The 56637-nt window shown below is 41.4% G+C and carries 64 protein-coding genes and 11 pseudogenes (2 of these 75 running past the window's edge); 13 read left to right on the forward strand and 62 right to left on the reverse strand.

Features of this window, described 5'->3' with window-relative positions; all coding sequences use genetic code 11:
• From DXA07_RS03655 to DXA07_RS03685, 8 genes and pseudogenes are all read right to left on the reverse strand, one after another.
• Positions 1-28, reverse strand: partial view of a substrate-binding domain-containing protein gene (locus tag DXA07_RS03655; protein WP_118483458.1) — the 5' end (the start) only. Its footprint begins 947 nt before the window's first position; only the first 28 of its 975 coding nucleotides appear in the window; its start codon is at positions 26-28; its stop codon lies beyond the left edge, outside the window.
• Complete coding sequence (locus DXA07_RS13945) at positions 15-503, reverse strand: ATP-binding protein (protein ID WP_348980744.1); 489 nt, start codon at positions 501-503, stop codon at positions 15-17. Before DXA07_RS13945 ends, DXA07_RS03655 begins: the two co-directional genes overlap by 14 nt.
• Before the next feature lie 24 nt (positions 504-527).
• Positions 528-1792, reverse strand: a pseudogene (locus DXA07_RS03660) (cache domain-containing protein); the annotation flags it as partial.
• A 136-nt stretch (positions 1793-1928) separates the two neighbouring features.
• Positions 1929-3533 carry a response regulator gene (locus DXA07_RS03665; protein WP_117808610.1) on the reverse strand — a complete coding sequence of 535 codons (1605 nt, stop codon included), beginning with the start codon at positions 3531-3533 and terminating at the stop codon, positions 1929-1931.
• A gap of 245 nt (positions 3534-3778) precedes the next feature.
• Positions 3779-5430 (reverse strand): annotated as a pseudogene (locus DXA07_RS03670) (galactoside ABC transporter permease).
• An 18-nt stretch (positions 5431-5448) separates the two neighbouring features.
• Positions 5449-6957, reverse strand: a complete 1509-nt coding sequence (locus DXA07_RS03675) for a sugar ABC transporter ATP-binding protein (protein WP_008402285.1) — start codon at positions 6955-6957, stop codon at positions 5449-5451.
• Between the two features lie 94 nt (positions 6958-7051).
• Positions 7052-8326, reverse strand: a complete 1275-nt coding sequence (locus tag DXA07_RS03680) for a substrate-binding domain-containing protein (RefSeq protein ID WP_117808612.1) — start codon at positions 8324-8326, stop codon at positions 7052-7054.
• A gap of 195 nt (positions 8327-8521) precedes the next feature.
• Entirely contained in the window at positions 8522-8722 is a 201-nt protein-coding gene (locus DXA07_RS03685; protein WP_021944545.1) for a Ferredoxin thioredoxin reductase subunit beta, read from the reverse strand.
• Between the two features lie 247 nt (positions 8723-8969).
• On the opposite strand from DXA07_RS03685, the gene DXA07_RS03690 reads away from it, so the two are divergent.
• Both DXA07_RS03690 and DXA07_RS13300 read left to right on the forward strand, forming a co-directional pair.
• Complete coding sequence (locus DXA07_RS03690; RefSeq protein WP_117808613.1) at positions 8970-9704, forward strand: LytTR family DNA-binding domain-containing protein; 735 nt, start codon at positions 8970-8972, stop codon at positions 9702-9704.
• A 12-nt stretch (positions 9705-9716) separates the two neighbouring features.
• A complete protein-coding gene (locus DXA07_RS13300; protein ID WP_242996170.1) occupies positions 9717-10991 on the forward strand; it encodes an ATP-binding protein in 1275 nt (424 codons plus the stop codon).
• Positions 10992-11121: 130 nt separating this feature from the next.
• On the opposite strand, the gene DXA07_RS03700 is transcribed toward DXA07_RS13300, so the two are convergent.
• The 19 genes and pseudogenes from DXA07_RS03700 to DXA07_RS03790 form a co-directional block, all read right to left on the reverse strand.
• On the reverse strand, positions 11122-11607 hold the full coding sequence (locus DXA07_RS03700) for a YaiI/YqxD family protein (RefSeq protein WP_117808614.1): 486 nt from the start codon (positions 11605-11607) through the stop codon (positions 11122-11124).
• A gap of 332 nt (positions 11608-11939) precedes the next feature.
• Positions 11940-12905 (reverse strand): carbohydrate kinase, encoded by a 966-nt coding sequence (locus tag DXA07_RS03705; protein ID WP_117808615.1) that lies wholly within the window; start codon positions 12903-12905, stop codon positions 11940-11942.
• A gap of 21 nt (positions 12906-12926) precedes the next feature.
• The gene (locus DXA07_RS13305; protein ID WP_243015408.1) at positions 12927-13127 is read right to left on the reverse strand and encodes a GH32 C-terminal domain-containing protein; all 201 of its coding nucleotides are present in this window, start codon (positions 13125-13127) and stop codon (positions 12927-12929) included.
• Complete coding sequence (locus tag DXA07_RS03710) at positions 13103-14404, reverse strand: family 43 glycosylhydrolase (protein WP_243015409.1); 1302 nt, start codon at positions 14402-14404, stop codon at positions 13103-13105. The genes DXA07_RS13305 and DXA07_RS03710 overlap by 25 nt, the downstream gene beginning before the upstream one ends.
• A gap of 21 nt (positions 14405-14425) precedes the next feature.
• A complete protein-coding gene (rbsC, locus tag DXA07_RS03715) occupies positions 14426-15445 on the reverse strand; it encodes a ribose ABC transporter permease (RefSeq protein WP_008402271.1) in 1020 nt (339 codons plus the stop codon).
• 1 nt (position 15446) lies between these two features.
• A complete protein-coding gene (locus DXA07_RS03720) occupies positions 15447-16946 on the reverse strand; it encodes a sugar ABC transporter ATP-binding protein (protein ID WP_008402270.1) in 1500 nt (499 codons plus the stop codon).
• Between the two features lie 168 nt (positions 16947-17114).
• A complete protein-coding gene (locus DXA07_RS03725) occupies positions 17115-18131 on the reverse strand; it encodes a sugar ABC transporter substrate-binding protein (protein ID WP_117808616.1) in 1017 nt (338 codons plus the stop codon).
• A 472-nt stretch (positions 18132-18603) separates the two neighbouring features.
• A complete protein-coding gene (locus tag DXA07_RS03730) occupies positions 18604-20706 on the reverse strand; it encodes a LacI family DNA-binding transcriptional regulator (RefSeq protein ID WP_242996172.1) in 2103 nt (700 codons plus the stop codon).
• A 231-nt stretch (positions 20707-20937) separates the two neighbouring features.
• Positions 20938-21066 (reverse strand): annotated as a pseudogene (locus tag DXA07_RS03735) (linear amide C-N hydrolase); the annotation flags it as partial.
• A gap of 32 nt (positions 21067-21098) precedes the next feature.
• Positions 21099-21527, reverse strand: coding sequence for a GNAT family N-acetyltransferase (locus tag DXA07_RS03740; RefSeq protein WP_118483460.1), 429 nt, complete (start codon positions 21525-21527; stop codon positions 21099-21101).
• A 384-nt stretch (positions 21528-21911) separates the two neighbouring features.
• Positions 21912-22085 (reverse strand): hypothetical protein, encoded by a 174-nt coding sequence (locus DXA07_RS13310; RefSeq protein WP_226801022.1) that lies wholly within the window; start codon positions 22083-22085, stop codon positions 21912-21914.
• Between the two features lie 598 nt (positions 22086-22683).
• Entirely contained in the window at positions 22684-23058 is a 375-nt protein-coding gene (locus DXA07_RS03755) for a desulfoferrodoxin family protein (RefSeq protein ID WP_044945872.1), read from the reverse strand.
• A gap of 27 nt (positions 23059-23085) precedes the next feature.
• Positions 23086-24029 (reverse strand): annotated as a pseudogene (locus DXA07_RS03760) (L-lactate dehydrogenase).
• Positions 24030-24056: 27 nt separating this feature from the next.
• Positions 24057-25238, reverse strand: a complete 1182-nt coding sequence (gene rbr / locus DXA07_RS13675) for a rubrerythrin (RefSeq protein ID WP_008402258.1) — start codon at positions 25236-25238, stop codon at positions 24057-24059.
• A complete protein-coding gene (locus DXA07_RS03770) occupies positions 25231-25638 on the reverse strand; it encodes a transcriptional repressor (protein ID WP_008402256.1) in 408 nt (135 codons plus the stop codon). Before DXA07_RS03770 ends, rbr begins: the two co-directional genes overlap by 8 nt.
• Positions 25639-25765: 127 nt before the next feature.
• Positions 25766-26515 carry a peroxide stress protein YaaA gene (gene yaaA, locus DXA07_RS03775; RefSeq protein ID WP_008402255.1) on the reverse strand — a complete coding sequence of 250 codons (750 nt, stop codon included), beginning with the start codon at positions 26513-26515 and terminating at the stop codon, positions 25766-25768.
• Positions 26515-26970 carry a thioredoxin-dependent thiol peroxidase gene (gene bcp / locus DXA07_RS03780; RefSeq protein ID WP_008402253.1) on the reverse strand — a complete coding sequence of 152 codons (456 nt, stop codon included), beginning with the start codon at positions 26968-26970 and terminating at the stop codon, positions 26515-26517. Before bcp ends, yaaA begins: the two co-directional genes overlap by 1 nt.
• A gap of 3 nt (positions 26971-26973) precedes the next feature.
• Positions 26974-27183 carry a DUF6219 family protein gene (locus tag DXA07_RS03785; RefSeq protein WP_008402252.1) on the reverse strand — a complete coding sequence of 70 codons (210 nt, stop codon included), beginning with the start codon at positions 27181-27183 and terminating at the stop codon, positions 26974-26976.
• 188 nt (positions 27184-27371) lie between these two features.
• Positions 27372-28145, reverse strand: a complete 774-nt coding sequence (locus DXA07_RS03790) for a DUF134 domain-containing protein (RefSeq protein WP_008402250.1) — start codon at positions 28143-28145, stop codon at positions 27372-27374.
• Positions 28146-28263: 118 nt separating this feature from the next.
• Between DXA07_RS03790 and DXA07_RS03795 the strand changes: the two genes are divergently transcribed.
• Complete coding sequence (locus tag DXA07_RS03795; protein ID WP_226801021.1) at positions 28264-28923, forward strand: Crp/Fnr family transcriptional regulator; 660 nt, start codon at positions 28264-28266, stop codon at positions 28921-28923.
• Between the two features lie 121 nt (positions 28924-29044).
• Here DXA07_RS03795 and DXA07_RS03800 read toward each other — a convergent pair whose 3' ends face one another.
• From DXA07_RS03800 to DXA07_RS03855, 11 genes and pseudogenes are all read right to left on the reverse strand, one after another.
• Positions 29045-30736: an FAD-dependent oxidoreductase gene (locus tag DXA07_RS03800; RefSeq protein ID WP_008402248.1), complete on the reverse strand. Its 1692-nt coding sequence runs from the start codon at positions 30734-30736 to the stop codon at positions 29045-29047.
• 1 nt (position 30737) lies between these two features.
• Positions 30738-31058 carry a rhodanese-like domain-containing protein gene (locus DXA07_RS03805; RefSeq protein WP_117808620.1) on the reverse strand — a complete coding sequence of 107 codons (321 nt, stop codon included), beginning with the start codon at positions 31056-31058 and terminating at the stop codon, positions 30738-30740.
• A gap of 12 nt (positions 31059-31070) precedes the next feature.
• The gene (trxA, locus tag DXA07_RS03810; protein WP_008402246.1) at positions 31071-31376 is read right to left on the reverse strand and encodes a thioredoxin; all 306 of its coding nucleotides are present in this window, start codon (positions 31374-31376) and stop codon (positions 31071-31073) included.
• A gap of 92 nt (positions 31377-31468) precedes the next feature.
• Positions 31469-31687, reverse strand: a pseudogene (locus DXA07_RS03815) (SDR family oxidoreductase); the annotation flags it as partial.
• A complete protein-coding gene (locus DXA07_RS13325; RefSeq protein ID WP_347475237.1) occupies positions 31636-31914 on the reverse strand; it encodes a Maff2 family mobile element protein in 279 nt (92 codons plus the stop codon). The gene DXA07_RS13325 and the pseudogene DXA07_RS03815, both read right to left, overlap by 52 nt.
• Positions 31915-32307: 393 nt before the next feature.
• Positions 32308-33054, reverse strand: a pseudogene (locus tag DXA07_RS03825) (VirD4-like conjugal transfer protein, CD1115 family); the annotation flags it as partial.
• A 147-nt stretch (positions 33055-33201) separates the two neighbouring features.
• Positions 33202-33648 carry a hypothetical protein gene (locus tag DXA07_RS03830; RefSeq protein WP_226801020.1) on the reverse strand — a complete coding sequence of 149 codons (447 nt, stop codon included), beginning with the start codon at positions 33646-33648 and terminating at the stop codon, positions 33202-33204.
• Positions 33649-33760: 112 nt separating this feature from the next.
• Positions 33761-33925 (reverse strand): transposon-encoded TnpW family protein, encoded by a 165-nt coding sequence (locus DXA07_RS03835; protein WP_004853612.1) that lies wholly within the window; start codon positions 33923-33925, stop codon positions 33761-33763.
• A gap of 266 nt (positions 33926-34191) precedes the next feature.
• The gene (locus DXA07_RS03840) at positions 34192-35415 is read right to left on the reverse strand and encodes a virulence-associated E family protein (protein WP_008402223.1); all 1224 of its coding nucleotides are present in this window, start codon (positions 35413-35415) and stop codon (positions 34192-34194) included.
• A 16-nt stretch (positions 35416-35431) separates the two neighbouring features.
• Complete coding sequence (locus DXA07_RS03845; RefSeq protein ID WP_008402222.1) at positions 35432-36067, reverse strand: CHC2 zinc finger domain-containing protein; 636 nt, start codon at positions 36065-36067, stop codon at positions 35432-35434.
• A 270-nt stretch (positions 36068-36337) separates the two neighbouring features.
• On the reverse strand, positions 36338-37006 hold the full coding sequence (locus DXA07_RS03855) for a hypothetical protein (RefSeq protein WP_117808631.1): 669 nt from the start codon (positions 37004-37006) through the stop codon (positions 36338-36340).
• A 333-nt stretch (positions 37007-37339) separates the two neighbouring features.
• Between DXA07_RS03855 and DXA07_RS03860 the strand changes: the two are divergent.
• A pseudogene (locus DXA07_RS03860) lies at positions 37340-37426 on the forward strand (toxin-antitoxin system protein); the annotation flags it as partial.
• Here DXA07_RS03860 and DXA07_RS03865 read toward each other — a convergent pair.
• The 3 genes and pseudogenes from DXA07_RS03865 to DXA07_RS03875 form a co-directional block, all read right to left on the reverse strand.
• A pseudogene (locus DXA07_RS03865) lies at positions 37426-37641 on the reverse strand (endonuclease); the annotation flags it as partial. The pseudogenes DXA07_RS03860 and DXA07_RS03865 sit on opposite strands and share 1 nt — an antisense overlap.
• Complete coding sequence (gene mobC / locus DXA07_RS03870; protein ID WP_002584958.1) at positions 37602-37931, reverse strand: plasmid mobilization relaxosome protein MobC; 330 nt, start codon at positions 37929-37931, stop codon at positions 37602-37604. The gene mobC and the pseudogene DXA07_RS03865, both read right to left, overlap by 40 nt.
• Before the next feature lie 201 nt (positions 37932-38132).
• Complete coding sequence (locus tag DXA07_RS03875; protein WP_002584957.1) at positions 38133-38489, reverse strand: helix-turn-helix transcriptional regulator; 357 nt, start codon at positions 38487-38489, stop codon at positions 38133-38135.
• A 398-nt stretch (positions 38490-38887) separates the two neighbouring features.
• Between DXA07_RS03875 and DXA07_RS03880 the strand changes: the two genes are divergently transcribed.
• The 6 genes from DXA07_RS03880 to DXA07_RS03910 all read left to right on the forward strand — a co-directional run bounded on the left by DXA07_RS03880 (position 38888) and on the right by DXA07_RS03910 (position 43593).
• Positions 38888-39073, forward strand: a complete 186-nt coding sequence (locus DXA07_RS03880; protein ID WP_003431289.1) for a cysteine-rich KTR domain-containing protein — start codon at positions 38888-38890, stop codon at positions 39071-39073.
• 16 nt (positions 39074-39089) lie between these two features.
• Positions 39090-40073, forward strand: coding sequence for a 23S rRNA (adenine(2503)-C(2))-methyltransferase RlmN (rlmN, locus tag DXA07_RS03885; protein WP_002584956.1), 984 nt, complete (start codon positions 39090-39092; stop codon positions 40071-40073).
• A 473-nt stretch (positions 40074-40546) separates the two neighbouring features.
• A complete protein-coding gene (locus DXA07_RS03890; protein ID WP_002604474.1) occupies positions 40547-40984 on the forward strand; it encodes a sigma-70 family RNA polymerase sigma factor in 438 nt (145 codons plus the stop codon).
• A complete protein-coding gene (locus DXA07_RS03895) occupies positions 40968-41210 on the forward strand; it encodes a helix-turn-helix domain-containing protein (RefSeq protein ID WP_002604473.1) in 243 nt (80 codons plus the stop codon). The genes DXA07_RS03890 and DXA07_RS03895 overlap by 17 nt, the downstream gene beginning before the upstream one ends.
• Before the next feature lie 458 nt (positions 41211-41668).
• Positions 41669-41842, forward strand: coding sequence for a transposon-encoded TnpW family protein (locus tag DXA07_RS03905; protein WP_002604472.1), 174 nt, complete (start codon positions 41669-41671; stop codon positions 41840-41842).
• A gap of 77 nt (positions 41843-41919) precedes the next feature.
• Positions 41920-43593, forward strand: coding sequence for a recombinase family protein (locus DXA07_RS03910; protein WP_002604471.1), 1674 nt, complete (start codon positions 41920-41922; stop codon positions 43591-43593).
• Here the strand turns inward: DXA07_RS03910 and DXA07_RS03915 are convergent.
• The 8 genes and pseudogenes from DXA07_RS03915 to DXA07_RS03950 all read right to left on the reverse strand — a co-directional run.
• Positions 43588-43882: pseudogene (locus DXA07_RS03915) on the reverse strand (response regulator); the annotation flags it as partial. The gene DXA07_RS03910 and the pseudogene DXA07_RS03915 sit on opposite strands and share 6 nt — an antisense overlap.
• A 148-nt stretch (positions 43883-44030) precedes the next feature.
• Positions 44031-44894, reverse strand: coding sequence for a nucleotidyl transferase AbiEii/AbiGii toxin family protein (locus DXA07_RS03920; RefSeq protein WP_003505363.1), 864 nt, complete (start codon positions 44892-44894; stop codon positions 44031-44033).
• Positions 44895-45488 (reverse strand): abortive infection protein, encoded by a 594-nt coding sequence (locus tag DXA07_RS03925; protein ID WP_003505367.1) that lies wholly within the window; start codon positions 45486-45488, stop codon positions 44895-44897.
• An 88-nt stretch (positions 45489-45576) separates the two neighbouring features.
• The gene (locus DXA07_RS03930) at positions 45577-46287 is read right to left on the reverse strand and encodes a DUF6040 family protein (RefSeq protein WP_003505369.1); all 711 of its coding nucleotides are present in this window, start codon (positions 46285-46287) and stop codon (positions 45577-45579) included.
• Entirely contained in the window at positions 46265-47986 is a 1722-nt protein-coding gene (locus DXA07_RS03935; protein WP_117607065.1) for a MobA/MobL family protein, read from the reverse strand. Before DXA07_RS03935 ends, DXA07_RS03930 begins: the two co-directional genes overlap by 23 nt.
• The gene (locus tag DXA07_RS03940; protein WP_005345966.1) at positions 47962-48267 is read right to left on the reverse strand and encodes a hypothetical protein; all 306 of its coding nucleotides are present in this window, start codon (positions 48265-48267) and stop codon (positions 47962-47964) included. The genes DXA07_RS03935 and DXA07_RS03940 overlap by 25 nt, the downstream gene beginning before the upstream one ends.
• On the reverse strand, positions 48267-48581 hold the full coding sequence (locus DXA07_RS03945; RefSeq protein WP_014080633.1) for a hypothetical protein: 315 nt from the start codon (positions 48579-48581) through the stop codon (positions 48267-48269). Before DXA07_RS03945 ends, DXA07_RS03940 begins: the two co-directional genes overlap by 1 nt.
• A 144-nt stretch (positions 48582-48725) precedes the next feature.
• Positions 48726-48956: a helix-turn-helix domain-containing protein gene (locus tag DXA07_RS03950; RefSeq protein ID WP_003505382.1), complete on the reverse strand. Its 231-nt coding sequence runs from the start codon at positions 48954-48956 to the stop codon at positions 48726-48728.
• A 174-nt stretch (positions 48957-49130) separates the two neighbouring features.
• Between DXA07_RS03950 and DXA07_RS03955 the strand changes: the two genes are divergently transcribed.
• Positions 49131-49760, forward strand: coding sequence for a helix-turn-helix transcriptional regulator (locus DXA07_RS03955; protein ID WP_012744229.1), 630 nt, complete (start codon positions 49131-49133; stop codon positions 49758-49760).
• Positions 49761-49920: 160 nt separating this feature from the next.
• On the forward strand, positions 49921-51216 hold the full coding sequence (locus DXA07_RS03960; RefSeq protein ID WP_015530038.1) for a tyrosine-type recombinase/integrase: 1296 nt from the start codon (positions 49921-49923) through the stop codon (positions 51214-51216).
• Between the two features lie 709 nt (positions 51217-51925).
• Here the strand turns inward: DXA07_RS03960 and DXA07_RS13330 are convergent.
• From DXA07_RS13330 to DXA07_RS03990, 8 genes and pseudogenes are all read right to left on the reverse strand, one after another.
• Positions 51926-52177: a hypothetical protein gene (locus DXA07_RS13330; protein WP_243013726.1), complete on the reverse strand. Its 252-nt coding sequence runs from the start codon at positions 52175-52177 to the stop codon at positions 51926-51928.
• Positions 52162-52509: a hypothetical protein gene (locus DXA07_RS13335; RefSeq protein ID WP_243013727.1), complete on the reverse strand. Its 348-nt coding sequence runs from the start codon at positions 52507-52509 to the stop codon at positions 52162-52164. The genes DXA07_RS13330 and DXA07_RS13335 overlap by 16 nt, the downstream gene beginning before the upstream one ends.
• A 66-nt stretch (positions 52510-52575) precedes the next feature.
• On the reverse strand, positions 52576-52896 hold the full coding sequence (locus DXA07_RS03970; protein ID WP_015553868.1) for a type II toxin-antitoxin system RelE/ParE family toxin: 321 nt from the start codon (positions 52894-52896) through the stop codon (positions 52576-52578).
• The gene (locus DXA07_RS03975; protein ID WP_182427449.1) at positions 52896-53198 is read right to left on the reverse strand and encodes a type II toxin-antitoxin system RelB/DinJ family antitoxin; all 303 of its coding nucleotides are present in this window, start codon (positions 53196-53198) and stop codon (positions 52896-52898) included. The genes DXA07_RS03970 and DXA07_RS03975 overlap by 1 nt, the downstream gene beginning before the upstream one ends.
• A 93-nt stretch (positions 53199-53291) precedes the next feature.
• A pseudogene (locus DXA07_RS13155) lies at positions 53292-53588 on the reverse strand (site-specific integrase); the annotation flags it as partial.
• Positions 53589-53657: 69 nt separating this feature from the next.
• A pseudogene (locus tag DXA07_RS13680) lies at positions 53658-53702 on the reverse strand (hypothetical protein); the annotation flags it as partial.
• Between the two features lie 59 nt (positions 53703-53761).
• Positions 53762-53962 carry a nitroreductase family protein gene (locus DXA07_RS13685; RefSeq protein WP_284467256.1) on the reverse strand — a complete coding sequence of 67 codons (201 nt, stop codon included), beginning with the start codon at positions 53960-53962 and terminating at the stop codon, positions 53762-53764.
• A gap of 3 nt (positions 53963-53965) precedes the next feature.
• Complete coding sequence (locus DXA07_RS03990; RefSeq protein ID WP_118483464.1) at positions 53966-54367, reverse strand: TIGR04076 family protein; 402 nt, start codon at positions 54365-54367, stop codon at positions 53966-53968.
• Between the two features lie 122 nt (positions 54368-54489).
• Between DXA07_RS03990 and DXA07_RS03995 the strand changes: the two genes are divergently transcribed.
• The gene (locus tag DXA07_RS03995) at positions 54490-54843 is read left to right on the forward strand and encodes a helix-turn-helix domain-containing protein (protein WP_118483466.1); all 354 of its coding nucleotides are present in this window, start codon (positions 54490-54492) and stop codon (positions 54841-54843) included.
• Between the two features lie 140 nt (positions 54844-54983).
• Here the strand turns inward: DXA07_RS03995 and DXA07_RS04000 are convergent, their stop codons facing one another.
• The 5 genes from DXA07_RS04000 to DXA07_RS04025 all read right to left on the reverse strand — a co-directional run.
• Entirely contained in the window at positions 54984-55178 is a 195-nt protein-coding gene (locus DXA07_RS04000; protein WP_243013728.1) for a hypothetical protein, read from the reverse strand.
• A 289-nt stretch (positions 55179-55467) separates the two neighbouring features.
• Complete coding sequence (locus DXA07_RS04010; RefSeq protein WP_243013729.1) at positions 55468-56052, reverse strand: hypothetical protein; 585 nt, start codon at positions 56050-56052, stop codon at positions 55468-55470.
• A gap of 67 nt (positions 56053-56119) precedes the next feature.
• Positions 56120-56446, reverse strand: a complete 327-nt coding sequence (locus DXA07_RS04015; RefSeq protein ID WP_348980740.1) for a DNA-directed RNA polymerase subunit alpha C-terminal domain-containing protein — start codon at positions 56444-56446, stop codon at positions 56120-56122.
• Positions 56421-56624 carry a macro domain-containing protein gene (locus DXA07_RS04020; protein ID WP_330626458.1) on the reverse strand — a complete coding sequence of 68 codons (204 nt, stop codon included), beginning with the start codon at positions 56622-56624 and terminating at the stop codon, positions 56421-56423. The genes DXA07_RS04015 and DXA07_RS04020 overlap by 26 nt, the downstream gene beginning before the upstream one ends.
• Positions 56617-56637: the final stretch of a hypothetical protein gene (locus tag DXA07_RS04025; RefSeq protein WP_118483470.1), read on the reverse strand. 501 nt of this gene lie beyond the right edge of the window; 21 of the gene's 522 nt are visible here — the last part of the coding sequence; its start codon lies off the right edge, out of view — the gene reads right to left on this strand; the stop codon is at positions 56617-56619. The genes DXA07_RS04020 and DXA07_RS04025 overlap by 8 nt, the downstream gene beginning before the upstream one ends.

Raw genomic sequence — 56637 nt, forward strand, 5'->3', positions numbered from 1 at the left:
TGAGGAAAGTAATTCTATTTCTCTTCATCTGTCACTCTCCCCTTTCCATAATTTTGTGTTTCAAGCTGTTCCCGATTCTCCTCTGTATATGGAATAGCCGGTATGTGGATCACAATCCTTGTACCCTCGTCCGGCTCACTGTAAACCTCCAGACCATATTCATTTCCAAACATCAACTGAATTCTGGAATGAACATTGATCAGGCCGACACCGGAACCATGTTTTGGTACTTTGTTATTATCTTTTAATATATTCTCTACGATGTCCTCATTCATTCCCATACCATTATCTTCTACGGAAATATATATATCGTCGCCTTTTTTCTCTCCCCGGATCGTGATTTTGCCGCCGTCATCCTCATCCATATTTCCTACACCATAATAAATGGCATTTTCAAGAATCGGCTGAACGATCAGCTTTACTGTACAGTACTCATTAATCTCTTCATCAATATCAAATTCGATCTGAAAACGCTCCTTATATCGAACTTTTTGAATATTCATATAACTTCTGCTATGTTGGATCTCATCCGATATTCTGATCACCGTTCTGCCCTTTGACAGACTGATACGAAGCAGCTTTGCAAGCTCGGAGATCATAAACACCGCATCCAGATTCTTCTTTGCTTCTACCATCATGTGATGGATTCCAGGGTATTGTAGAGGAAATGCGGATTGATCTGGCTCTGCAGCGCATCCATCTCACTCTTTCTTCGTTCCGTCTGTTCCCGTATGATCTCCTGCATCAAAGCTTCGATCTGTTCATAGGATTTCTGAACGGAATATCCCAGATGACGGATCTCGGACGATCCACCGATGTAGATATCTGTCGGACCACCTGCCTCATATGCTTTGACTGATTCATTTAACTTCAGAATCGGCCTGGATATCTTCTTCGAAATAATACGGTTCACCCCTAAAAGCATCATCATAAGAATGATAACCGTTGTAATGATATAATACCGGAACCGGTTGATGCTCGCGATCTGTACACTTTCCGGTACTACACCGACCACCTTCCATCCGGTATAAGCAACACTGTTTACGATCACATTGCTTGTCCTGCCATTGAACGTAAGTTCATATGTTCCATCCTCATAGGTTGCTGCATCCCTGTATTCTTCTTTGAAATATCCTCTGTCCATATCGGTTCCGCGCGGATGATAGATCATCTGACCATCACGGCTGCACAGGTAATAATAGATGCCATTTGACGCATCATTGATCCGTGCCAATGTATCCTCTATCACCGAATATTTCATATCGACCAGAAGGACACCACTTCCCGGCTGCTCACCATCGTTAATATCAACTGAACGGCTGAGAGATACAACCCAGTAATATCGATATGTGCCATCGACAAACAGATTCTGGATATGCGGTATAGAGAAATGAATATTCTCGATATCTGCCTCTGCATCCTGATACCAGTCCTGCTCCGACGGTTCCACAGCATCCTTCTGTACCGCGACCGGTTCTGCCGTAAGAAGATTTCCTTTATCATCATATAACGCCATACTCTGGATTTTATCGGCATTAATCTCATATAACAGACTGAACTGCCGGTTAAAATCCCGACTGGAAATATCATATTCCTGAATAATATTATAATTCACCGCATTCGTAATCTGACGCACATTTAACAGATCCGCATCCAGCTTTTCAACAGTATTTTCCACCATATTTTCCGTATTCGTGACCGCAGTCTGCTTAATTGCCATCTTAAAACGATTATACAACAGCAGACCCATGATAACGGTTGTGATGATCGTCAGGGCAGTAAGCACCGTCATAATGATCGACTGAATATCAAAACCTATAAATCTGCCGTGATAAAACCACCCCCGAAGACGTCCGATAATAGAACTTTCATTTTTCTTCTTTTTATTCTTTCTTATATCCTTCAACACGCTTCCCCTTATTTACCCTTTATTTTTTCAGATGCTCCGTTCTGTATTTGGATGGCGATACCCCAAAACGCTTCTTAAATACATAACTGAAATAATTTGCATCAAGATAACCGACCCGCTCTGCAATCTGATAACTTTTCTCATTTGTTTCGAGAATCAGTTCTGCCGCATGATCCATCCGGTAATCAGTCAGATATGTTACAAATGCTTTTCCTGTCTCTTTTTTAAATACACTGGAAAAATAAGAATTCGATACTCCAAGTGCCGAGCACACGGTATCCAGGGAAAGATTCGGCTCCATATACCTGTCATGCACCAGATTCTGCGCATCCGTAACCATACGCCTCGATGTACTGTTTCTGGCATTTTTCAGCTCCTCACTGATGGCTTTTGCCGAATCGATCATCCATGCGGTTAATGTGCTTTCATCCATCTCCGGTACACGTTCGTATGGATTTCCGACATTACCGCAAAACTCATTAAAATCTATAAAATTATTAGCACAGAATCGATAAAATGCTCCCACCATCTCCATGATCGCAAGGTTATACTGGCTCACAGTCTGCGCATTATTGTGAAGCTTCTCCACTTCCTTCCGCACCGACTGTTCAAGTGTCTCCGGTACTCCCAGATGAATAGCCTTGAACAGATCATGCATCTTTGTATCCTCCGGCTGGATTAGGATCTCCTGCTCCTTCGGTGCGATCTCACCAATATTGATCGCACGGCTCGTTCCATATAACACGCGATAAGAAACTGCTTCTCTTGCTCCATCATAAGAAGAATTAATGCTGATCAGATTATCACAGACTCTTCCGATTCCCGCAGTCACAACAGCTCCCATAACACGATATGCCCATTTGCAGAATCGGTCACAGGCATCTGTAAATGCAACGACCATTTCTTCCGTTTCCAGTTCTATGATCATAAGCGCATTTCCCAGATATGTGAACATATGATTCTTCCATTCCGGTGCTAAACGATCCTTGATCTCATGCTCGACTGACATGGCAAGCAGCAATGGATTCATACCATCCGGAACATGATGCTCCGAGGTATGAAAGATCGCACAGCAATAATACGGTCCTTTTATATCGATCTGATACGCATTCAAAAATTTCTCGCAATATTCTTCATTTACACGACCCTCGATCAACGAAACAAACAGATTCGTCTGAAGCACCGGAAGGGAATCCTTTAGATAATTCTCAAGCTTTGTTACATTCAGACGTTCTTCTCTCTCCTTATCCAGCGTCTTTTTCAATCGTTTCATACATTCCGTAAGCTCCAGCGCATTGATCGGTTTCAGCATGTATTCCTCTACTTCCAGATGAACCGCTTCCTTCGCATATTCAAACTCATCAAATCCTGTAAAAATGATGATATGGATATTCTGATATTCTTTATTCAATCTTCTGGCAAGCTCCAGTCCATCCATATATGGCATCTTGATATCCGTTATCACGACATCCGGCTGCTGCTTCTCCACAAGCTCCAGTGCTTTCACACCATTTGTCGCACTTCCAACGACTTCAAATCCTAATATATCCCAATGAATTCTCTGTTCGATCGCATCGATTACTTCCACCTCGTCATCGACGAGTACCACTTTATAATTATCCATATCTCATTCCTCTTTTATTCTTTCTATCTGTTCCTTATTATAACAAATCTACGTTCAGAATGAACCCCAAAATCCCGTTTTACCGTATATATCCCAAATAAAATAGCAGCGTACTCCTGATATTTTAAAAGCCGCCCCGTTCAGTCTGGAGCCTGCATCTGTCAGCCTGACAGAAAGCATATCAAAGACGAACGGAGCGGCTTTTGATTTATATCGTTTTTTTTGTGAGCGATTATTACATTTCCTTACTTCTTCTGTACATACTTGAGACAGTCAAGAGTTACAGCCGCAAGGATGATGATACCTTCGAAAATGAACTGAGGTTTGTATCAATACCAAGGATTGTCAGTGAGTATGTTAATGATGTGAAGATAAGTACACCAGTTACAACACCGGAGATCTTACCGATACCACCTGTAAATGATACACCACCAACTACACAGGCTGCAATGGCATCCATATCCCAGCCCTGTCCATAAGCAGCACTACCGGAACCTACCATTCTGTTACATTCAAGCCATGAACCGAATCCGTAAAGGATACCTGCAAGGATGAATGCGCCAAGTGTTACTTTGAATACTGAGATACCTGAAACTGCTGCTGCTTCCGGGTTTCCACCTACAGCGTACAGATTCTTACCAAATGTTGTCTTGTTCCAGATGAACCATACAACAATGATTGCTACAATTGCCCAAAGAATAATAGATGGGAAGCTGCCAAATGTAGGGATGAACATGCTAGGGATGGAAGAATCAATCGCACCGAATGATACACCCTTTGTTGCGTATGTTACTAAACCAAAGATAATCAGCATGTTCGCCATGGTCGAGATGAAAGGATGCATCTTGTACTTCGCCATGAAGAAACCTGCGATACTTGCAAATACTGTTGTAAGAATTATACAGGCTACCAGGGCAAGAATTGCTCTAGGAGCGGCCGGAATATTTGAGAAATCAAAGATATGTCCGAATACGCCACCTGTGTTAGGGCCGTTATGCATGATGATAGTTGCTGTAACCATACCCATACCTACCATACGTCCGATGGAAAGGTCAGTACCTGTAAGTAAGATCAGACCGGCAACACCGAGTGCAAGGAACATTCGAGGAGATGCCTGCTGTAAGATATTCAGGATATTGGTAACGGTTAATAACTGTGTATTCTTAACGATTGGTGTGATAATACAAAGTGCAATGAAGATCAGGATGATTACGATATACAGACCGTTCTTATAAAGGAACTGGGATGTATTAAATGTGTATTTGTAATTCTCGATCTTCTGAGCCTGCTTCTGACCAAATGTGTATTTGGACATCCGTAAGAGATCGATCAGATGGAACTTATGTGCAAATGCATCATGCTTTCTGTCCTTAATCTCCTGTAATCTGGATTCGTGAGACATCTGTGCATCAAATAATCTGTTCTTATATACATATTTCTCATCTTTGATCTCGTCTGCAGCGGACAGTTTGGCAAGTGTCTGTTCGTGCTCTGTCTTGATCGTTGCACGAACCTTCTCATACGCTTCGTTTTCTGCTGCTTTTTCTGCCTCGCAGCTTGCAACTACTTTATCATAGTATTTGCTGTTATAATTCTCGGAAAGGTACTTTTCTGCTTCTGCGATCAACTTGGATACCTTATCCTTGTTTGCTGCTTCTACACTCTTCGCCTTTTCCAGTCCGGCTTTTGCTGCTGCAACTGCTTTTGTTCTCTCATCCTTTGATAAGTTCTTGTCTTCCTTCGCAATTGCGATCTGGTTCTTATAGCTCTGAACCTTGTCAGATCCGTCTACACGGAGTGCATCGATCTGTGACTGTATTTTTCCTACATATTCATCAATCGGCTTTAAAAGCGCTGCTTCTGCATCAGCCGAAAGGATCTTACTTTTATCTGCCATAACCAAAACTCCTCTCTATTACAAATATTTCGCACTAAGTCTTAATAATTCTTCCTGGTTGGTCTCTTTTGTATTTACAATTCCTGCAAGATGACCGTTCGACATAACACCGATACGGTTTGTGATACCAAGGATCTCAGGCATCTCTGAGGATACAACGATGATCGTTTTACCCTGCTTTGCCATGTTGATGATCAGTTCATAGATCTCGTACTTGGCTCCTACATCAATACCTCTTGTAGGATCATCCATCATAAATACGTTAGGCGAACGCTCCAGCCATTTACCGAAGATAACCTTCTGCTGGTTACCACCGGAGAGGTTTGCGATCATATCATCCGGTCCCATACATTTTGTATGCATGACCTTGATCTCCTCTGCGGTTGCACGAACCATATCGTCATGGCTAAGTGCGATTCCGCTCTTATAATGGTTCATATTTGCAATTGTTGTATTAAATGTGATATCTGCTTTCAGGAAAAGTCCGTTTGCTTTTCTTTCCTCTGTGATCAGGGCAAAACCATGATCCATGGCATCCTTTGGTGATGAGAAGTTCATCATCTTGCCATTATAAAGTACATTTCCTGCTGCTCTTGTACGCATACCAAATATGGTTTCAAGGAGCTCTGTACGACCTGCACCTACCAGACCATACAGTCCGAAAATCTCACCTTTCTTAACATCAAATGTAATGTTCTGAAGCTTTGGTGCATACTTTGTTGACAGGTTCTGTACGGAGAGCACTGTCTCACCGGGCTCATTGTCTACAGGTGGGAATCTATTGTCAAGGGAACGACCAACCATTGCGGAGATCAGTTCGTTCATGTTTGTGTCCTTACTGTCTTTTGTCATTACCAGACTACCATCTCGAAGAACGGATATCTGGTCACAGATCTCGAAGATCTCATCCATTTTATGTGATATATAAATCAGGGAAATACCCTGTTCTTTTAACTGTCTCATCATCTTGAACAGCTTTGCAACCTCAGGTGCTGTCAGTGAAGATGTCGGCTCATCAAGTACAATTACTTTTGAGTTGTAAGAAATAGCCTTTGCGATCTCACACATCTGACGCTGCGATACTGACATTTTCTTCATCGGCTGTGTCAGATTTACGGTAATACCGAGCTTTCTGAACAAATCTGAAGCTTCTTTTTTCATCCTGCCCTCATCAATCACACCGAGGGAATTCTTTGGGTAACGTCCCAGGAACAGGTTGTCCACAACGCTTCTTTCAAGACACTGGTTAAGCTCCTGATGAACCATTGCAACTCCGTTTTCAAGGGCATCCTTTGGACCTGAGAAGTTTACTTCTTTACCATCTAATATTATAGTTCCTTCGTCCTTCTGATAGGTTCCGAAGAGACATTTCATCATTGTCGATTTTCCGGCACCGTTTTCACCCATAAGACCCATGATCGAACCCGGTTTCACATTCAGATTGATGTGATCCAGAACCTTGTTTCTACCGAATGATTTGCTCATGCCCTGAATCGATAAGATGTATTTATTCTTATCTTCTGCCATATCTCTACTTCCCTTTCTTAGTAAAAGAAGGGTATCAAATCTTGTATCTGACACCCCTCTGAGTTAAATCATTATTGCCTGCCGATCCGTTATCTTATTTGTTAAGAAGTGTTGTGTATGATGCTGCATTATCTGTCTTAACCATGTTGATCGCAAATGCGTCATATTCGCCCGGGTTACCAAGACGGTTTGTAATGTTAGACTCTGTCTGACCATCACCACCGATGTAATCTACTTTCAGGTTGAGCAGATCATCGTAGTTCTCAAGAAGTGGCTGGTATGTTGAGCTTAAGAAGTTATCTGAAGCGTTGTAAATATCAAGCCATACTTTCTTTGTTGGGCTCTTGCTTGAATCAAGCTGTTTTGAAACCTTGTCATAAACCTTTGTTGAATCTGTGAAATCCTGATAGTTTTCAGCAGTTACTGCTACGTTTAATGCGTAGTATGATCTTTCTTCCTCGCTATATCTGTAATCTTCACCTTCTGTTAAGCAGTTGCCGGCTTCATCTGCTGTACCGATACCTGTATCAACGTCTACACCATCAAGTGCGTTACGAAGAACTCTGAGTGTTAAGTAAGCCTGAACATCTGCATGCTGTGAAATTGTTCCGCCGTAACCTTCTGCAATAGCTGCTACTGCATCGCTGTTAGCATCGTATCCAAATGTAGGAACCTTGTTATCCTTTGCCCATGCATTGAACATTGACATTCCCATACCATCGTTATTTGAAACAACTACATCAATCTGATCACCGAATGAAGCTGTCCATGTTCCAATAGCGTTTCCTGCTGTTGCTGCATCCCATGTAGCACCTGCTGAGTTCTTCATTTCCTGTGAAGCAAGCTCACGGATTGTATATGTCTTACCACCTACATCAAGCTTTGCATCCTGAACAACTTTTGCTGATCCGTCTACGTTTGTACCTGCAGGTGTTGAATCAACTGCACCATTTGCATCAACTCCTGTGCCAAGTGCTGAACGAACACCACGAGTACGAGCGATTGAGTCATTGTGTCCGATATCACCGATTGCTAAAACGTATCCGATAACACCATCACCGTTACGGTCGATTGTTGCTGCATTTGCTTTGATATAATCAAGTACCATCTGACCCTGAAGCTCAGCACCCTGGTTAGCATCGAAGCCTACATAATAAGTATCTTTGTTGAAGCTTAATGCTTCCTTATCAAGTTCTCCTGTTGAGCTGTTGGATGGCTGACGGTTGAACCAGCAAAGTGGCTTATCCTTATTTGCAACTCCGCTTGAGCTGCTTCCGCCTGATCCGCCTGATCCGCCTGATCCACATCCTACCATTGATAATGCAAGTGTTGCTGCTGCAACGACAGCTATAATTTTTTTCTTTCTCATATTTCATTCCTCCTGTTTGTACATTTTGTTTATTTTTCGCTCTGTCTCATTGACTAAATTCATTATAATGTGACAAGCAGGAAGAAAGAATAGAATATTTTTGGATTTATTAGCAATTTTTTTGGATTTATTAATATTTTTATGTTTATTTTGACGAACCAGTCTATATGTTCTGATAATAATTCATATATTATTTTACTTTTCTTTGTAATATAACTGACAATGGCAGTATCCCTCAAACTCCGGATCATTGATCTGATCCCGAAATTCTTTACAGATACATTTATTCTCCGGTATCTTTTCAAGCCTGCACGGACAATATCCATCCTTCCTTTTTAGTCCTTCTTTTACAGCTGCAACTATTTCTGTATTATCATTGAATCGTACTTTTCCCATTATTAATCCTCCATTGATCTGAATTCTCTTGATTTTTTCAGTCTATCATGAAGCAGTTCCGCATTCTACAACAGATTTTATTTTTTTGCATCCGCTACATGAATTGTCACTATATGTGCATGAAATGTCAGTCGATTTGATCAGAACTATGCTATAATGAACTCAGGTCAATGAGTACGCCTGTACAAATGACGATCAACGACCGGCTTATCATATATTTGTTAAGCCATGATAAGGAGTAGATTTTTTGATACATATAGCGATTTGTGACGACAGCAAACAGGAACGGCAGATACTGGCAGCGCTTTTCAAACGATATCAGGAGCTTCATGCCACACCGCTTCAGATCCATATATTTCAAAATGGCTTCTCATTACTGGATGCCATTGATCAGGGAAAACGATTTGATATTACGATCCTGGACATTTTAATGCCCGGAGAAAACGGAATTGAAATTGCAAGAAACATCAGAGCTTCCGGGACAGATACCGAGATCATCTTCCTGACAAGTTCTCCGGAATATGCGGTAGACAGCTACGAAGTAAAAGCCCAAAACTATCTGTTAAAACCGGTAACCGAAGGAAAATTTTTTGCCTCCATAGATTCCATTCTTGCCGAACTGGATGAAAAAGATACCGCAAGCTTCATCATTTATACGACAGAGAAGCAGTACAGCCGGATCCGGGTATCCTCTCTGGTCTATGGTGAGGTCACACACAGAACCATCACCTTACATCTGGCAGATCAGACCATGATCTCTGCCGTAATGACCTTTACGGAATTTCAGGATATTCTGAAAGCCTATCCGGACTTTATATATCCACATCGTTCTTATGCGGTAAATATGCATTACATTCAATATGTTACGAAAAGCGATATCATCCTGACAGATGGTCAGAAGATTCCGCTTTCCAGAAATAACTACACGAAGATTTCGGAACAGTTTTTAAATTTTGCCTATACAAACTCTTTTGGGAAATAAGGAGACAATGATATGAGTTTTCTCTGCGACAGTATTTATTTTATTACCGTATTCCTCTTTGGTACAGTAGCAAGCGTATGTTTTACCGGTGTTCCTTTTAACCGGAAAAACATACTCTCTCTGTCTGTTTTCTGTGCCCTCGACGGAATACTTCAGATCATTTCTTTCGCAGTCTTCGGACAGGAGATCTCCAGAGGGCTGTATCCGGTCGTTGTACATCTTCCGTTGGTGCTTTTTCTCTGGCTGATATACAAATGCTCATGGATCACTTCAATCGTCAGTGTCTTAACTGCCTATATGTGCTGCCAGATTCCTCTCTGGTGCGGACTGGCCGTTCGCTTATTTTCTGACAATAAGATCATCTATACGATCGTTTATGTCGGATGTGCCTTTGTAACCTTTTATTTCCTATACCACTATGAAGCAAATCTGACGCAGCATTTTATGCCAAAAGCAAATAAATCCGTCTATATTCTTGGCATTCTTCCGCTCTGCTACTATCTTTTCGATTATGCCTCTACGATTTATACCGATATGCTTTATACCAGCAACGAATTTGTAGTTCAGTTCATGCCGTCCATCTGCTGCATTTTCTATTTTGTTTTTATCTTTTATTATTATTATAAACTGGAAGAACAGGAACAGGCAGAACGCCTGGCAGAATCTCTTCATATGCAGCTTACACATGCTGCCATTGATCTGAATCATATGCGCACCATGCAGACACAGGCAGCCTCCTACCGCCATGATATGCGCCATCATTTTACTTATTTGCAGGCACTTGCAAGGACCGGGAATCTGGATAAGATCCGGGACTATATACAAACCGTCCAATCCGACTTAGATGCGATCACTCCAAAACGCTTCTGTTCAAATGAGCTGATCAATCTGCTTCTGTCCGCCTATGATACAAAAGCGGAATCAGAGGGCATCTCCCTGCTGGTTCAGGCTTCTATCCCTGCGGAGCTTCCTTTGTCCGACACAAAGCTATGTGCCATTTTGTCAAATGCTCTGGAAAATGCGCTCCATGCATCGATCGAAACAGAGGAAAAATTCATACAGGTTCAGCTCGCCGAACGAAATCAGACACTTCTGATCCAGATCAGTAATCCGTTTATCGGAACGGTTTCTTTTCAAAATGGAATGCCTGTCTCCACACAGACAGGACATGGATTCGGAACTAAGAATATTGCCGCAATCGCCGACTCCTATCATGGTCAGTTCCAGTTCTTTGCAAAAGACGAGATCTTCACCGTCAGAGTATTACTGCCACTGGTAGAAACCTGATACTTCTTACTCTGTCCGTCCGAAAAGCTCATATATGACCACATCACGCTATGATCAGCAACCAGCCATCATTCTCAGCTTCATTTTTCCATTTTACAAACAAATATACAATATAGAAATAGCCATGCAACTATTTTCTTTGTTCATCATTTTCCTTCGAACTGCCTTCATTTGCCTTTGCCATCCGTATGAGTTTTTCAAAGGATTGAGCAAAACGTAAATCATCATCTTCTGTACGTTTTCTCGGTCCTTTCATATGATGCTTATGAGAACTTCGCCTTGCTTTCTTGTTAAGATGCCGTTCCATCAGCATCTGGTCAATATTTTCATTTGTATACCACTTACCGGATTGATGAATGGCATATGCCCCTTTACCAAGTGCCATAGCAGCAACGCCATAATCCTGTGACACTACGATATCCCCTTTATGGCATATGCTGATCAGCTTATAATCTACTGCATCCGCACCGGCACCAACCACTATAACTTCACTGTAATCAGAATACAGCACATGGTTCGTGTCACACAAAAGTGTAGTTGGTATATTATATTTTTCTGCGATCGTCTCAACAATGTCCACTACCGGACACGCATCTGCATCAACAAATATCTGCATTATTATTTCTCCATCTAAATCATTCTTATCAGCCTTCACCCACTTAAGAAAAGCCTTATTCGCAATGACTTTGAAAAAATGTATGAGAGGGTATGTTCTCTGCCGGCAGCTTAGTTGGCAGAACTTCTCATTTTATTTTGTGCTAAATCTTGACACAGGACCAATGATTATTTTTTTGTTCACCAACCACATATTATAGGAAATGGAATTATGAGTCAATGCACTTTTGAATGATTATACTGTCCAAATGTTAGATTGTACAAAAAAGAAGACCGGAAACTCTCCGGTCTTCAGGGTTAAGGGAAAATTTTATGTGAAAAATTGTAGTACACTTACTTTACTGCGAGTCTCTCAAATGTCTCGCTCTCTTCAGGAATCGATCTGAGTCCTCCGCGCTTCTCGACACACAGGCTCGCCACCGCATTTCCATATCTCGCAAATTCTTCAAGCTCGTCTATACTGAATTCCTCCAGGCTCTTGTCCGCCCTTATAAGCTGCGATACAAATGCCCCCCAGAACGAATCTCCAGCTCCGGTTGTGTCGACCACATGGCTGACAAATCCAGGAACTTTTCTGCTGCCATCCCTGCTGCATATCAGCACACCCTCACTTCCCAGGGTGACCGCAACAAGTCTGACGCCTGTTCCAAGGAGATACTCCGCAGCCTCCTTCGGATCTTCAAATGGTGTGAGGAGTGCCGTCTCCTCATCCGAAAGCTTCATTATATCTACAAACGGGAGAATACTCTTCATTCTCTCCATCGCATTTTCTCTGTTGTCCCACAGCGGCTCTCTGTAATTTGGATCATAGGATATCACCGCTCCGTATTTTCTCGCCTCTCTCACCGCCTGGAATGTGGTGGTTCTGGCCGGTTCATCCGTGAGAGACAGCGAACCTATATGGAACACCTTTGTGTCTCTTAGCAGGTCGGCATCCACTTCCTTGTAACAGAGCATTGTGTCCGCTCCCGGCTTTCTGGCAAATGAGAATTCACGCTCTCCGTTCTCATCCAGAGTGACAAATGCCAAAGTGGTAAATACCGTGTCATCGACAACTATACCTCTGGTATCTATCCCTGCCTGCTTTGCCGTCTCAATAAGGAAATTGCCATGCATGTCATCCCCGACCTTTCCTATAAACGCGGTCTTAAGTCCGGCCTTGCTGACTGCCGTGAGCATATTTACCGGAGCGCCTCCGGGATTCTGCTCGAAGAGCTTCATCCCGGAATCAGTGCTTCCGGCAGGGGTAAAGTCTATCAGGAATTCACCAAGAGCCACAACATCATATTTCTTTTCCATGTTGGATCCTCCTTGTGAATTTTACTTTCCTGTGATCTCTATGTCATAGAATTCTACTCTTGCATCCTGTGCCAGAAGTCCTGTCTCAAACTCAGGCTTTGCATATATCCTGTATGTAAATGCCACCTGTTCTCCGACAAATACCTCCACCATATCATGGTCAACGATGATCTTCACATCTATCTCGCTGCCCTCTGTTATGTCAAATGTCTTCTCGCACACTCTGACTCCATCAGGCCCGGCTCCGTTGCAGGAGGCACAGCCTGACAAGACTGAACCCAGAACGGGTCAACTCCCATAGGAAGATTTACCAATGACACTCTCTGCATGGCCACATCGAACTCAAGGAGAAGGCATCCGCTTGCTTCCTTGTCTGACTTGAGCAGTATACCGAAATGGTCATACACCTCTCTAGGCATGATCTTGCACTTCAGCATGTAGCTCTCCTCGTTGTGTCCAAGGAATCCGTATGTACATGTGCTTACTGAATCCATCTCAACCAGTCTGTCTCCGTGAAGCTCTGCATTTCCAAGTACAGGGATGTAATCCCATGCCACAGGCTTCTCAAATACATGCTCATATTCCTTTGGAAGCTTTACGTCAAGTCCTCCATCCGCTGTGGCAACTACCTCGTGCGGCACGCAGAAGGTTCCGCCCCAGTACCATTCACCTCTGTCGCTTCTGTCTGCTCTGTCGTGAGCCCAACCGAAGTAGAAGCGTCTGCCGTCATCATCCTGCATGGACTTGGCTGCGTAGAATCTTCTTCCGCCTATGCCATCCTTCTTTGGCTTTCTCCATGGGCCAAATGGCGACTTTGCAACTCTGTATATTGTATTTACATATTCTGAGAATCTTGAGTATGAGAGATACCAATTGTCTCCCATCTTGTACATCTCAGGGCACTCAGGACAGTTGGTGTGTCCCGGTGAATATATCGGTCCGTAATATTCCCAGTTGACCAGATCCTTTGATCTGTAGAGAACTATACATCCTCTTCTGGTTATCGGCATATCCAACCTTCTCGCTGATATGAGGATCCAGTAACATTTGTCCTCCTCATTGTAGAATACATATGGATCTCTCCAGTCAAGCTTCTCGTAAAGCTCTATCATAGGTGTGATGACCGGATTGGCTGCATCCTTCACCCACGTGATTCCATCGTCACTTGTAGCGTGGCATATGGTCTGCTGATACTCTGCGGTGAGGCAGTAGCCTGTATAGAATGCATGGTATTTGCCCTCGCCGTATATGACTGATCCAGTCCATACTCCTGATGCATCCGGCTCGTCGCCCTCGCCCGGATAGAGCGCTGTAGGAAGCTCCTCCCAGTGCACCAGATCATCTGATACACTGTGGCTCCATGTTGTTCTGAGTCTTGCCGGGTACACTGTTGTTCCCGGAGGGGAAGTCAGTGAGAATATATGATATTTGCCCTCGTGGTAGAAAGGTATTGCATCTCCCGTGGAATCCGCGAAGGACATCTTTCTAAAAATCTCCATATTATCATTCCTCTCTTTCTACTAGTTTGCTGCAAGTTTCTTCTTTTTGAGGAGCTCAAGCTTGCCCTTCTGTCCATCAAGGAGTACCGCACATGCGATGATGAGACCCTTGATGATGAGCTGCCAGTATGATGACACTCCGATAAGGTTAAGACCATTTGAGATGATTCCGATGACCATGGCACCAAATACTGTTCCACTGATCCTTCCTTTACCACCTGTCATAGAGGTTCCGCCAAGTACACAGGCCGCGATGGCATCAAGCTCGTATCCGCTTCCAACTGAAGGCTGGCCTGAGTACATTCTTGAACAGAGTACAAGTCCTGCGAATGCTGAGAGAAGTCCTGATATTGTAAACACTATGATCTCTATCTTCTTGATAGGTACACCTGAAAGTCTTGCAGCCTCGCGGTTACCACCTATCGCGTATACGTATGTTCCGAACTTTGTCTTACTGAGGATGAAGCTGAACAGTATGATGAGCACTACCATGTACACTACCGGAAGTGGAATCACATTGAACAGATATCCTGTACCGATCTCGATGAAGAGCTTGTTTGTGATACGTGTTGACTGTCCACCTGTGTAGACATAAGCTATACCACTTGCTATGTTCATCATGGCCATTGTGATGATGAATGCAGGCACCTTGAAATTGGCTACTATGAAACCACTTACAAAGCCAGCCGCTGTGCCGACCAGAAGGCCTGCTGCTATTGCTACACCGAGAGGAAGTCCCTGATTAACTATAAAACCTACGGTCAGAGTTCCCGACATAGCTACTATCGATCCAACTGACAGGTCAATGTGACCAAGTATGATTATGAGTGTCATTCCAAGTGCTATGTATGTGTTGATCGATATCTGTCTAAGCACTGATATGATGTTGTTGGTCGTTAAAAACTTGTCTGTGGCAAGTGCTACGGCCACACACATGATTATCAGAACCACTATGATTCCTATGTTGCCCTTGACTATGGATGTCAGGGGATTGTTTTTTAATATAGAAGTTGCTTTTGAATTCTTCTTTGTCTCGCCCATATTATTCGATACCTCCTGCAGCGTATTTCATTATCTCTTCCTGTGAGAGCTCGTCCTTTGACAGCTTCTTCACGAGTTTTCCGGCTCTGACCACACATACGTTGTCGCACATGTTGATGATCTCAGGAAGCTCACTGGATACCATGATTATCGCTATGCCTTCCTTTGCCAGTTCATTGATTACTGTGTATATCTCAAATTTTGCATTTACATCAACGCCTCTGGTCGGCTCATCCAGAATGAGCACATCCGGCTTGGTTGCAAGCCATTTGCCCAGAACTACCTTCTGCTGATTTCCACCTGACAGGCTGCCCGCCTCGATCTCAGGTGACGCCGCCTTGATCCGCAACCGCTTTGAATAATGGTCTATGACCTCACCGCGCTTTTTCTCGCTTATGGCGATTCCATTCATATAGAATCTGAGGGATGAGAGTGTAAGGTTGAACGCCACGCTGTTGCCGAGCACCAGTCCCTGCTTCTTTCTGTCCTCAGGAACCAGGGCTACGCCTGACTTAATCGCCTGCATCGGATTCTTGAAGTGTACCAGCTTTCCGCCGAGTATCACCTCGCCTGATGTAGGCTGTGTGGCACCAAATACCGCCTCCATGATCTCGCTTCGTCCGGCACCGACCAGACCTGAGAATCCCAGGATCTCACCCTTGTGTACCGAAAAACTTATATCTTCAAAGACACCTGTCTGCGAAAGGTTCTTTACCTCCAGAGCAACCTCTGCCTTGTCCATGTCACAGTAATCCCTGGCATAGAAGCTCTCCAGATCTCTTCCTACCATCATCGCAACCAGCTCATTCGGGTTGGTCTCAGATGTCTTTTTTGTTCCTACGTATGCACCATCCCTGATGACGGTAACTCTGTCAGATATCCTGAAGAGCTCCTCCATTCTGTGGGAGATGTAGATTATACTTACCTGTTTCTTTCTGAGATTCTCAATGATCTCAAATAACTGCTCCACCTCTTCATTTGAGAGTGATGAGGTAGGCTCATCCATAACTATGATCTTACCGTTGAATGAGACCGCCTTGACGATCTCCACCATCTGCTGCTGTGCGATGGTCAGATTCTCTACTATCGTGTCTGCTTTTATATTCACACCGAGGGACGATATCATCTCCTCTGCTCTTCTGTTCATCTCTGCAAAGTCCAGCGTTCCAAGCTTTGTCCTTATCTCTCTGCCGAGAAACAGATTCTGTGCCACCGAAAGATATGGAACAAGTACGATTTCCTGATGTATTATTCCTATACCATTTTCTCTGGCAGCCGGAACTCCGTTGATCTTGACCTCCTTGCCATTTACCTTGATGATTCCGCTGTCGGGCTGGTAAATTCCGCCGAGGACCTTAATCAGTGTGGACTTTCCTGCACCATTCTCACCGAGCAGTGCATGTACCTCTCCCAGCTCAAGGGAAAAGTCGATGCCACTTAAAGCATATATTCCGGAGAAGCTTTTCTTTATCCCTATCATTTCCAGAACTGTCTGTCCCATATTAAACCTCCAAGTTTCTAAAATAGATCTTTTGTTATCCTGCTTTTTCGGGATCTCGGCCGGAGATCTAAGATCCCCGGTCTCTCCCGTGTTATATACACCTATGTTGTGTCATGTATGTCCAGCCGGGGGCAGCCCCGTGCTGTTACTGCCGGCTTCGATCCGGCCTTACTGCCAATCGTTAACTGTCTGCTCAGCCTCATCCTTGAGTACGAGGTGTGAGTCAAGATATACCTTCTTCTCGTCGATCGTTGTATCTCCGCCCACATACTTCTGTGCTGCGTTGAATGCGTACTCAGCAATCTGTACAGGAACCTGACATGCAACTGCTGTGAACTCGCCGTCGAGGAGTGCCTGCTTGCCATCTGGTGAAGCATCGATACTGTATACACCAATCTGGCCTGTCTTGTTGGCTGCCTTAACTGCTGCTGCAGCGCCAAGTGCTGAAGGATCATTGATACAGAAGAATGCCTGAAGATCTGTGTTTGCTGTGATGATATCCTCTGCAAGGCTCATTGATGCATCAAGTGCTGCCTCGCCATCCTGCTGTGCTACGATGTTGAACTTATCCTTGTTATCACCGAGTCCGTCAAGGAAACCATTTACACGGTCTACACAACTCTCATTTGATGGGAAGTCAAGGATCGCAATGTCTGCTCCGTCCGGATAATCCTTAGCCATCTGCTCACCGACAAGCTGTCCTGCCATGTAAGCATTTGTTCCAACGAACTGTGTTACGAAGTTCTCTATGTCATCCTCGATAACTGCTGTATCTACATTGAAGATTGGGATTCCTGCATCCTTGATCTCTGCAAGACCTGATGTGATACCTGCTGAATCAACCGGGATGATGAACACTGCGTCGTATCCACTATTTGCCACGTCTGATAACTGGCTGAGCTGTGTGTTCAGATCGTAGTCAGGATCAAGACATGTATATGATATTCCGTTCGCATCGCAGAGCTCCTTGAGCTTGGCATCAATTGAACTCTGGAATGTATTGTTGAGTGTGTTTGTACAAAATGCAAATGACAGGTCAGATGACTTTGTGCTCTCCTGCTTTGTACCTGAATCAGATGAACCGCTGCCCGAAGCGTTTCCTGATCCTGATCCACAACCTGCCAGTAAACTGAGTGACATGCACAGGCATGCTCCAACTGCTAATAACTTTTTAAATTTTCTCATAATTTTTACCTCCACTATCATGTGTTTTCTTTGCTAACTCGTTGTCGAAAAACTGTTTTTAACCGGTTTATTTACGTAATTTTTAAACTGTTTTTCGTCCCTTGCATGTTTTGATGATATAACCTTTGTCGGTTATTGTCAATATCAAGTGTTTTATTTATTGTTTATTCGTCATTTTGCACAAATGAAGCTCGATTGCATTATAGGGTTCGCAGGTCTTTTATAGTTTTTTACGTAAATATTTTGCCAGATGTCATACTTATGGGATTTGTAGTGTATGATTGGCACCCGTTACTTGTCACCTTGTCTCTTGTGTATAAACGCAAAAAATCCGCCAGAAAGATACAATTTTCTCTCTAACGGATTCTTTTTTAGATAAAAAGATACAGTTTCTAACTCTGTCCGACACAGGCTAACTAAAGATGTCATATCACCTCAATCTGTCCGGCACGGACTAACTAAAGATGTCATATCACCTCAATCTGTCCGGCATGGACTCATGGAAGATTTCCTTCCATGCAAGCCTGAGCTGTTTTGGCTCAACCTGATACGGCTGAACTCCCACATACTTTGGAAGCTGTTCTTCACTTACCAGGGACTTGGCAACAACTGCCGCGGCCGCTCTTCCCTGCTCGTATGGTCTCTGCGTGCTGAGTCCCTTGACGATTCCTTCCTCCATGCACCTGGCAATTCCATGATCAAGGTCCGTGGTGAACACCGCCACATCCTCCCTGCCAAGCTCCTTGAGTGCCTTTATAACCAGAAGTGCCGGGCGATCCCAGCTCACATACATTGCCTCAATTTCAGGATTGGCAGTTATCACGTCCTGGGCTACCTGATATGCATTGGATATCTCTCCAAAACTCCTGATCGTAACTATGTCAATATCAGGATAACTGTCCTTGATTATCCTCTCAGCGGCGTTATCCCTGACTCTTGTTCCATAGAATGCCGCACCATGAATAATGAAACCTGCCTTTTTTTTCTTGTTCTCCTTGCAGTATTCCCCCAGCATTCTTCCCGTGTTCGTTCCATTCTCCGACTCATTTACTGATACACAGGACACATAGCTGTTCTTGGACATGCCATCCGGAACATTGCTTATGAACACCAGCTTTGACACTTTGGAAAGTTCCTGAAACTTCTCTCTGGTACGGCTGTCATCCGCCGGAATAGCTATAACTGCGTCCGGCTTCTGAAGTCTTATTCCATCAAGCTGCGCATTCTGCAGTTCCGAGTCAAAGTGCGCATCCATAACCGACACCACGTCTATCCCGAACTGCTCAAGCTCCTCACGGATACCCTTCTCATGAAGCTCAGCCCATGACGTACCTGTGTAATGGAATGATATGGCAACTCTGAAATGTCCTGCCTTCAGCCTCTGTTTTTCCTCCTTCGTCAGCACCACGGAATCAGGGGCAGCTGCCTTATCTCCAAATGGTCCATTATCCAGCATCTTGGTGGATTTCCTGACAACCAGTTCCACATCGGCATAGCAGTCATGGGATATGACCGCCCCTGTGTTGATTTTCTCAAAAAGCATTCCAACTGCCTTGGTGCTTAACCCCTTCACATCTCTTCTGATTATGGTAAGCGGAGGATATGTAAGTTCTGACCAGCTCTCATCACCAAACCCAACCACAGATATCTCTCCCGGACAGTCGATTCCCATATCTCTCAGTGTCTTCATGAGGTAGAGCGTTATTCTGTTGCCCCCCGCAAGAACTGCGGTCGGCCTGTATCTGCGGAGCGCCTTCTGGATGACGAGCATACAGTCATCTTCGCCATTTTCCAGTGTCACATCCACTATATTCGCATCGTTTGTATTTATATTGTATTTCCGCAGAGCACTCAGGAAACCTTTTGTTCTCTCATCCCTGGTGGTACTGTCCGTACTCTCTCTGAAAAACAAAACATTCTTGTGTCCACTCGCGAGCAGATAATCTGCGCCCTTAAATATAGCCTCCCTGTCTCGGAACTCAACTGAGTCTATCCCTGATCCAAGTATATTTCTCTCCACGCAGACAAATGGAACGCCTGACTGTATAAGCTTTGTGTAGTTGGTTGCCACATCGCTCACCGGCGCATGTATGATACCGGCAACCTTCTTGTTGACCAGAAGTCCGGCAAGCACCTGTGTCTCCTCCTTAAGATCATTGTCTGTTATCGCCACAAGGAACTGATATCCCTGTACACTGACAAGCTGCTTCACATAAGCTACCATATCTCTGTATATCGTACTTTCAATGTTCGGAATGACTGCAACAATCGTAGACTCTCGGCCAACCAGCAGTTTTCTCTCCTTATCTGCTATCTTATTCTGATATCCCGTCTCTACAATAATCTTCTCTATCTTATCCACAAGCTCAGGTCTTACATACCTTGTCCTATTGATAACATGGGAAACTGTAGCTATGGACACCCCTGCCATATCCGCAATCTCTTTTATTGTAACCTTTGACTTGCCCATATCTCGTCCTTTCTCCTTTATCACAGATATAACTCTGGCTTCCGTACATTGCCACTGGCAACGCCCTTTTCCGATATTATAATCTACTTTTCTATGTTTGTGCAACCACTGTCATCATCCAGACTACTGGCTCTGCGATGGCTACTGACACCATGCAGTTGCCGGCTCCACCATTACATAAAACAGCACAAATTTTTCGCAAAATGCAGAAATGCAGATAAAAACGCCAAGTTATTTCCTGGTATTTCCCGGGTCCCGGGGCAGCAGATACTTAGTTCTGCCAGTTGATGTTCTCCCCCTGCAGCAACGGATATCTGGCAAGTTCTGTGCCGTCCTGCCCATATATCTGAATTCAAACGGATAATTTCTCGGAGTCACGGTGATCTCATCGCCGTACGAGAATTCATAATCCAGCGTTCTTCCAAAATAGGAATCCTTTGTCTTATATGTCGCCGCTGTACACATATTTTGTCTTCTTTCCAATCTCCTCAGATAATTTATATCATCAGTTCAAAGCCATAACAGCTCTTTTCAAATCCATAGTGTTCGTAGAAGCCATGTGCCCCTGTCCGCGGAAGACCGGAATCAAGGGTGACGGCCTTGCACCCCCTCTGCTTTGCAAGCTCCTTTGCATGATCCAGGAGTGCCACACCATAGCCATTTCCGCGGTCCTTCTCTCTTGTTATAAGGCTTGACACATAGCATGTGAGTCCCGATATCCAGAATGTATTGAAATAGTCTCCATGGCACATGCCCCTGCAAACGCCTTCATCCCATAATAAAAACGCAAAGCTGCGTTCGTCATTTATGACGTCCATATATACTTTGCGTATTTCTTCCCTGTCATATGTATTATATGTCCATAATTTCTCTATAAAATCAAATACAATATCAAAATCCTCTGCTGCCGCTTTTCTGATCTCCATAATTATATTCTCCTTTCCCGCTGAGTTTCAGACCACTTAAACTGACTTTGCACCATCAACTAAATTACAACCAATGCTTACATTATAAAATATCAAAGTGATTATTAACAGACCGCCACCCATAAATTTATTATAAAATATCCCGGAAAATACTTAGGCAATACTTACATGACTTTTTGTCACATTTTCCTAATTTATTTAGTATAATGTAAATGTTTCGGGCTGACTTTGGTCACATTTATGACGCACAGCATATATCAAATAATATCGGGTGCTTTGCATTTGCCGGCACCTAAAATATGGAGAGAATCTTGACAGTGTTTCCACATCGTCCATATTTATCTCACTATTATTTACAAAGTCAGCCGACATAACCTCCTTGCCCTATCGGTTAAATCCCTTTAATGAGCCATGCGTTTCCTTATAATTCGACATTACCTTATCGACAACCTTGCCGAGCAATGTCTCCTTCTGTTCCTCGCTCATACCAGGATTCTGCTGTTCAGACCGCTTGCACGCATCTGCAATGGCAGTAATCAGATCTACGCTGACAGTCACAATCGCCTTTCCTGTCTAGAACGACTCCTGCGTCAATTCATCGACCATTGTTCTGTCCTCCTGTTATATATTTTCCTGCTGCTTCTGTCTGTGGGTGCTCTCACCCATAAGATACACATTTTAATGCACATCTCGTGTTCCTCCTTGATTTCCTCTATCTGAACTTCTGGACAAAATGTCCTAAAGTTACATTCATATCCATTGCCCAACGGGCACAAAAAAAGAGCATCTATGTTTCAATCACATAAATGCTCTAACGCTGTTGTTTATAATAATATGTAATATCGGTTGAAACTGCATTACTACTAGCTAGTATACCATAAACATACTGTTTTAGTAAGAAATGTCCTATTTCATCCATGTATGCATATTGTCAAGTGTATGTGTCATATTTTATATTCAAAATAAAAAAAGCTGCTACTCTCTAAAAAATAACAGCCTTTCTTACTATATCAGCCTTTTGGAATTTGACCATCGACATACAGAATGTGATTAACTAACCGCTATGTGAGATATTTTAAAGTTCCCATAATCTGTTCATCTTGATCTTCTACCTCATCATTGTGTTGTTCTGTAACCTTAATATGTATAAATGCTTTTAGCATTTCCATAATCCATGCAGGTTACAATATGCATATACTTCTTCTACCTGTTCACCATCGCAAAGACAAAAATCTGCTGCCGGCTCCTGCCCTGGATTTAACTGTTTTCTATATATTCCCTGGTTTGTATTTAATGTAATCCACTCAATGAAATGCTCTTCAAGCATTGGATGTTTTGTCTCTCCGACCACGACATGAACATGACTGCCTTCTATCGTATATACAGGTACATGCTTCTCGACAGCAGCATCTGTCACTCCGGCTTTTAATTCCTGCATAGGTTCTCCGCAACAAATTACAGGTACACCCTTATCCTTTACCTTTTCAACAATGTTTCCACAATGCTTACAAATATAATACCTTACTTCCATGACTTTTTCTCCTTCCATGTGTAAAATTTATAATTCAATTGTCTCCATAATCTTTTTCAATGAATCTGCAGATTCCTTAGCTTTAACGCTTCCTCGCCACTTAAATTAATAGGTATATCAGACTCAATACCATCTGCACCTACAATAGCTGGCATACTTAACGATACTCCGTCAATGTCATATACTCCATGAATCATGTGTGATACAGGAAGTATTGATTTTTCATCTCTCATAATCACTTCACAGATTCTTTTTACAGACATTGCAATTCCATAATATGTAGCGTGCTTTTTGTTTATAATCTCATAAGCACTGTTCTTGACTTCTGTAGCTATTTCTGCCGTGTTTTCCTTGTGCTTGTAATGTCCACGCATTTCACACATTTCACTTAATGGAACACCAGATACATTGGCTGATGACCATGCTACAACTTCGCTGTCTCCATGCTCACCTATTATAAATGCATGAACACTCCTGCTGTCCACAGATAAATGCTCACCAAGCTTATATCTTAATCTGGCACTATCTAACACAGTACCCGATCCAATAACCCTGTTTTCTGGAAGTCCTGATAACTTTATGGCTACCTGAGTCAGGATATCTACCGGATTCGCAACTACAAGCATGATACCTGCAAAATTTCTCTTTGCTATTTCAGGAATGATTGACTTAAATATTGCTACATTTTTATTTACGAGATCAAGCCTTGTCTCTCCCGGTTTCTGTCCCGCTCCGGCAGATATGACAACAATTGCAGCATCAGCCACATCATCATAATCTCCGGCATATATTTTCATCGGACTCGCAAATGGAATACCATGACTGATATCCATCGCTTCTCCTTCTGCCTTGTTCTTATCTGCATCGATAAGGACAATCTCTGTAAACAAGCCACTCTGCATCAGAGCAAATACCGATGCAGAACCAACAAAGCCACAGCCTATCATTACTGCTTTTTTTGAATTAATCACTTTCTTCTTCGTAATAATCTCATCTCCTTAATAATTCTCTTCATGTACTTCAAAATAGCTCTGTGGATGATTACATACCGGACATACTTCAGGTGCCTTAGTTCCTACCACAATATGTCCGCAGTTACGGCATTCCCATACCTTAACTTCGCTCTTTTCAAATACTTGTGCAGTTTCAATATTCTTAAGAAGTGCACGATATCTTTCCTCATGGTGCTTCTCAATCTCACCTACTGCCCTGAATTTTGCTGCAAGCTCAGGGAATCCTTCTTCCTCAGCTGTTTTAGCAAAGCCATTATACATATCTGTCCACTCATAATTTTCGCCTTCTGCCGCTGCCGCCAGGTTTTCCTTTGTATCACCAATTCCTGCTAATTCCTTGAACCACATCTTTGCATGTTCTTTCTCATTATCTGCAGTCTTTAAAAACAATGCTGACATCTGCTCGTAACCTTCCTTTTTCGCTACAGATGCAAAATAGGTATACTTATTTCTTGCCTGTGATTCCCCTGCAAATGCCTCCTGTAAATTCTTCTCTGTCTGTGTTCCTGCATATTTGTTTTCTGCCATCTCTTTTACCTCCGTTTTCTTTACTACTTTTTCAAAATCTGATGCCGGGTGCTTGCACAAAGGACATATAAAGTCATCCGGTAATTCCTCGCCTACATATTCATATCCGCAAATTCTGCAACGCCATATTGTCTGACCATCCTCTGTTTTTCCAACCTCCTGTGGCTTAGGCTTAATATTATTCTGATAATAATCATATGTTACTGAAGGAACATTGCTTAAAACTTCCATATCGGTTATCTCACCAATAAACATCGTATGTGAACCCAAGTCCTCTGTTTTAGTAACTGTCACAGAAATGTATGCATTTGTACCTTCTGTAATATAATAAATACCATTCGTGCCTCTGGCACACTGCTCAAATGTTTCAAACTTATTGGTATCTCTTCCTGATTGGAAGCCAAAATGTTTGAACAATTCAAATTGTGCCTTCTGACTTAAGACTGATACAGTAAATTTTCCGGTTCTTTGAATCATATCATGCGTATAATTTGACTTATTTACACAGATACTTAGCTGGTTTGGTTCCGAAGCTGCCTGAATGGCTGTATTAATGATGCATCCGTTATCTTTTTCTGCTTCTTTAGCGGTCAATATAAACAGTCCATAACTCAACTTATACATTGCTTTCCTATCCATGCTGTTCCTCCTTTACCTTCTCCCTGCATTTCGGGCAAATGCCTTTAAATGAAATATCGTAATCCACAAATTCAATTCCATGAGTGTTATGAATTCTTTCCAGCAAATCCGGTATTTGATCCATATCCACATCAAAAATTTCACCGCACTTTATACATCTTACATGGTAATGATTTTTCAATGTAAAATCAAATCGGTTCGGTCCATTCAGAACTTCAACCTTTCTTAATGCACCTTCCTCTACCAATATATCAAGATTTCTATATACAGTTCCTTTTCCAATTGATGGATATGCTTCTTTTATAAATTCATACACTTCATTTGCCGTAACGTGTCTTCTCATTTCGTATACGGTATTTCTTACGAGATCTTTTTGAATGGTATTTCTCCTTCTTGTCATTCATCCTCCTTATTGGGAATAATTCTTAATAAGGATTATATGCCACTATCATCCTGTTGTCAATAAAAATAGTAATAATTCTCATTATTATAAAAGCTGCCAAACTGAACATCTTTTACCTGAATAACTATTTTATTTTGCGTTCAAATACATATTCTGAATCTGAAGATAAATCAGACCTAAACGAGTATCCGAGTCTGTCAAATTTCTGAATCTCCACCAGATTTTCAATATTATTTTCCGCTATGAATCTGACCATTTCACCACGAGCCATCTTGGCATAGGTACCTTTTGTTACCAATTTATCTCCGGATAACTCACAAAATACAATCGTAATATATCTGTCCTGTGGTGTCAGATACTTTTCTATACATTTTGAGTATTCTTTTGATGCAAGATTAATGATAATCCTACTGTCATCGATTACTGAGCGGTATAACAATTCTCCCCAGTACTCATACAGATTTTTTGCATCTCCAATTCCAACCTTTGCCTGCATTTCAAGACGATAAGGAGTCACACCATCCATTGGTTTTAAAATGCCATAAAACGCAGACAAGATTCTTAAATGATTTTGCAAATACTCAAACTGCTGGATTTCAAACACAGATGGTGCCATATATTGAAATGCAATCCCTTCATATGCTAAAACAGCCGGAGTAAGCCCGTTATAAAGATTCATATTTTCCAATCTGTTAAAGTTCTGCTCTGCAATCTTGTCATTACATTTCCAGATAGCTTTCAGTTCTTCTTTTGATTTGCTTTTCATCCAGTTTAATACTTCTGCTGTCTTATCAATATAGACAGGCAGTCCAACCGGTGCTAAGTTATCGGTATCTACTATCATCTTTTTTGCAGGTGATAAAATAATCTTCATTATGCCAATTCCTTAAGCATATTTTCAGGATCATCTGCCGCCTTGACTTTATCATTTGCCTTTATAATGATTCCCTGCTCATCAATAAGATAAGTAGTTCTTACTACACCCATAGATACTTTTCCATAATTTTTCTTTTCTTTCCAGACATCATATGCTTCAATAACTTTACGATCCGGGTCTGCTAATAGCGTAAATGCCAGTCCGTATTTTTCTTCAAATCTCTTGTGAGACGCTACAGAGTCCTTGCTCACTCCGAGAATAACAGCTCCCTTCTCATTAAACTGTGGATAACGCTCAGAAAAGCCACATGCCTGCTTCGTACATCCTGGTGTATTATCCTTTGGATAAAAATATAGGATCACTTTTTTTCCTGCATAATCGCTTAATTTATGCATTTCTCCATTCTGATCCGGCAATTCAAAGTCCGGTGCTTTTTTTCCTACTTCTAACATATTTTATTCCTCCACTTCTTTCATTCCCATCTGTTTTCTTGTCCTCTTATTGCCAGAAATCATTTTATGACCAGAATAGACTGCCATAATCAAGCATATCAGAGAGCCAAATGCAAAGTATTTGTGTGCTGCTTTTAACCCTTTATATCCTGTATAAAAAGTTCCAACCATTGTAACTATTGCTCCGATTGACCAATATTTATGTGCTTTCATTTTATACCTCCAAATTGATTAAGCTGTTTCCAAAATAAATATCTCTGGATCATTAACAATATTGTACATTCCATCCATTACTTTCGACAAGTAGTGAAAGAAAAATAATCATTCCAAATACAAAAGGATGTATCACGATAATTCTGGCATTACCTTGACGCATCCTTTCGTGTTGTATTTTTTTCTTCTTAATGACAGCTATGGCTTCCGCATCCATGCTCACCACACGTATGTCCTTCCTCATGGTTGTGCTCATGGTGAGAACACTTCACATCCGAATTATAATCAAGCGTATCATTGATAAAAGCTTCTACTGCTTTATCCGCATCTCCTGAAACTCCGCCAAAAAGCTTAATACCCGCTGCCGCTAACGCAGTCTGAGCACCTCCTCCGATTCCGCCGCAGATCAAAACATCGGCATTTAATGCATTAAGAACTCCTGCCAATGCACCATGTCCGCTTCCATTCGTATCTACTACTTCTGAATGTAGCACTTTTCCTTCCTCTACATCGTAAATCTTAAATGTCTCTGTGTGTCCAAAGTGTTGGAAAATCTGTCCATTTTCATATGTTACTGCTATTCTCATGATACCTTCTCCTTTTTCTACTGCATATTTTTGATAAATCTCATGATTGTAACATCCTCCAAAGCTACAGTCGCTGCTCTGACCGTCACAGATTATGAAATCCCCACCCTCAATTTTAAGCGGATGTCCATCAATGAGAGCATCTGCTATTTTCTTTCTGGCAATCTCGTAAATCCGTTGGACCGTCGTTCTTGCGATCTGCATAGATTCCGCACACTGCTCCTGACTGTAACCTTTCTTGTCCAAAAGACGGATTGTCTCGTACTCATCTACCGTCAGAACAATGGGCATTTTTTTCTCAGTATCATCTGCCGGAAGGAATTCTAAAACATTTGGGAAATGGCAGACTTTTCTGCATTTTACTGGTCTCGGCATGAAATTGCTCCTTTCTCGCTTTTCTTATATAATAGTCCTATAAAGGGCATATGTCAATTATTCGATTGACGCATCTTAAAAAAGCAAGTATACTATGTTCATAAAGGAGATAACTATTATGAGCTTCGAAAATTATTTTCCACTATGGAATGACTTAAATACAGCACAGAAAAAACTAATTTCAGACAATTTGATCACACAGCATGTGAAAAAAGGAACAATCATTCACAACGGGAACATGGATTGTACCGGATTATTACTGGTTAAATCCGGGCAGCTTCGAACTTATATATTATCAGATGAAGGACGAGAGATTACACTCTACCGTCTGTTCGATATGGATATATGTCTTTTATCTGCCTCATGTATCATACGATCCATTCAATTTGAAGTAACCATTGAGGCAGAAAAAGATACTGATCTTTGGATCATCCCTGCTGAAATCTATAAGGGCATCATGAATGAATCTGCTCCTGTCGCAAACTATACCAATGAGTTAATGGCTACTCGTTTTTCTGATGTCATGTGGCTGATTGAACAAATCATGTGGAAGAGTTTGGATAAGCGTGTTGCTTCATTTCTTTTAGAAGAGACCTCTATCGAAGAAACAAATGAATTGAAAATCACTCACGAAACTATCGCCAACCATCTTGGTTCCCACAGGGAAGTTATCACTCGAATGCTTCGATACTTTCAAGGCGAGGGTCTCGTCAAACTCTCCCGGGGCAAAATCACAATCCTTGATCCAAAAAGACTGGAAACACTCCAAAGGTCATAAAACTGTTTTTCTGTAACATATAAAGAAGAATCCTCCATTTATCAGAATTATGAAAGTCATTCTAATAAATGGGGGATCTTTTTATGCTATAAGAAAATTATAAAAATATCGTGATTATTTTTTAATAATCCATACCACATGCATATGCCCTTTCAATCAGCGCACGGTCATTGACCACTGCATCATAGAATCGGAATCCGCCAGAGAAATTATACGTTTCATAACCGTTTCCTTCCAGAATACGGCTCGCAATATAACTGCGCAGACCACTCTGGCATATCAGATACACAGGCTTTCCTTTCTCAATTTCACTAATTCGTTCTCTCAGTTCATCTACAGGTATGTTTTTGAATCCATCTATATGCCCCCTGCTGAATTCACCTACAGTTCTCACATCTAGCAACTCCACATCTTTATCTTTAGAAATCTTGTCCATATCTTCCAAATGCCATTGCTTTAATGTCCCTTTTGCAATATTGTCTATCATAAATCCAGCCATGTTTACCGGATCCTTAGCAGAAGAATAAGGTGGTGCATATGCCAGATCCAGATCTTTCAACTGGGTTGCATTCAGCCCCGCATGAATTGCTGTTGCCAGCACATCAATACGTTTATCAACTCCTTCATATCCAATAATCTGAGCGCCAAGCAAACGATAGCTTTCTTTTTCAAAAACCACCTTCATGGTCATCACTTTTCCACCAGGATAGTAACCGGCATGACTCATAGGAGAAAGAATTACTGTATCTACCTCTAATCCTGACTTTTTGGCATTGGTTTCATTGATACCTGTAGTGGCTGCTATCATATCAAACACTTTTATAACGGAGCTTCCCTGACTGCCCAGGTAACGACTATCACCGCCACAAATATTATCAGCGATGATTCTGCCCTGTTTATTGGCCGGTCCTGCCAAAGAAATCAGCGCATCATTACCCGTAACATAATGTTTTACCTGAACTGCATCACCTGCAGCATAAATATCCGGTACAGAGGTTTCCATTCTGTCATTCACTACAATACTTTCCTTGATGCCAAGTTCCAGACCGGCTTCTTTTGCTAATACTGTGTCTGGTGTGACTCCGATTGCCAGAACTACCATATCAGCCTGAAGGGATGGATTATCTTTCAACAGAACCTCCACTCCGTTGTCATTTCCTTTAAATCCTTCTACTGTATAGCCCAGTATCAGTTTTATCCCATGCTTTCTCATTTCATTATGGATCATGGATGCCATATCCGGGTCAAAAGGGTTCATCAGCTGCTTAGGCCCCTGGACAATCGTAACATCCATGCCAAGCTCCCTCAAATTTTCTGCCAGTTCCAGACCAATAAAACCGCCACCTGCCAATACAGCCGATTTTGGATGATTCTTATTTATATATTCCTTTATCCGAAAAGTGTCTTCTACAGTACGAAGTGTAAAAAGTTTATCAATACCTACTCCGGGAAGTCTCGGCTGTGTAGGCTTTGCACCTGGAGATAGGATTAGCTTATCATAGTTTTCTTCAAATATTTCACCGTTTTCTAAATTCTTCACTGAAACAGTTTTACATTCGGGATGTATTGAGATAACTTCATGATGAATTTTCATGTTAATACGGAAGCGTTTAAAAAAACTCTCTGGTGTCTGTAGTGTAAGTGCTTCCGGATCTGTAATCACGTCTCCAATATAATATGGAAGCCCACAATTCGCATAGGATATGTATCCGGATCTTTCATACACAGTAATTTCTGCATGTTCATCCAGTCTGCGTATTCTTGCTGCGGCTGTAGCTCCTCCTGCTACACCTCCTACGATTATTACCTTCATCTTATTTTTCCACCTTTCCTGAGTAAGCTGCAATGCCACCGATATTATTTACTTTAGAATATCCCATTCGTTGCAACATCCCAGTTGCCTGACGGCTCCGGGAACCGGAATAACAGTATACAAACAGAGGGATATCCTTATTCTTCGCTACAGAAACAATATTGTCTAGTTGCTGCAACGGCACATTTTTACTTTCTGGTATATGTCCTTCCTGATATTCCTGCGGAGTACGGACATCCAGCAGAACTGCACCAGCAGTCCTTTTATATTCTTCTATGCCTTGATTAATATTCGACTGTTTAAAGAAATTAAAAAATCCCATTAGCACACCTCTCTAAAGCATTTCTAAAATCGCATTCTTAGATCTCGCCCCTGAAACCTGCTGTACAATCTTCCCATTCTTCATAACCACTAAAGTCGGAATGCTCATAATACTGAACTTATTTGCCAGTTCAGGCTCTTCATCTACATTAATCTTTCCAACTTTAATATCCCTACGCTCACCTGCAATCTCCTCTACAATAGGTACTACCATACGGCAAGGCGCACACCAAGATGCCCAAAAATCTAAAAGAACGGTTTTATCGGAATTCAGTACTTCGTTCTCAAAATTATTTTTATTGATATTAATAGCAGACATTTTACAGTCCTCCTTATCTTTTTCTTTTTGTAGCTTTATTATAGTCTTAATTTCATTTGTTTTCCGTGATTACATCACCATACAACATTAAATTAACTTCTTGCCATACCATCTACACTTAATATAACACCTGTAATGTAACTCGCCTCATCTGAAGCAAGAAACACAAACGCATTGGCAATATCTTCTGGCTGTCCAAGACGACGCAATGGAATTCTTTCAATCATAGGTTCGATAACTTCCTTTGGCACAGCTTTCATCATATCAGTTTCTGTAATCCCAGGTGCAACAGCATTAACACGAATACCTTTGCTGGGATAAGGTCCTTAAGTTTTGGTACAAGAAGCGCACCAATCAGCATAACACCGGCACCCGCCATAAACTGCTTCATGCCCTGTGACTTTGCACCCGGGTTATCATTACCATAACCTTCAAGCAGATTTACAACGCCAAGAACTGCAAGACCACCGCCTACTGCAATGATAACGACCTTGAGTGCTGATACACCGCTTGTAAGGAACGATGTATAGTCAAGCAGGATAAGCAGGTTTGCAAGCAGCTTGTGTGAAGCAAAAAATGACGCAACACTTGAAAGTAAGTTAGAGCCTGACATGGCAGTCATGGCATAATTCATAAGTAAATTCATAATAAATAATCTCCTTTTAATCTCTTATTTTTCGACCCTCCGTGATATAATAAGAGCGGTCTATTGTGGTGATAGATCAGGAGCAGCGGCAAATACACACATGAAGGATTCTCCCCTCATTTATTCTTTTTACTGTAAAGCCGCTGCTTCGTTTTGCTCTGCTTTCTTCATCATCCCGGCTTCCTCTATGGCAAAGTTCACCAGATCATCCGGATACTTCACTCCGGTAAGGTCAAGTTCTATGAACTTATCCTTCTTGGAAAACTTCGGTCTGCCATATTCGGAAACATATTTCTCAATATCAAATTGATTTTTCTTGTCAAAATCCGAAAGCTCTTTGTACATCTCGTGTGCGGTTATATCAACCTTATCTGAAAAGAACGGTCTTACTCCACGCACCTGCAATATACATTTGCCGCCATCCATAAGAGCCAGGCGGTCTTGGCTCATAAGCTCTCGTCCAAGTTTCTGATAGTTCAGACCATAGGACTGAGATGTTCCTCTGGTATCAGATGTGTTGTATGTGTCAATAGTTTCCTTACCCAGCACTTCCGACAGATCTTTTAATGTTGACTTTTCCTTGCCACCTAAAAACAGAAATGTATCGCAGTTACCCTCGATCGTCTCTGCGTTATCCTTATAAATTGACTTTAACTGTGCCTTAGACTGTAGGATAATGGAAGCCGATATCTCTCTGCTTCGTATGGTTGCAATCAGCTTGTCAAACTTCGGAATCTGTCCGATGTTTGTGAACTCGTCTAAGATACACCTAACATGTACCGGGAGCTTTCCATGGTATTCATCGTCTGCAATCGTACAGAGCAGATTGAAAAGCTGTGTGTACATGATTGATACCAAAAAATTAAGGGAATCATCTGTATCCGAAATAATGACAAACAATGCTGTCTTTCTTCTACCGATGTCCCCTAAGTCGAGTTCATCATATGCTGTTATCTCCCTGACTTCCTTGATGTCAAATGGTGCAAGTCTCGCACCACAGGAAACCAGAATACTCTTGGCTGTCTTACCTGAAACAAAATGTCAAAGACTTTTTAGTACCCATACATTTCATTGCATGAAAAAAGCCACTGTAGATTTCTCCACAATGGCTATAAAGTCATTTTTATTCACTTTTGATTTTCGGCAACCTCATGCCCAAACTGGAATAGGTTTGACACTTTATTCGGGACTGAACTCCTTATCGGTAATGACATAATGAAATTCATCTGCACCAAAGGTATCTTTGTCCAGATCTGTAATAGTAAATGTAGTTCCATCAAATTTCATATAGCCGCTGGTGCCGTCAACAACAACGCCATCTTTTACAATGTCCAGATAAACAATTCTATCGATGCTATTCAACTCATAGGCCTGCCAACCGTCCACACCCTGAAAATAGGCTGTAACATTGGCAAACGGTTCATCGTTTTCCTTCTTGCAGACAAGATAACTGGCACTGTCCTCCGATACCCAGGTGGCAGTCATTCCCCAAGGACCTTCCGTTGATACATATCTCCCAAATTTATGGTCGTTGGTACGGTTAATTATGAGTCCTACAAAAGAACCAACAACGAGTACAAGAATAAGCACAACGACACCAACAATGATTTTTACATTCTTCCTCATGATAAATTCCCCCTTCCATAAATTCATCTGTTAAGAATATTCTTATTTTTCGCTCTTATTGAACATACTAATTATACCACAATATATGCAAGTTTTCCATATGCTTTTCTACCTATGCCGTATGCTGATTTGCCCTAACATCATTCTCAATCAGCCTCTTTATCTTGTCCTTCATGCTTTCTTCGGCATCCTCATTGAAATGCACTCTCACAACATACATTGTGCCACCTATCTGCTTTCTGAGTGCTACCGGTGTGTGTGATTTTCTATTCTCCATTTGTGTTCTCCTTTATGTCTGCCTGGTAAGGAAGAGCCTCTTTCAGCTGACAACCGGAAGCTGACAACCGACCTCTAAAAACTCTCAATTCCTTTTATTTATAGTTACTTTTCCTAAATTTACTTTTTCTCAAATATTCCGTTGCTTTCGTTGTCAGAACTATATATATCCCTTAAAAACATAGTAAATATAAGGTTTTATAGAACATAGAACCGACAACGGGGTTGGCAACGGGATAGACAACCAGCCGACAACCTATCAGGCATTTATCTCTCCATCCACTCCGGTGGCAATGATAACTGCTCCATCTGCTCCTTGGTTATCGGTTGAAAATCCTGACCTCTGTTGTCAGGCTTCTCCCATCCTTTCTGCCTGCGGTATGGTTCAGGAAAATGTCTTGGATTACTAAAGGCAATCCAATCACTGCAGTTATTCATAATGTCATTAATCTCACGAATTTCCCATTGTGCCGGATTTCCGTCATTTCCCAATGCCTCAGAATATAACTGCCTTGAACATACCATGCTTCCCTCGTAATGCTCCAAATAGTCAAGAATCAGCTCTTTCTTGGTATCTTCCTGCATAAACTGCTTCTGATACTCACAAAGCTCTTTTTCCATCTCTTTCGGAAGCCTCAGCTGGCATTTGCCACTCCTGTAGATTTCCATAGCCTCTGCCCACATCTGGTCGATATATTCCCTTGATGTCTTTTCATCATCGAGTATATGAGTTTCCGCCTCTTCCATATTGCAAAGAATAGGCAGAAATCTTCGGTTTCCCGACCTGTCCATAGGCAGGAAATCCAGCGAATTTGATGAACCGGCAAACACGCACTGCCTCTTGTGGTCTTTGGGATGCCTGTCGTATGGGGTCTTGTAAGTGTCTTTCTGTCTGCTCATAAAGGACTTGGTATCTTCCACATTCTTGGCATTGAGAATTGCCACCATTTCAGGGAACTCTATAATCAGATGCCCCTGTATTTTTCGGTATACATTATCATCATCCATTTTCTTCAAGTCATCCGTAAACCAGTCATCTTCCATGGCAAGGAAACGCAGAAAAGTGGATTTACCGGCTCCCTGACCACCTACCAGGCAGAGCATTACTTCAAACTTGATGCCCGGGCATGAAATTCTTGCTATCGTCCCTATCATAAAAAGCTTCATTACCTCATAGGTGTACTCACTGACCTCTGCCCCTAAGAAATGATGCAGTGCATAGCGTATCCTCTCCCTGCCATCCCATGTTATGGAATTGATGCGGTCAAGAACCGGATGGTATCTGTTTTCATTTGCCACGACCTTTATCACATCCTCAATCCGCTTTTCGTTGGATAATCCATAATGCTTTTCAAGGTAGACAACAAGGAATTTCAAATCAACATCCGTCAGGCTGTCGCTTTCACGATACCATCCCAAATCCCTTGTAATGTCGATTTTATCCGTAAACATGTTCAGACGGAATGCACCCTGCAGATTAGGGTCATTCATCAAAATCAGACGATAGTTACCGACTGTTTTCCTGACTTCTCCCTTTTCTGTGCTCTCCAGCATCGCCCTGACTTCTCCGATACTCTTCAATTCTTCCTGCAATCGACTTCACCCCCTTTCCAATGTCAGAAACAACAGAAGCTCTGTCAGGGATATCCTTTTCAAGGAGAGTATCAAGCTGATATTCCACTTTACTGATATTCTGCAGAGCTTCTACAAAGCAGGGATGCCATTCCTCATCCATGCTCTTCAGTGCATATTCTGTTTTCCATTTCCTTAACAGATGATAATAGTCTGACAGAACACAAAAACACTGCTTCTGCTCTTCATCCAGTATCTGCTCCGGTGTTTTCTTTGGTGCCATCTTTTTCGGTGGTGCCCGGTTGGTTGCGTCATAATTCAGTCCAAAGTCAGATGCAATCTTCATTGCAGCTTCCTTTGGTGCAAGCCCGAAATATTTTGCCACAAAATCTATCGCATCTCCGGTATCTCCACAGCCGAAACAATAGTATCTCTTATCAATCTTCATGCTGGGAGTCTTGTCTTTATGAAACGGACAACAAGCCAGCCCACTCCGGTTGATTTTGATGCCATACTGCATAGCCACCTGCCTTGCAGTGACATTTTCTTTCACTACTGCAAATACATTCATGCTTATCCCAATTCCTCTCCCCTTGCTTTTTTGTGCTTTCTGTCATGTGTGGGTGGTCTTACCCACGGAATACCATTTTTGCTATACATCAGGTGTCCTCCTTCATTTTTATTTGAACTTCTGGACAACTTGTCCAAAAGCTGCTTTCCTGTTCTTTATCCATAAATGCACAAAAAAGAGCATTCATGCTTTTTACACATAAATGCTCTGACGCTGTTTTATTATAAAATTGTCTTATCTGTTGTTCCCTACAAACTGGAATTTGACTAATTATTGTGTTTTAATGATTCTATAAACTACCCCCAATTGAGCAGGGTATGTTTCTTGAATCATTCCATTAAACCATATTGTAACGATATCTCCCACCTGAACATCTTCCGCTAAATTTTCTGCCGATACATAATACTCTCCATCATTCATCTGACAAAAGCCTTCAGCTGTACTCACATGCGTTACAAGAAGTTCTCCATCATCGGTAATTTTTTTTACTTTTGCATTAAAATTGATAACCTCTATTGGAATAGACGTATCATCTTTTTCAATATCTCTAAATATGATTCGTTCGTCATCAATGACTACTATGAGCTGACCTTCAGAACTCCTTTGATAATGATATCCGCTTCCGAAATTTGATTGATTATTTTCAGATGGTAACTCTGTCCCTGCCACTGTTGACACAATTTCTCCATCCATTGTTCCACAACCAGGCATTGACGCTACATATCCTGTGTCTTTATATATAACACCATCAACCATAACACATGGAGGATATGAGCCAGTATCTGCTATTTGCTCATTTTGTACTACATCATCATTTTCTTTATTTTCTGTTTCTACGGACACATTTCCAGACACAGGTTCTTTATTTTCTTGATTCGTTCCACATCCAGCCATTCCCAGCACCATACATAATACAAGCAGATAGATTACTTTTTTCATAATACATGCCTCCTTAACTTATATTTTTTAACTCTATAAACTTGAATTGAGATTTCATATATTCCAAGGGATTTAATAACTGTTATATTTTATTATCAAATATCTCTCAATCCCTTGAAAACACAAAGTTTATCGCAGGTGAGCTTTCCCTTATTGTTTCCCTTGCGTTATATCGTCCCACCAGTGTTTACGAACTCTGATAAGGGCAAAAACAAGGGCAAGAAAATTATATAAAACAGTATAACACAAAATAAAAGTGACATTGTGAACTGATTGAAATGCTTCTGATTTTTGCAACAAATGATTGATTTAACGATAAGGAGATTTAATACGATGAGAACAATATTTGCAGAATACAATCCCAAGCGCAACAGTATTGATGTTTACACCTCTGTTGGCTATATGCTCCGCATTGACTGTTCTCCCACCGCAAAGGATTGTATCAAGTGCCGCCCTAAATGTGTGCCGCGATCTCCGGCAGCTTCCCGCGTCCATGCAAACTCAATATCGGCGGTTTCCAGCCCGCAGCCGAAAGAGGACGCAAGCAGCTTCCCGTCTGTCTTTTCGGGATTTAAGATATAGTCTATCGCAGCCTTTAAGGTTGATTTAATAGGGTGCGTCTTTGTAACCGCCATATCTCGTCCACCGCCTTTTTAATGTCCTCTATATCCTGCCTGTAAACCGTCCCCGTCGCATTGGCGCGTTTTGCAATTTGGTTGATGTTCCGGCTCACCGCTTGCAGTTCCCGGATATATGCTTTTGTGTCGCTTCGGTCAACGACAAGAATATACCCGTCTATCGCCATTTTACGGAAGTATGCCCCATACTGCTTTATGGGAAGCTGCTTCATCTTCTCGTCGATCAGCCGCTTTTCTTCTTCCGTAACGTAAAACTTCATCTGTATATTTCTCTTTCGGTTTTCCATTTCCGCACCGCCTTTCGGTATAAGGGTTTGGGATTATCCCAACAAGCATTTTCCGCAAACGGGTACTCGTTTGCTGTGCTTGCTATCTACTCCATACCCCCACCGAAAGGCGGTATTTGTTGCGCGTTCCTTTGATTTTGGACGCAAAAAAAGATTGCAGCCGCCATGCGCTGCAATCTCCCGATTTCTCATATTGTGAGGTTAATCCTCTGCTTTTTCGACTTCCGTTATCTCCCTTGCTGTTGCGGTTACAATCCGTATGCCTTTATCGCTCATACCGTCCAGCAGCGCGTCAAGCTGCCGCCGCCCGGTGGATTTCTCCGCATTGCTGTTCGGGAAGAAAAATTGATCTACCGAAATATGATACCGGGTTACAAGGTCATAGAATACCTGTAAACTCGGCTGTTGTCCCTTGTTCTCGATATTCGCAAGGTAGCGCGGGGAAATATATAACTCGTCGCTTACCTTTTTGCGGCTCTCGCCGTATTCATTTCTCGCGGCTTTTATAGCTGCCCCGAAAGCCTTAAAGTCGTACAATGGTACGGGTCTTTTTGCCATTTTCATTCACCCTGTTACATTTTACAGTTCACCTTTCTTTTTGGATATGTCCACACAATTCATATCATTAGGTTAAATACTTCCTGTTGTGTATTGACAGTAGACTGATTTTCTGATAAAATAAAATTTAAGTAAAAGGAGGTGGCGTTTATGTTGCATAGCATGCGTATTAGATAAGCATTGAAAAAAAGGATTTTCCCATTTTCAACATGGGCTTTTTTGTCATGCTTATTTTGCGGATGCTATACAAAAAACTAACGACGTATAGATATAGTATAGACATAGTGCAAGCTATGCCTTAGTTTTGTTGTACTGCTCTGTGCATTATAAATGCAGGTCAATGCTCATGTTGAGGATTGACCTGCATTTTTTTGTGTAAAAAGGACGAGTGAAATATAATGCTTAAAAAATATTGGATAAAATGTCCGATTTGTAACGGAAAGACGAGAGTTCAAGTATTTCATAATACTGTATTAAAAGATTTTCCTCTTTTCTGCCCTAAATGCAAATTGACGCATATCATTGATGTAGAAAAATTAGAGATTGTAATCAAAAATACAGAAAAACAAACTTTTATTATTTAGAAGAAAGGATATAAAAATGAAACGTTTACCTAAATATACGCCTGCGGAAGTACGGAATGATCCATACGGATTTACTTACAAAGAAATGTCGGAAGTTATTGGCGAGAATGAAGCAAAAGCCTTATATGAAGAATTATATAAGCAATTACCACGCAAAAAAAATCTATCAATGTTGGTAAAAAATATTTGCAAAAGCAGTGATACTGAAAAGTATGTTTACGAACTGAAAGACAACAAATACATTGAAACGGTTTTTATCAAGCGGCGAGATGGTGGAACTGTTTGCGTGAGCACACAAGTCGGTTGTCCTGTTGGTTGTATTTTTTGTGAGTCCGGGCGAAATGGCTTTGTTCGTAATCTAACATCGTCAGAAATCGTACAACAGATTATATTGTTGCGTCGAAAAGTAAACCGTATCGTTTTTATGGGTATGGGAGAGCCTTTATTCAATTATGACAACTTGATAAAAGCAATCCATATTCTCCGAGATAGATATGGGCTCAACTTTCCAACCGACGGCATTACCATATCAACAGTTGGTCCGGTCGATCAATTAAAAAAATTGCGCGAGGAACATCTTAAAATTCAGTTGACAATATCTTTACACGCAGCAACACAATCTGCAAGAAATCGTATTATTCCTCACATGCGCATATATGCTATTGAAGATGTTGTTAAGCAAGCCTTATCCTATTCTGAAAGGCATAATCGCAAAATTGTCTTTGCGTATTTGCTTTTACCGGGTATAAATGACCGGCCCTCAGATGTAAGACAACTTGCAAAATGGTTTCGGGGCAAAAAAGTTATGATTAACGTGTTACAATACAACCCAACAAGCAATTCAAGAATTAAAGCACCACAGAAACGGGAAATAGTTGCATTCAAACATCAATTAGAGCAAGCAGGACTTGAAGTTACTATGAGAGTTTCTCATGGCAGAGAGATTAACGCGGCTTGTGGACAGTTAGCTAACACATATAATAAATTCAAAAAAAAATGATTAAAAGTGCCAGACGCATAGACGCAGAGCCGATAACGCATTAGGTCAAAAAACCTATGTGTTATCGGCTTTTTTATTTAATATTGCGCAAAAGCCGCTGTTCCCTATTATAGAATGGATTGCGGGTAGTGTATTAAAGTCGCCCTTTTTTAAGGATACGGCGGTATCGGGGAGGTATCGCCGTGTCCATTTTTATTTACTGTAACCCGCCTAATGCTTTGCGGTCAAAAAAAGCTATGCTCCGCAAGCGGGATATTCCGGCTATGAATGTGAACTGTCAATACATTTAGCTACTGCTTACATTTCCTTTGCGCCCGTCCGCGTCTTGCGGACGGGCGCATTTTGCTTTTTTCAACTTTTTTCTGAAAAGCGCACTCAAGAGCCATCTCCCGAACGGGTACGGAGCGAAAGGGGCAGAGAGGACAAGCCCTTAACTCCCGTCCTCTACTCCACGCGGGAAGGAGGTGAACTCTATGGAGCTATCTTCTTCCGACAAGGAAAGAATACAACATCAGTACGACGCATTAGCAAAGAAAACTTTGGTCGGCGAAGCGAAAAGCCACCGCCGCACTCTTGCGAAACGCGCAGCACGCGAAGTTACTTTTTCGGATTTGAGCGAAAGCGAACTCGCGCAGCTTTTCACAACGGACGAATACGAAAGCGATTATTTCCGTTTTCAAGTGTCCGGCTTTGATGTACTCGTCAAAAATGAACTGCTTGCCGAAGCCCTTAACGCTTTGCCCGAAAGGAAACGCGACATTATCCTTTTGTCCTACTTCTTGGATATGAGCGACGCGGAAATTGGCGAACTGCTGAATGTTGTACGCACGACGGTTTTCCGGCACAGGAAATCCGCGCTTGCGAAAATCAAACAGTATTTGGAGGGAAAAGCAGATGATGAATACCGTTAGGAAGTCTGAAAATCTGTTGCCGTTCCCTGTCATTTCCGCAGCGGCAAACGGCGACACAACCGCCATGTGCGCGATCTTGAAGCACTACGAGGGTTACATAGCGAAACTTTGTACCCGCACGCTGAAAGACGACGCGGGCAATACCTATTCCTATGTGGACGAGGAAATGCGTAACAGGCTGCAAGTGCGCCTTATTACCCGCACCCTTGCTTTTCATGTAGGATAATCTTTTAGCCCATGCGGGGAGCGTGTCCCCTTTCCACGCTTCCCGTTATGGGCTATTTGTCGTTCCGCAAAAGCATATCCGCTGTTGATGTGCTTTTGCAGGCCGACAAAGCCTATTGTTCTTTGACAAAGAAAGCGGCCTTTGGTGCGCAGCATAACAGGCAAACGGGTACATTCCGTCTGTACCGAGCCAGTCGGCGGGTACGCCATGACAGCTTTTCCCCATAGGGGAAAAGCCGAGCGAGAACTACCGCGCCGTAAAACAGGTTTAGCAGCTTGTGGGCGACGACATACAAGGCGGCACAATGATACTCCCGCGTTGAACACCCTCAAAGTATTGCGCGGCGCACCCATAAGCATGGGCCGGGGTGAAACTCCCGTGAGGTTGCAGCTAACAACCGCCCGTTTTTGCCTTTTGACGAATATAGTTTATCCATACAGGAAAAGGAGGTTTTTCTAATGGATAAAAAACAGACAATTACAACCGAACGCAAAATAGGGAAAATCACCTATCTTGTTCAAGCGTTGCCGAGTGAAAAGGCAACCGATACAATCCATAAAAAGATTGAGAAACTCATTGTAAAGGATTTGCAGAAAAAGCCCGGAAATCCGGGATTTTTAGCGTCCGAGTAGTGCATTAGGCGGCGGGATATGGTATAATGATAGCAACACATTATACCTGTTTATTCGGCTGTCGGAAAGGAGGACTAATGTTACAGTCGAATAAAATCACCGCCCTTTACTGCCGTTTAAGTCAAGAGGATATGCAAGCCGGAGAAAGCGGAAGCATACAGCACCAAAAAATGATACTTCAACGCTATGCGGACGAACACCATTTTTTGAACACAAAGTTTTTTGTGGACGACGGATTTTCCGGCGTGAGTTTTGAGCGCGAGGGGCTGCAAGCGATGTTGCAGGAAGTGGAAGCCGGACGAGTGGCGACGGTCATTACCAAAGACCTTTCCCGTCTTGGCAGAAACTATCTGAAAACGGGCGAACTCATAGAGATTGTATTTCCCGAAAACGGAGTACGCTATATCGCGATCAACGACGGAGTTGACACAGCGCGGGAGGATAACGAGTTTACCCCCTTGCGGAACTGGTTTAACGAGTTTTACGCCCGCGACACAAGCAAGAAAATCCGCGCAGTTAAACAGGCACAGGCGCAAAAAGGCGAGCGCGTCAACGGGGAATATCCATACGGCTATATCCCAGACCCGAACAACCGCCACCACCTTATACCCGACCCGGAAACCGCGCCGATTGTCAAACAGGTTTTCGCTATGTTTGTTAGCGGCGTGCGTATGTGCGAAATCCAAAAATGGCTTGCGGAAAACAAAGTCTTGACGATTGGAGCGTTGCGCTATCAGCGTACAGGACAGGCGCGGTATCAGCGGGCAATGATCGCCCCCTATACTTGGCCGGACAAAACGCTCTATGACATATTAGCAAGGCAGGAATATTTAGGGCATACCATAACCGCGAAAACTCACAAGGTATCCTACAAGTCGAAAAAGACCCGGAAGAACGAAGAAGAACAACGCTATTTCTTCCCAAACACCCATGAGCCGCTTGTTGACGAGGAAACCTTTGAACTTGCGCAAAAGCGGATTGCTACCCGCCACCGCCCGACAAAAGCAGCGGAGATTGATATTTTTTCCGGCTTGCTGTTTTGCGCTGGTTGCAGACATAAGATGTATTACCAACAGGGCGTAAATATCGAGCCGCGCAAGTTTTCCTATTCTTGCGGCGCATGGCGCAACAGGGCAAGGACAGGCAGCGAGTGTACCTCTCATTATATCCGCAAAAACGTACTTCTTGATTTAGTGCTGGAAGATATGCGGCGGGTTTTGCGGTATGTTAAGGAACACGAACAGGACTTTATCTGTAAAGCTACCGAGTACGGCGACATGGAAGCGAGAAAGGCATTAGCGCAGCAGCAAAAGGAACTTTTCAAAGCACAGGCGCGTATGACCGAACTTGACACGCTTTTCCGCAAGCTGTATGAGGACAACGCATTAGGCAGACTGACAGATGAACGGTTTGTGTTTCTAACTTCCGGCTATGAGGACGAAAAGAAATCCCTTGCCGCAAGGATAGACGAGTTACAACAGCAGATCGCAACCGTTACCGAGCGAAAAAGGGATATATCAAGGTTTATTCAGATTGTCGGGAAATACAGCGACATACAGGAATTGACCTATGAAAACGTCCATGAGTTTATCGACCGTATTTTGATACATGAATTAGACCGGGAAACCAACACCCGGAAAATCGAAATCCATTATAGCTTTGTCGGACAGGTTGATACCGAGCAGGAGCCGACGCAAGTTGTCAACCATGACCGCCGCAACATGGTAGATGTAAAAAGTATCGCTATCTAACCCCAGCAAATGTCAGCCCCGTTATTTTATCCGTTTCCTCAATTTTAGCCGTTAGCATTATGATTGGATAAGTGTATTTCTTTCGGATAAGCTGGCAAAGTGAAAAGCCGTTCATATCCGGGAGCATAATATCCAGAATGGCAAGATCAATGTCGCCGCTTTCAATACACGACATGGCATCCGTTGCGCAGTAAAATTTATAAACGACGTAATTTTCGTTTTTCAAGTAGACCTCCAACAGATCCGCTATATCTTGCTCGTCATCTATAATCAATATCTTTTCAGACATATTTTCAACTCCTTTGCTCATATTTCCAATTAAGTATAGCAAATACAACATCTAAATTCACAATGGATTGCCTGAGAAATTATTAAGATTTTCCTAACTTTCGAATTTAGGCAACTCAAAATGCTAACGTAATTTACATATCAGTTTTTTATGTGTCATACATATTCTCCAATATACTTCCATATAATGCACAGATTGACTTCACAATTGCATGCCATGAAATATCAGCAGCATAAGAATAATTTTTTTGATATGTTTTCCATAAGGTCTCCATAACCGGACTTGATTCAATTTCATCAAATATTTCTCTTATATCCTCAGCTTCTATCAGGTCTAATGTTCCCCTTTTTTTGGCTGTAGCCACAAGTGCAGTCCATAAAACTTGTTTTTGGAGTTGTTCTCCATACAACTTTTGTAAAATATAAATATCATAAAAATCTCTCATTCGTGTATTTGTAACGTTTCGACTAACAACAGTTTCCAATTTTTCAGCCAATACCGTTTCCAGATTATATGCCCATACCTCAATAGTGCGGTCTTCAAGCATAAGATTAAATTTGTACTTGATTTCTCTTGGTGTAATTACATCCCCTGTAGAAATATCAATCTTTAATGGTGTGATTACACCATCAAATTTCGTTTCCATGCTTACACGAACACCAGGATAATCTGCTTCTTCCATGATTTCCGATATCCGTTTGACCCGAAATGAAACACCATCGTCCAGTGGAATTGATATAATTTGGGATATAATCATTTCTACATCCTCCACACTAACATTAGTGCCTTTTATGGTAGCATCCAGATCCATAGTAGCTCTGGCATCCAGACCAACCATTGCCGCCACAAGCATTCCACCTTTTAATATAAACTGGTTTTTATACTCTGATAAAGAAATTCGTTCTAAAAAACGTTCCATCATATAATTCCGCATCAAAATCTGTGCATCTGCGGATTTTTTCTTTGACATATTACGAATTAAATCCTTTAATTGTCTTGCCGTTGTTATCATCTAAAGTAACACCTCCAAATATGGTCTAAGTATGTTTTCAACATGAAACATAGCTGCGTATTTCATAAGCATCCGTAAGTTTTTATCCTTACGTTTTGCATATTGTTTCAATGCGTCTTGAAAGACCTGCATTTCAACATTTTTTCTGCTACGAAGCAGATCACAAATTGTTCTCTCCATGTCATAAACGGGAACGGAATGTCCGAATGATGTCTGCATAGCTATGATTCCTATTTCATGTAAATCCTTTTTTACTGTGTACACTTGAAAACCGTCTTCCTGCAAACGACTTGGATTATATCCAGTTCTTACTGTTATGGTGTATTTCAAAGGCTCTCTGTCCGTTAAATCATGAAAAAACAATGCAGTTTCATGAGAAAATACAGCTTGACCACAACGTAAATGCAAAAGGTACATTGCATCTGTCCACGTATCCGGCGATACATACACACCATGAGCAGCTTGTTCTAATCCTCGTTCCTTCACATATGCATAAAACACAGACTTACTAATTCCATTATTTAGAACTTGAAATGTCTGAATTGTCCCTCCACATTCACGCAACAACAAATCTAATTTTTCAAACTGAGTCATATGCTTTCTCCTTTCGTGCTAATATGATAATATATATTAGCACGAAAGTAAAGACATATAGTACCAATAAAATATCGGTATTTTTGTTTTAATGATATCCCCTTGTTTCTCGCCATCCCTTTACATACCACCTGATTCCAACATATACCAGTTGCACGAATAATAAGAGAAATAGCAGATTGATTGGCAATGTTGTCTTTATCCACTTCCCAAAGTAGATAGCTGTTGCCATGCTTATAAGTATTACCATTATGGTAATCATATCCCAACAGCACTTCTTATATAACTCTGCAATCTTTATCTCTATAAATGCTACAAGTATTCCAGCACCCACCAAACATCCACCGCAGATCAGTATTCTTATCAGCCAATATACAATTCCGGCAACGACAGGATTGGATATTCCATTACTAATCTGTGCCATGTTCTTTCCTGTCAGTATAATCCACCCTGCAATGGTCTGTATAAAAGTGGCGATTGTATCAAAGAATACCACGCAATCAGAAATAAATATTTTTGACCGTATCATCTGAAAAAGAGTAGTTGATACGGAATACCATATCAGCAGAAACATCAATGCTTCATACATGGCTGTTTTTGTTTTATATCTGCCTGCCAGTTTTTCTCTCTGCGTATCATACTTTTCCTTGGCTTTCAGATAAGCTGTCAGGTTACAGTTCCCACACTTTTGATAGAGTACTGGCTTTTCAACCGGTATCTCTACTTTTTTCTGATGAGAGAGTGCATAGTCCCGTTCCTGTTCTGCCTGCCTTAGCTTATCTTGACATTCCTCTGTCATGATTTCGGCAGCGTGCGTTTTCTCTTTCTCTCTCTGCAACAATTCTTTTGTTTTCCTCAAGTCGTTCTTTAAGGCTTGAATGTTCCCTGCTCTGTTCTCGCTGTTTAACCTCTCGTTCAAGGTCAGCGATTCGTCGAGCTGCATTTTCAGTTCCCGGATAGTCCTGTCTTTCTGGTCGAGTTCTTCCTGCATCTGCTCTGTCAGCAGAAGCAACTCTTCCAGTTGATCGTCGCTCTTTGAGTTTCTTAATTCGTTCATCAATCGACCTTCCTTTCTCTAATTGCTGTTCAAGTTCAGTAATTCGCTGTTCTGTTTCTGCAATAGCCGGTTCTCGCTGTTTAATTTCTGTGCCAATTCCTGCCATTGCTGATTTTCGTCTGTAAGCTTCTGTATCTGGTCTGTCTTTTCTTCCAGAAGTATCAACAGTTCTTCTGTATCCGGCAAGATTTGAAGCAGTTCTGATAATTCGCTCTCTAATTGCTGCAATCGTTCTTCCTGCTCCTGAAAGCACATCAGCTTCTCGTCCTTTTCCTGTATTTCCTGAAGCATCTCTGCCATGATATTCTGCTGTTCCTCTATCTGTGTAATCATTGCTTCCATCATGGGAATTACTTCTTTGCTTTCTTCTAATGTCATTCAACCACTCCCTCCACATCGACAATGCACCGGATACCTTACCAAAGGTTTCAATTACCTTTTGCAATAGTGCATTTTGTTTTTTAATCATCTGGTTTTCCTCTACCTTCCATGAACCATTCCATATCTGTCCGGTGAGATATTTTTCCTCAATCTTTCTTGCATCCGCACCCTCATGAATCGTAGGGATTTTTAATTTGCCCTGTCTTTCATAAGAGCGGTGGTCAATCTGATTGTCTATGGATAAATGCCGGTTACACATCCCAGCCCATTCGCTTCGCCATAACTCACAATTCTTTGGATTATTCCAGCCGGTAGCATCGGTCAGAACCCGTTTCCATTGTTTTCGGTTTCTTGCCCCGACTTTCTGTACTCCGTTTTCATCAAGTACCGGAATGCGGATTCCATGCCGGTCAGGATTTTTCTTATCCTGCCACCAGTCCGGGTGGGATTCATCAACCACGATATTTCCGTCAGTATCTCTGGCAAAATCCCAGTCCTTGACTTCTTTGCTGCCCCATGAATGATCCAGATTGAATGGTCGCATGGTTACAAGTAAATGCACATGTGGGTTTCCATCGCCCTTATCGTGTATGCTCCAGTCGACACACATTCCCTTATCCACGAAAGTCTTTTGAATATATTCGGTTGTATAATCAATCTGTTCCTGTCTGCTCCATTCTTTCGGCAGGGAAAATTCAAATGAGCGTCCAAGCTGTGCATCTGCATTTTTTTCTATCTTCAATACCTCATTCCATAGACGCTGTTTCTGAAATGTGATTTTAAACTTTTCCAGTGCGGCATCTTTATCATCCGCTCTTTTATAACGGATAGACTGTTGAAACCTTTTTATATTTTCTTCCGGTACATGCAGCCATTCAGGAGGTGCATTTTCGCACATCATCAGACTGGTGTAGACGACTTCCTTTTTGGAAGTATAGTAACTGATTCTGCCTGTTTCCTCATTCTTCATCACATCTCCATTAAGATATGCCGATGCGGATATGACAGATTTTCCTTTACTGCGCCCGACAATCTTTACTGTAAAGTGAAATATCGCCATGATACGATTCCCCCTTTCTGCCGTATCCGGCATTGATTTCCGACAGCATCTTCTTCTGGTTTGGCAGAAGTGAAGCTGTCGGAACGCCCTCTGCGCAAGAGTGCCCCCTGCGGCATGAGCAGGTCTGGCTGAAAGCCCCGCCGACGGAACGAGCCCGGCAAGCGTAAGCGCAGACCGGTTGCCACTTGTGGCAAACTTATAAGGACGACCTCTGGTTGTCCATAAGTGCGCCCTTCATTCAAAGGCAATGAAGGGAATGGAAAAACCACTCCCTCCGCCATTACACTTCCTCCATATCTGTAAGTGGCTCTTTCTGCATCGCCTTTGAGAAAAACTTTCCGTTTGTTTCCTGCCTTTTTAAGAAGCCTATCAACTTTGGTAAATCTTCCTCCTCAATCGGACAGCCAAGAACCGATTCCACTGCGCCACCAATCTGACAGAGCCTATGGGTTCGTTTTTTACTTTCCTCTGCTTTCTTTCGCTTTTCCAGTTCCTTCCGCTGTGCAATGAGCTTTTTTGTAGCTTCAATGCTTTCCTGTTCCTTTTTCTCTAATGCACGTATTCTTTCTTCATAAGTCTTTGTTGATTTCGCCATATCGTCTTCATCCTTTCTTTTTCCGATAAACAACAGTTCCCGGTTGCATATCAGGAGAAGCACATGGTATAATCCTCTTGCGTGTAGGTATATCATGGCTTCGGTCTGATAGAACCTTTGGCGGTTTCTTAGGAAGCCGCCTTTTTAAGTTGCCACATTTCTTGTGACAGCTTTTACATTTCCTTTATCCCTCAGATCACGCCCCTCGTTGGCTTCCATGAACTTTTCCAGAATGTCAGTTTTAATAAGGACTTTTCTTCCGACCTTTAATACCGGAAGCTTCTTCCATTCAACCAGCTTTCTCAAAGTGTTTCTGCCAATTCCTGTATAGTCGGCTGCTTCCTCGATGGATAATGCAATCTTTCTTTCCGTCATCTTGTCACCTCCTTATAAATTGCATTATGCAATTTTTGTTGTGCTGTTAGTATAGCGGTTTTATATTGTGTTGTCAAGCGTTATGAAATTTTAAAAATAATTATTATATTGCATATTGCAATTATGTGAGGTACATGCTATAATTCATACATACCGAAAAAGGAGGCAATCAGCATGAAAGATAAAGAACTACGCAAGCTGATAGGTAGCAGGGCAAAACAGCGTCGTCTGGAATTAAATCTGACACAGCCTTATGTTGCAGAGAAGATGGGAGTTACCGCTTCCACAATCCTGCGTTATGAGAATGGTTCGATTGACAATACCAAAAAGATGGTGCTGGAAGGTCTTTCGGAAGCACTTCATGTATCTATTGAATGGCTCAAGGGGGAAACCGATGAATACGAAACCGATATTACGGATAAGAAAGAATTACAGATTCGTGATGCAATGGGCGATATTCTCAAACAGTTACCTCTCGACCTTAGTAAAAAGGAAGATGCTTTTTCCAAAGATTTACTGCTGTTGATGTTAAAGCAATATAACCTGTTTCTTGAATCATTCCAGTTTGCCTGCAAGAATTACAAGGGCAACACGAATGAAGCGGATATTGCAAAGGCAATGGGATTTGAATCGAATGATGAATATAACGAGATTATGTTTCTCCGGGAGATCACCCATACCGTTAATGCCTTTAATGATATGGCAGATATTGTAAGGCTCTATTCCAAGAAACCGGAAATGGCAGAACAAAGGCTTGAAAATCTTTTATCAGAAGTTTTGTATGAGGATTCCGATTCGGTATAGAACGACAACCGGAGTTATGATACAATGAGCACGAGCAAGTCAGGCTGTTTACAGATTTGACGAGCGGCGAATTGGCTTATGGACTTGTCCATAAGATGCCTACACGCAAGAAGCATTTCATCAGTTCCGATTGTCTGATATCGAAAGGAGACACACGATTATGGCAAAAGGATCTGTAAGAAAAAAAGGAAAGAAATGGTACTACCGCTTCTATGTAGAAGATGCAAGCGGCAATCTGGTTCAGAAAGAATACGCTGGAACAGAAAGCAAAAGTGAAACGGAAAAACTGCTCCGTCAGGCAATGGACGATTACGAAAGCAAGAAATTCATTGCAAAGTCGGAAAATATTACAGTTGGAGAATTACTTGATATATGGGCAGAGGAAGAATTAAAGACCGGTACTCTCAGTAATGGGACAGTCCAGAATTACCTTGGTGCTATTACCAACATCAAGAAGCATCCAATTTCAGAGAGAAAGTTGAAAAATGTAACATCTGAGCATTTACAAGCCTTCTTCGATCTGCTTTCCTTTGGTGGCACTTATCCAGATGGTTCAGAAAGAAAAGGTTACAGCAAAGATTACATTCGTTCTTTCTCGGCAGTATTACAGCAGTCATTCCGGTTTGCAGTATCACCAAAGCAATATATCACTTTCAATCCGATGCAGTATATTAAGCTGAAATACCAGACGGATGAGGTTGACCTGTTTTCTGATGATGACATGGATGGCGATATACAGCCAATTCCACGAGAGGATTATGAAAGACTGATTGAATTTCTACAGGATTACAATCCACCGGCAATACTTCCAATCCAGATAGCTTATTATGCAGGACTTCGTATCGGTGAAGCCTGTGGTCTGGCATGGCAGGATGTAAATCTTGAAGAACAGTGCCTTACGATCAGACGCAGTATCCGATATGATGGTTCAAGGCACAAGAATATCATCGGACCAACCAAACGAAAAAAGGTAAGGATTGTTGATTTTGGAGATACACTGGCAGAGATTCTTCGCAATGCCCGAAAGGAACAACTTAAAAACCGAATGCAGTACGGAGAACTTTACCACAAAAACTACTACAGAGAAGTAAAAGACAAAAACAGAGTTTACTATGAGTTCTATCATCTGGACGGAACAGAGAATGTTCCAGAAGATTATAAGGAAATATCCTTTGTCTGCTTAAGACCGGATGGAAGTTTGGAACTGCCAAGCACGTTAGGAATTGTTTGCAGGAAGATTGCTCAGAAACTGGATGGATTTGAAGGATTTCATTTTCACCAGTTGCGACACACCTACACAAGCAACCTTCTGGCAAATGGAGCAGCTCCGAAAGATGTACAGGAACTGTTAGGACACTCAGATGTCAGTACCACAATGAATGTCTACGCCCATTCCACAAGAAAAGCCAAGCGGGAATCCGCAAAGTTACTTGATAAAGTGGCAGGCAACGACTAAATAAAACTTTCCCTTATTTCCCTTACGATTATCTCATAAGGGCAAAAATAAGGGAAAATACATATCATTTCACTAATGAATGGGCTGAAAATCCTGTAAAATAGGGAAAGTTAGAAAGATATTTCGGCAAACTGGAATTTGCGCGTTTCTACAAGCGGTGCACAGGCAGGACGAAATCAGCCATGGGAGCTTGCTCACAATCGGCTGATTTTCGGACTGGATGTATAGCGCGCCAGCGCGACATGAGCATGAAGCGCAGCGTAATGCGAATGGCACCGCATTACGATAACATTTTCTCCTGCATTGGGTGTTTTTTTTTCATTCCAAATATTCACCCAATCCTTCCCTACACATTCATCCGCAATTGGGGAATTTTTTCATATTTCAACAATTTCCCCATCGTCCTCTGAACTTCTTCCCATTTTGATTGGGTGATTTTTTCATATTGGAATTTTTCACCCAATATGCATCTATATATCCCTTCAACATTGGGTAATTTATGTCTATTTCAAAAATTTAATCAATATTCGTTGCCACACTTTTTCTGGCGTCTTCACGAAACGAATTTCACTATAACCAACAAACTGGAATTGTATATTAATTTTTCTTATTTAGTCTAATATGGAAATCGTTGGCTTTAGAACATTCTTCATATGTAAGATTAGTTTCATTCATTAAAAACTCAACAGCTTCCTCCTTTGTATTATAATTAGATTTTTCTTTCATATATGTTAACAAATTGGTCATATATATTCTTCCGTACTTCTTCTGACAAACCGGCGTATTTTGTATCCAACACCTTTTTTACGGCTTCGTACTTCCTATTTTTATCTTCTATATCCGGACCACGGTCATAATTAAACCTCACATCATAAAAAATGTGTTTCATATCGTTACTTAAAGCTTGTAACACTTGAAACCCTTTCATAGAAAACTTTCCTTCTTTTATACCATTCTCCACACAGGCTGTCTCGCCCAATCCATCATAAACCAATTCTCCATTGGCATATTTACACCATATCCGGAATCTGACAAAAAATCATTTATCTCATTCCAATTTATCTGTAACGGCAAATCGTTTTCTTTCGCAAATAAATAGTCATCACGCTGTAATTCCTGTTTTTTTCGCTTTCTTGTATTTCTTTCATAAACAATCCAGTATATTACCATTGCTGCTATAATACACACGCTAAATATCTTTGTAATCATGGTATTTCCTTTATAAATAATCAAGTATACTACGGTTACTACCGCAATACTTATGCTGAGTACCTTTATAATCAAACCATTCATTGTGTATCTCCCTATCACTAAAAATTGGAAATTAACAAGTCGACAAATTCAAATAAACGCATGCTTTTATAGCTCGCCTCTCAAACGTGCTTCTATATCAGATGCCGTGTATAACACATCCGTTACAATTACCCTTTCGTCACGGATTGTGTAAAATACTGAATAATTATCGACGAGCATTCTACGCAACTCCATTCTCTTTTCCGGCTCAGAATCCATAATCCTAAATCGTTCCGGGAAAGTGTCTAATGTAAGTATTTCATCAGCAATGCGATTATATTGTCCCATTGCATTATCCGGAGCAAGCAAATCTATAGCAATATAATTGTATATATCTTCCATATCCTGCAAAGCTTCTTTTGTAATCTCCACCTTATATTGCTTCATTAATGCCTCTCTCTAAATGCCACAAACGCACTAGCTGCATCCTCAACATTTCCTTTCTCTATATCGGCATATCCATTTTCTAACTTTTGATGAATCTGTGTAACAGACATCATATCTGCATTCACTGAATTAGCTGCTTTTGGTAATACAATAGGAAAGGGAATTCCTCCTACTAATGATATTTGTTTTAAATACATATCTATAGCAGTAGCCATTGGTATCCCTAATTGTGCCAATACACTTTCTGCATTTTCTTTTACATCTGGATTTACTCTTATATTTAATGTTGCTGTTTTTCCCATAGAATACACCTCCATTTTTCTTTTATTGTAACGTCTTTTGCGTTACAAATCAATCTATGAAATATATTTTCGATGCGATAGCTTCACATTGTTTTAATTAACCATTGCATATCTGAGCGTTGTATCTATTTGCTCATGTCCCAGAATTTTCTGTACCTGTTCAATCGGCATACCTTTCTCAATTGCTCTGGTGGCCATAGTCCTTCTGAACTTATGTGGGTGTACCTTTTCTACACCTAACTTCTTCCCCATTTCTCGTAATCGTAACTCCACACCGCTTTCAGTAAGTCTACTGTGTGGTTTGTTTAACGACACAAATAACGCTATATTATTATCTGTCCTTGATTCAATATAATTCAACAAATGAATTTTGGTCTTAGCATCAAAATATGCTTTAGCTCTGTGAATCCAAATACTTCCAAGATTAAGAGAATGTGCTGCAAGCATCATATTTCCCATAACCAGACTTCCGTCATAAACTCTGTTTGCCCAGTTTTTATCCACTAGTACAATTAAAATAGCCGGTGCTCCATAAAATGGATCAAATCCTTCTTTCCAACCGCCTATCTTTGCATTGATTGCTGATAATCTGTCTCGAAGTTTTTGTTTGTTACCGCAATTGTGATGGTTGCCTGTTTTCCCATGCCATTTGCAGCATATAATCCGGCTTCAATAATCTGCTCCAGATCTTTTTTTGCTGGCATATCCGGCTTAAATTTGCGAATGCTTCTGCGTTCTTCCATTGCTTTAATGATTTCGTTCATTTGCTATTCTTTCCCCTCATAATCAATTCTTTCAATCTTAAAAATGACAGGTCTTGTTCCATCTGAACAGCAGGTAATCATTTCATTCTCCTTCTTCATCCAGCCCTTCATAATGGAACCGCCTTCTAATCCGGTATAAATATAGCGTGAAATAGCATCCCATGCCTCAGAACAGAATGGCATTTTCGGACCACCTGCAACGGTATCTGCATTACCACTGGTCTTTACCAGGGTATTCAATCCTATGTGCCAGAAATCATCTCTTTCCTCATCCCGGTAAAAAATAAATTCATCTCCCACATTGTAACAAGGACAGGCACCCGAAATTGGATTATCACAATACTGTTGCTGTAATTCTGGATAGAGTTTCTTATCTAATACTGTTACTTTAACTTTATGTTTCATCCCATTCATCTCCATTTCTCTTGATTCGTTACTGCATATATCGTATCATGAGGATGTGCTAACAACAAGTACGATATTTTAGAGCATATATTATATCTAAATATAGTGTCAGGAGAATTATTATGTCAGATAATCAAATACATGATCAACGTCGTTTTGCGATAGATGGTATTAAAAATACTGGTTTTTACTATACAAAGTCTTTGGTTGACGGGAAATATAAACTTCCTATCCTTTATTGTCTGCAATTAGATGGTCCAACAAGGTATAATGAACTTCAGCGTAAGATGGAAACAGCAACTTTCCGGTCATTGTCAAAAGCATTAAAAGAATTAGAAGCCGATGGTCTTATTATCCGCAAAGATTATGGGGAAATTCCGCCACGAGTTGAGTATAGTCTTTCTGAACGCGGAAAATCCTTAGAACCTGTATTAGATGCTTTCTGTCTTTGGGGACAAGAGCATCGAAATGACTAATATGATTATGAATTTTCCTTTTAGACAAACAACGATTTGTTAAACTGTTGCATTGATTATATCAAAGAATCATGCTTGCAACAATCCCCTTAAAACGAGAGGCAGGCATGTCCTCCTATCGCTCTTAATACTCTAATGTTTCATTGCATAGTATAATTCGACATTACCTTATCGGCAACCTTGCCGAGCAATGTCTCCTTCTGTTCCTCGCTCATACCAGGATTCTGCTGTTCAGACCGCTTGCACGCATCTGCAATGGCAGTAATCAGATCTACGCTGACAGTCACAATCGCCTTTCCTGTCTGGAACGACTCCTGCGTCAATTCATCGACCATTGTTCTGTCCTCCCGATATTATTTTCTCTGTGTTTCTTGTCATGTGTGGGTGGTCTTACCCACGGAATACCATTTTTGCTATACATCAGGTGTCCTCCTGCATTTTTATTTGAACTTCTGGACAATTTGTCCAAAAGCTGCTTTCTTGTTCTTTGTCCATGAAAGGACAAAAAAAGAGCATTCATGCTTTTACACATAAATGCTCTGACGCTGTTTTATTATAAAATTGTCTTAGCTGTTGTTCCCTACAAACTTGAAATTATCAGTTAGATAAATGATAAAATTGTTCTTAACTTAAATCAAGAGTTATATAGCCAAACTCGTTGATATGTCTTTGCAAATTATGAAAATCTATCATGTTTTTATTTTTCCGAAATAGTCCTTTTTTATTAAACAATATTTTAGTATGTGCGTATGTGCTATACAATTCGATATATGGCGGTTCGGCAGTGATATTTCTTTCTCCGATACAGTTTCCTCTACTGTTGGGATATTTCCGATTGAAATTTATAGTACATTCTTTGTATGTCAACCAATGCAAATCACTAAATTTTATTCCATGCTCATCAATAGAAACAATATTCTCGTAGGAGACTTCTTTAACCTCAAGATGGAAATAATGATGTTTTGATTTAAAATACTCGACAGCTGCATTGATATGTTCCAGAAAAAATGCGATTTGTTCCTCCGTCAAACTACATTCCCATGGATAGTTGTTAGCCATTCCTGTTTTCCCGTATTGATATGCTGCCATACTATATTTTATTTCCGGTTTTATCCATTTTACAATCAGAAAATCGTTTTCCTCAAGCAATATTTCAGCGTTTCCTGTTGAAAGAATTTGTGCTTTTATTGCCTCTGTTTCAGCTGTCATAAATAAAGTTCCTTTCCTAACAAATACCAATTTCTTAGTTTTAAAAACGCTTGATAGCATTTTATATTCATTGTGAATCTTCTAAATACACTATACATCTGTTAACATCTTTTGGAGAATAAAAAACCGGGACTTTCTTCTTCATAAATAACTCTTTGTCACTTTGAAGCATCTGATATAATTCCTGTAGTGTCGCCTGCCCCATATTACGAAACTTTATAAAATGTTCCTTTGGATATTCTCTCAATCCTTCCAATGACTCAAAACCATTTCTTCTGAGAATATTCCGTAACCTGCTCGACATTTCAATATCATCATATTCTATTTTTTCAGCGTACATAAAACTCCCTTTTGTCATTTTATTTGTTTTATAACTTATCAACCTCAGATTCATACACCGATTCAGTATGAGTATCAAATAGCACCCACTCCACCAGATCAAAACAATCCGGATTATTCTGCAAGAACCTACTTACTGTATGTACTGCAATCTTTGCTGCCAACTCAACCGGAAAACTATATACTCCCGTTGATATAGAAGGAAATGCAATAGACCTGATTCCATTATCCATTGCCAGCTTCATG

The organism is Clostridium sp. AM54-37XD, assembly GCF_003478225.1.
GTDB lineage: Bacteria > Bacillota > Clostridia > Lachnospirales > Lachnospiraceae > Coprococcus > Coprococcus ammoniilyticus.

What these genes read in the sequence shown, in the direction of transcription:
- DXA07_RS03955 (WP_012744229.1), top strand. Translation starts at nt 49,131, where the DNA reads ATGAAAGATAAAGAACTACGCAAGCTGATAGGTAGCAGGGCAAAACAG.
- DXA07_RS03795 (WP_226801021.1), top strand. Translation starts at nt 28,264, where the DNA reads ATGAGCTTCGAAAATTATTTTCCACTATGGAATGACTTAAATACAGCA.
- rbsC (WP_008402271.1), bottom strand. Translation starts at nt 15,445, where the DNA reads ATGGGCGAGACAAAGAAGAATTCAAAAGCAACTTCTATATTAAAAAAC.
- rlmN (WP_002584956.1), top strand. Translation starts at nt 39,090, where the DNA reads ATGAAACGTTTACCTAAATATACGCCTGCGGAAGTACGGAATGATCCA.
- DXA07_RS03835 (WP_004853612.1), bottom strand. Translation starts at nt 33,925, where the DNA reads ATGGAGAATAGAAAATCACACACACCGGTAGCACTCAGAAAGCAGATA.
- DXA07_RS03945 (WP_014080633.1), bottom strand. Translation starts at nt 48,581, where the DNA reads ATGGCGAAATCAACAAAGACTTATGAAGAAAGAATACGTGCATTAGAG.
- DXA07_RS03880 (WP_003431289.1), top strand. Translation starts at nt 38,888, where the DNA reads ATGCTTAAAAAATATTGGATAAAATGTCCGATTTGTAACGGAAAGACG.
- DXA07_RS03950 (WP_003505382.1), bottom strand. Translation starts at nt 48,956, where the DNA reads ATGACGGAAAGAAAGATTGCATTATCCATCGAGGAAGCAGCCGACTAT.
- rbr (WP_008402258.1), bottom strand. Translation starts at nt 25,238, where the DNA reads ATGGATAGGAAAGCAATGTATAAGTTGAGTTATGGACTGTTTATATTG.
- trxA (WP_008402246.1), bottom strand. Translation starts at nt 31,376, where the DNA reads ATGTCTGCTATTAATATCAATAAAAATAATTTTGAGAACGAAGTACTG.
- DXA07_RS03805 (WP_117808620.1), bottom strand. Translation starts at nt 31,058, where the DNA reads ATGGGATTTTTTAATTTCTTTAAACAGTCGAATATTAATCAAGGCATA.
- DXA07_RS13685 (WP_284467256.1), bottom strand. Translation starts at nt 53,962, where the DNA reads ATGAACGAAATCATTAAAGCAATGGAAGAACGCAGAAGCATTCGCAAA.
- DXA07_RS03710 (WP_243015409.1), bottom strand. Translation starts at nt 14,404, where the DNA reads ATGGAGATTTTTAGAAAGATGTCCTTCGCGGATTCCACGGGAGATGCA.
- DXA07_RS03800 (WP_008402248.1), bottom strand. Translation starts at nt 30,736, where the DNA reads ATGAAGGTAATAATCGTAGGAGGTGTAGCAGGAGGAGCTACAGCCGCA.
- DXA07_RS03970 (WP_015553868.1), bottom strand. Translation starts at nt 52,896, where the DNA reads ATGAAGCAATATAAGGTGGAGATTACAAAAGAAGCTTTGCAGGATATG.
- DXA07_RS03725 (WP_117808616.1), bottom strand. Translation starts at nt 18,131, where the DNA reads ATGAGAAAATTTAAAAAGTTATTAGCAGTTGGAGCATGCCTGTGCATG.
- DXA07_RS03995 (WP_118483466.1), top strand. Translation starts at nt 54,490, where the DNA reads ATGTCAGATAATCAAATACATGATCAACGTCGTTTTGCGATAGATGGT.
- DXA07_RS04010 (WP_243013729.1), bottom strand. Translation starts at nt 56,052, where the DNA reads ATGACAGCTGAAACAGAGGCAATAAAAGCACAAATTCTTTCAACAGGA.
- DXA07_RS03940 (WP_005345966.1), bottom strand. Translation starts at nt 48,267, where the DNA reads ATGGCGGAGGGAGTGGTTTTTCCATTCCCTTCATTGCCTTTGAATGAA.
- DXA07_RS03770 (WP_008402256.1), bottom strand. Translation starts at nt 25,638, where the DNA reads ATGACAAGAAGGAGAAATACCATTCAAAAAGATCTCGTAAGAAATACC.
- DXA07_RS03740 (WP_118483460.1), bottom strand. Translation starts at nt 21,527, where the DNA reads ATGGAGATCAGAAAAGCGGCAGCAGAGGATTTTGATATTGTATTTGAT.
- DXA07_RS03720 (WP_008402270.1), bottom strand. Translation starts at nt 16,946, where the DNA reads ATGGGACAGACAGTTCTGGAAATGATAGGGATAAAGAAAAGCTTCTCC.
- DXA07_RS03685 (WP_021944545.1), bottom strand. Translation starts at nt 8,722, where the DNA reads ATGGGAAAAGTACGATTCAATGATAATACAGAAATAGTTGCAGCTGTA.
- DXA07_RS03895 (WP_002604473.1), top strand. Translation starts at nt 40,968, where the DNA reads ATGATGAATACCGTTAGGAAGTCTGAAAATCTGTTGCCGTTCCCTGTC.
- DXA07_RS03830 (WP_226801020.1), bottom strand. Translation starts at nt 33,648, where the DNA reads ATGAGGAAGAATGTAAAAATCATTGTTGGTGTCGTTGTGCTTATTCTT.
- DXA07_RS13300 (WP_242996170.1), top strand. Translation starts at nt 9,717, where the DNA reads ATGAGTTTTCTCTGCGACAGTATTTATTTTATTACCGTATTCCTCTTT.
- DXA07_RS03890 (WP_002604474.1), top strand. Translation starts at nt 40,547, where the DNA reads ATGGAGCTATCTTCTTCCGACAAGGAAAGAATACAACATCAGTACGAC.
- DXA07_RS03785 (WP_008402252.1), bottom strand. Translation starts at nt 27,183, where the DNA reads ATGAAAGCACATAAATATTGGTCAATCGGAGCAATAGTTACAATGGTT.
- DXA07_RS03705 (WP_117808615.1), bottom strand. Translation starts at nt 12,905, where the DNA reads ATGGAAAAGAAATATGATGTTGTGGCTCTTGGTGAATTCCTGATAGAC.
- DXA07_RS03790 (WP_008402250.1), bottom strand. Translation starts at nt 28,145, where the DNA reads ATGCCGAGACCAGTAAAATGCAGAAAAGTCTGCCATTTCCCAAATGTT.
- DXA07_RS03755 (WP_044945872.1), bottom strand. Translation starts at nt 23,058, where the DNA reads ATGGAAGTAAGGTATTATATTTGTAAGCATTGTGGAAACATTGTTGAA.
- DXA07_RS03960 (WP_015530038.1), top strand. Translation starts at nt 49,921, where the DNA reads ATGGCAAAAGGATCTGTAAGAAAAAAAGGAAAGAAATGGTACTACCGC.
- DXA07_RS03925 (WP_003505367.1), bottom strand. Translation starts at nt 45,488, where the DNA reads ATGACTCAGTTTGAAAAATTAGATTTGTTGTTGCGTGAATGTGGAGGG.
- DXA07_RS03975 (WP_182427449.1), bottom strand. Translation starts at nt 53,198, where the DNA reads ATGGGAAAAACAGCAACATTAAATATAAGAGTAAATCCAGATGTAAAA.
- DXA07_RS03905 (WP_002604472.1), top strand. Translation starts at nt 41,669, where the DNA reads ATGGATAAAAAACAGACAATTACAACCGAACGCAAAATAGGGAAAATC.
- DXA07_RS13335 (WP_243013727.1), bottom strand. Translation starts at nt 52,509, where the DNA reads ATGAATGGTTTGATTATAAAGGTACTCAGCATAAGTATTGCGGTAGTA.
- DXA07_RS03840 (WP_008402223.1), bottom strand. Translation starts at nt 35,415, where the DNA reads ATGAATGACCCTAATCTGCAGGGTGCATTCCGTCTGAACATGTTTACG.
- DXA07_RS03845 (WP_008402222.1), bottom strand. Translation starts at nt 36,067, where the DNA reads ATGAATGTATTTGCAGTAGTGAAAGAAAATGTCACTGCAAGGCAGGTG.
- DXA07_RS03930 (WP_003505369.1), bottom strand. Translation starts at nt 46,287, where the DNA reads ATGACAGAGGAATGTCAAGATAAGCTAAGGCAGGCAGAACAGGAACGG.
- DXA07_RS03700 (WP_117808614.1), bottom strand. Translation starts at nt 11,607, where the DNA reads ATGCAGATATTTGTTGATGCAGATGCGTGTCCGGTAGTGGACATTGTT.
- DXA07_RS04015 (WP_348980740.1), bottom strand. Translation starts at nt 56,446, where the DNA reads ATGAATCTGAGGTTGATAAGTTATAAAACAAATAAAATGACAAAAGGG.
- DXA07_RS03875 (WP_002584957.1), bottom strand. Translation starts at nt 38,489, where the DNA reads ATGGCAAAAAGACCCGTACCATTGTACGACTTTAAGGCTTTCGGGGCA.
- DXA07_RS04020 (WP_330626458.1), bottom strand. Translation starts at nt 56,624, where the DNA reads ATGGATAATGGAATCAGGTCTATTGCATTTCCTTCTATATCAACGGGA.
- DXA07_RS13945 (WP_348980744.1), bottom strand. Translation starts at nt 503, where the DNA reads ATGAATATTCAAAAAGTTCGATATAAGGAGCGTTTTCAGATCGAATTT.
- DXA07_RS03855 (WP_117808631.1), bottom strand. Translation starts at nt 37,006, where the DNA reads ATGAAAAAAGTAATCTATCTGCTTGTATTATGTATGGTGCTGGGAATG.
- DXA07_RS03675 (WP_008402285.1), bottom strand. Translation starts at nt 6,957, where the DNA reads ATGGCAGAAGATAAGAATAAATACATCTTATCGATTCAGGGCATGAGC.
- bcp (WP_008402253.1), bottom strand. Translation starts at nt 26,970, where the DNA reads ATGTTAGAAGTAGGAAAAAAAGCACCGGACTTTGAATTGCCGGATCAG.
- DXA07_RS03680 (WP_117808612.1), bottom strand. Translation starts at nt 8,326, where the DNA reads ATGAGAAAGAAAAAAATTATAGCTGTCGTTGCAGCAGCAACACTTGCA.
- DXA07_RS03990 (WP_118483464.1), bottom strand. Translation starts at nt 54,367, where the DNA reads ATGAAACATAAAGTTAAAGTAACAGTATTAGATAAGAAACTCTATCCA.
- DXA07_RS04000 (WP_243013728.1), bottom strand. Translation starts at nt 55,178, where the DNA reads ATGGTCGATGAATTGACGCAGGAGTCGTTCCAGACAGGAAAGGCGATT.
- yaaA (WP_008402255.1), bottom strand. Translation starts at nt 26,515, where the DNA reads ATGAAGATTATTTTATCACCTGCAAAAAAGATGATAGTAGATACCGAT.
- mobC (WP_002584958.1), bottom strand. Translation starts at nt 37,931, where the DNA reads ATGGAAAACCGAAAGAGAAATATACAGATGAAGTTTTACGTTACGGAA.
- DXA07_RS03910 (WP_002604471.1), top strand. Translation starts at nt 41,920, where the DNA reads ATGTTACAGTCGAATAAAATCACCGCCCTTTACTGCCGTTTAAGTCAA.
- DXA07_RS03665 (WP_117808610.1), bottom strand. Translation starts at nt 3,533, where the DNA reads ATGGATAATTATAAAGTGGTACTCGTCGATGACGAGGTGGAAGTAATC.
- DXA07_RS03920 (WP_003505363.1), bottom strand. Translation starts at nt 44,894, where the DNA reads ATGATAACAACGGCAAGACAATTAAAGGATTTAATTCGTAATATGTCA.
- DXA07_RS03935 (WP_117607065.1), bottom strand. Translation starts at nt 47,986, where the DNA reads ATGGCGATATTTCACTTTACAGTAAAGATTGTCGGGCGCAGTAAAGGA.